Here is a 57,671-nt window from a genome sequence, read left to right on the forward strand (position 1 = left end):
TTCAGTCCTTATCCGCCCGGACTGTCAGATCAGTGACAGCAGGCAACTCAATCCGGCCTTCGGCAAATGCCAGTATCGCCGGAATTACAGATTCAAATTGGTCAAAACCGTGGGAACCACCCTGCTGTACCAGCATGGGTGAATCCCTGAACTTTTCTACCGCTTCCCGATAATCCAGCGTTTCATCGCCGGTCTGGGTTAGCAGCAGGTAACGGGAAGGGTCTTGCAAACGAAGACAGTTGATCGCCAGCAGCTGCTGCAGATGCTCAGGGGTCAGCTCATATATCTCATCGCTGTAGTAATTACCCTGTTCGCCCAGCATCGCCTCCAACAGTTCATAAGGCCGCACTGCCGGATTGATCAACACCGCGCGCAGGTCATATTTCTCTGCCAGCCAGGTGCTGTAATAGCCGCCCAGTGAGCTGCCAATCAGGGTAATGGTGCGATCCATGTTGGCGGTTATCAACTGCTCCAGCAGATCGATTGCCGCTGCTGGCCAGTGAGGCAGGGTGGGCACAATCACCTGATCAGCCTTTCCGGCAGCGGCCATCCAATCAACAAAAAACCGGGCTTTATAGGAGTCCGGTGAGCTGTTAAAGCCGTGAATATAGATAAACAGTGGCTGGGCCATTCATAACCTTTCTATCTAAAACGCTCTTCGTTGTCGCATTTATCTGTATATATATACATATTTTCGGTAAATTACCGGAGAGTGCCCGGCGATGCAACCTTAACCCGCGACTCTTTTGACCGAGGTCTCAATTCGTCCATCCGGATAAAGCGCTAACAACCGGTAGGCGGGCCCCCTAAGGTCAGGATCATCCTCCAGCACCAGTTGCGGACACGCCGCTTTAAACTGCACCGATGTCGCGGGTGTCATCATCACCCGAACCCCATTATGCATCCGGTCGCTGGGCTGATGCACATGACCATTAATCACCGCTCTGACATGACTATGCTGCCCCAGCACTCGCCAGAACAGGTCAGCATTGCCCAGCATAATCTGGTCCTGCCAATCACTTCCCACCGGCAGCGGGTTGTGATGTAGCACCACCAGACAGTGATAATCCTGAAAATTTTGCAGCTGCTGTTGAAGAAAATCCAGCTCGCACTGCGCCAGTGAACCACCACCCTGGCCATCCGGTTCGGAGGTGCTGTCTAACAGTATGATCCCCCAGCCGCCGGTCACCAAACTACGCTGATTCAGCTGTCTTACGGTGGGATTGTCGGTCTGATTGCTGTCCTGATGACCAACCTGCTGCATCAACGCCACATCATCATGATTACCGGGAATCCAATAGCTTGGCACGGGCAGGTCCGCAAGCCGTTGACTGAGACGCTGATACCCTTCCGGGCCGCCATGATGAACCAGATCGCCAGTCCAGAGAATCAGATCGGCTAATGGGCTTTGCAACAGAAGACTTTCAACCACGCGATCCAGATGTTGTTCAACATTCTGGCCACGATAGTCCTGACGAGGATCATTTTGCAGATGGCAGTCGGTAATCTGTGCGACAACCAGTGGCGTCATAAAAAACTATACGCCGGTTCGGCGGCCTGACCGTGGGTCAGACAGTGACTCAGCCATTCCCCCAGATATTGGTTCAACTGCGCTTTTTCATCTTTCTGATGCATCCGTTCATTCGGGTAGCTATACACGCCACGGAAGTGACGCCGACTTTTCAGGCAGATAACCTCGGCCGCCCGGGCATCGTGATAAATCCGTACCACCAGGCTGGGCGCTTCCAGCCAGCTATGATCAAAGCTCTGGGACACCAGCACCGTCGTGGTATAGGTAAAACGTTCCTCAACCCGCAGGCGAACGACGCTCTGCTGTTGGTGCCAGTGAACCTCAAACTCGCGCTCATCGCACTGTTCAAGATCCGGCATCAACCGCATCAGGCGCAGATAGTTGGCCTCACAATCGGCCATCTGCTTTACCAGGTCAGGGATATAACGTTTTTTCATGGTCTCCAAAGCTCACAACGCTTAATTCGCTGCTGGGTTACACGCAACCCCAGCGTCGCAACAACTGCTGTTTATTCAACTGCAGCCATTGTACCGCAATAATGGTCGCGGCATTATCTATCGTGCCGTTTGCCACCAACTCACACACCTCAGCAAAGGGTAGCACATGCACGAGAATATCCTCACCTTCGTCAGCCAGACCGTGCACACCCGCCACACCTGAACTATCAACCCGGGCACAGAGCAGATCAACACACTCATCACTGCCGCCGGCGCTGGGCAGGTATCGGGTTATCGGCACAATATCAAAGATAGCGGCGCCCGCCTCCTCTACCGATTCCCGCAACGCGACATCGGCAGGCGTCTCACCCTCTTCAACAATCCCGGCCACCAGCTCCAGCAACCAGGGGCCGCCGGGCCTGCCCAGTGCGCCGACGCGAAACTGCTCTACCAGCACAATATTCTCTTTGTCCGGATCATAAAGTAAAACACAGACCGCATCACCGCGCTGAAACTGCTCCCGTACGACCTCAACTTCGCCCCCTTCAAACAGTGAGTGGCGAATCGTCAGCCGACTGATTTTAAAGAAGCCATCGCAGGTACGTTGCTGCTCAATAATCGCCGCATCCGCAGCGCTAAATCGTGGTTGCCAGTGGGTCATAACAGAGTTCCGGAGTCAGACAGTATTTTTTTGTCACCGATGCAGGTTTGCATACAGAGCGACAATATAGCATGACTGGAAAGTTGAATAGAAAGTTTGACTGGAGAATCTGCCTGAAGAGTCTATAGGTATGCTTATGTAAAACGAATACAGGAAGGTGACGTTGGCGCTGAAAACATCATGATCAGCAACCGGGCTTCGCCCTTCCTGAGAGAAAGTCTGTTCAGTTAACCCGCAATTTACGTCGCCGGGAAACAAACAGATAACTACCATCCCGTTTCTTCGCCTCTTTCTTCGCCTGAGCAGCGAGCTCCGCCACTTCGTGGTAACTAACACAGCGGTAAGGGTCGGGGTGAACAACACCGCAAGAAAGACTCAAAACCGGATAGAACACCGATTCGCCGGTGCGACTGGCGGCCCAAATACCACCCTGCTCCAGATCTTTCGGGCTGTAAAACTCGCGGATCGCCTGATCAAACTGAACCAGTATTTGCTCACAACACTCTTTCCAGTTATCGGTGCGAAATACCACCACAAAGTCATCACCACCCACATGGCCAGTAAAGTTTTCACCATTGGCATTACTGGTCAACAGCTCACCCAGTAGCTGGATCAGGCGATCACCTTTAACATAACCGTAGCTGTCATTGAACGGTTTGAAAAAGTTGATATCAAAGTACGCCACGCGGAAGTTTTCAGTTTGCTTCAGCAGACCATCAATCTCACGATTAATCGGCACATTGCCGGGCAACAGCGTCAGCGGATTGGCATAACGGGCATTGCGGATTTTCAGCTCAGTGATTTTTTTCAACAGGTCACGAACGTTACCAATTCCCTGGTAGTGACCATCTTTAGTGATCACCAGCCCCTGATGCAGATAGACCGCATCCTGCTCAGTAATCAATCGGGACACCTGTTCCAGACTGGTATCGGATTCAATAATGATCGCCTTGGTATCCAGAATCCGGGTGACTGGACGATTCTCATACAGTGCCCGGCCATACTGAGTTGAGAACAGTTCCAGCAGATCAGAACGGTGCACTGTACCAATCGGCCGGCCATCTTCAAGCACCGCGAGAATATCGTACAGCGGGTTTTCCCGAAACAATTTTGCGGTATAGCCCATCTGATCATCAAAGCTGAGGGCCGGCGCAGGATGCACCAGTACCGCCGCCGTCTCAGCCATATCCTTTTCACTTCCGGCACGCCGTTTGCGGGGCAACCACTCTTCACTATCGCACTGCATTCTCGGCGTCTGAGTTGGCAGCCCCAGATAGAACCCCTGCCCAATAGTTGCCCCCAGCTCTTTCAGGGTAACCAGCTCTGAACGGGTTTCCAACCCTTCAACAATCACCTTTGATCCCACGCCATTGGCAATACTGCAGATCGATTTTACAAACTGGCGCTTCACCGGATCACGATCCACATTGTGGATAAAGTGGCGATCAATTTTAACGTACTCAGGTTGCAACTCTGACCAGAGTTTAAGCCCGGAATAGCCGGTTCCCAAGTCATCAACCGCGACTCTGAACCCCATTCGCTTGTAATGATTTATCGCTTCAAGCGTCAACCCATGGTTATCAAACGGGTGCTGTTCTGATATCTCGATAACAATGGAATCCATGGGAATATCCAGCGACTTAAGCCACTCCGCCGTCAACCCCTCGCGGTGCTCCGGGGTACCCAATAGCGAAGCACTGACATTTAAAAACAGTTTGCCCTCAATTGACTGCCGGGCAAAAGCCTCCAGAGAGAGTCGACGACACAACAGCTCCAGTCGACTCTCCAGACCACACTCAATGGCAGTGCTGAACAGTATCAGCGGAGAATAAAGCTCACTACCCTCCGGCCCTCGAATCAGCGCTTCATGGCCCAATATTTCACCACGACGAAGATCCACAATCGGCTGAAAATGGGGATACAACTGCTCGGTTTCAATCAGTTCATTAAGCTGTGCATAACGATCAGGTATAGTCTGCGAAACGGTCATGATGAGTCTGTTGGCAATTAAAGGTTGTTACTGACAGCTTATTAAGTCCGGGTGACAGAAAGATGACAACCCAGAGGGTTTTATAACCACTCTGGTTAAGATAGAGTCAGCATTCACAAGAAAAGGATTTCATCATGACCCGCAGCATTCAAACGTCCCTGCTTTATACCCTGCTGATCTTTGCACTCAGCTCGATAACCCATGCGGAAACCCGTCTGCGTCCAGATGCCTGGGCCACTCCGGTCATCGGCTCAGAGCTGAACAACTTTTACCGTGTCGACGATCTCCTCTACCGTTCCGAACAACCTGGAGACGAAGCGTTTCCCCAAATAGCGGCGTTCGGCATCAAAGAGGTGCTCAACCTGAGAGAGTTTCATAACGATGAGGATGAAGCGGGCAAAACCCAATTAACACTCCACCAGCTGAAACTACGCACCGGTAAGGTCACCGAAGATCAGTTAATTGAAGCCCTGAGAATTATCAGAAACAGCAAGGGACCATTACTGGTGCACTGCTGGCACGGTTCCGACCGCACCGGCACAGTCGTCGCAACGTACAGGATTGTCGAACAAGGCTGGAGTAAACAACAGGCGCTGGATGAGATGACCAATGGCGGTTACGGCTATCACGCCGCCATTTTTCCCAATCTGGTGGAGCTGATTCAGGGGCTGGATGTAGAGCGGATAAAGGCAGCATTAAGCGTTGAAGGAAGTCTTTAACGCAAAAAGAAGTCATTAACGCAGAAAACAGTCTTTAACGCTGGCGACTCCCAGCGCTAACGACAATATCGTAAAAGCAGCCGGGCAGCCCCTCTCAGGCTTACCGGCTATCCGCTTCATCAGAGCCAGGTTTGTTACTTTCATTCAGCGCCGACCGATTGGACCGATCCTTAAGATGAAGTACTAAAGCAATCAACAACACAACCCAAGAGCCCCAGAAAACATAGACCGACAGCACCAGCATGTCTTCGATACTCTGGCTGGCACCTGATCCGGAAACACCAGCAGCGATGCCGCCGATAGAAACCATTATCATCATGACTGAGCCCACCAACAACACGAGTCCCAGCCAATAAAATTTTCGGTAATGTTCCGACATAATCCAGACTCCTTTTACACACGGCAGTTCGGGATAACCCGGTTATCTGAAATATTTTTGTAAGATCCCGGTTTATCAACTTTCAGCTATTCTGTTTCTGAATCCAGATCCAGCTCAAACTCATCAGGTTCATCTGTCACGGATTTATCAACGCTATATTGAATATGCGAAACAATGGCTATAGCAAAAGTAGCCATCGACAACCAGAATAATCCGACAACAAAGCTCCACAGAGTTTCCGCACCAGCACTATTCCCTGACCCCGACACGGCAGCAGCTATGCCCGCCAGGAAAACTAACAGTGCAAAGCCCGAGGCAACCAGCAGAAAAAAGGCAATAACATAAAGAGAGACATACTTTTTTTTTCATAACATTGACATCCTTGTCGTTTAATTTTCAGAGTATCTTTTATTTCTCTGGCATCTCGTTCTGGTCGGTTTCGGGGTTATAACGGCCCAGTGTTGGGTGGTAAGGCAGCGGGTAGCGCTCAGCTATATTAGGGAGCTTATAGAGGGGGTCTTTATCTAACTTCCTCAGAAAGCCCTCCAGTTTCAATCCGTACTCTTCATCTTTCTCATAACCTAAATCGCCATAAAGGAATACTCCGCTGATAAATACTGCGGCTCGATAATTCCCGTTCCCAGCAGCCAACAGATAATAATAGGCGGCTTTAGGGTAATTCTTATCAACTATTTTCAACCAGGATGCATACTCTTTATATCCTATGGCGCTACTCTGCTGTGCCGCACAGGCATAATAGGCTGCAGCCTTATCATCCTCCTGATCTTCTCTTGCCAGATCATAGCCATAATGCTGCCCAATTCGCACCAAGGCATTGGGCTCTCCCATGGACGCAGCCTTATGCAGGTATTGCCAGGCGGCTTCCCTGTCCTGATGGACGCCGCGCCCTCGTTCCAGCAGCACCGCCATATTGTAATAACCGATAGGGACATTCATTTCGATCAGTTTTTCGGTGAGATCCAATGCCTTGCCACTGTCGGTTGGCACTCCTATCCCATCCAGATAACGACGGCTGAGGTTGTGCATCGCCTTCCAGTGGCCTTTCTCAGCCGCCAGTTGATAGAGGCCGCTGATATTCTCCTCATCTGTGTTACCTGGTGTCACCTCTGCTCGACGGGCCTGCATAAACAGTTCATCGGCGTCTTTATCCAGTGGTGGCAGATAATCCGCCTGACGGGCACATTCAAACTCAAAGGCCTTGGCGGGAGCTCCGGTTAGTAGCAAAATAACCAGCCAACCGGTTTGCAGCATCCTTGCTGTTAGTCTTAGATCCATCGTTTACTCAGGCATCTCGTTCTGGTCGGTTTCGGGGTTATAACGGCCCAGTGTTGGGTGGTAAGGCAGCGGGTAGCGAGTGGCTATATTAGGGAGCTTATAAAGAGGGTCTTTTCTCAACCTATCCCGAACTGAATACAGCTTGTTCCCATATTCTTCATCTTTGTCAAAGCCCATCTCTCCATCAAGAAATACACCGCTTATAAATAAAGCAGCACGTTGATCCCCACCCCCAGCAGCCAGCAGGTAATAGTGGGCGGCTTTGGGGTAATTTTCATCCACTACCTGTAGCCAAGCTGCATATTCATGCAGACCCAATGCACTGTTCTGTTGTGCCGCACAGGCATAATAGGCTGCAGCCTTATCATCCTCCTGATCTTCTCCTGGCAGATCATAGCCGTAATGCTTTCCAAGCCGAACAAGGGCATTAGGCTCTCCCATGGACGCAGCCTTATGCAGGTATTGCCAGGCGGCTTTCCGGTCTTGGTATACACCCCGTCCCCGCTCTAGCAGCACCGCCATATTGTAATAACCGATAGGGACATTCATTTCGATCAGTTTTTCAGTCAAGTCCAATGCCTTACCGCTGTCGGTTGGCACTCCTATCCCATCCAGATAACGACGGCTGAGGTTATGCATCGCCTTCCAGTGGCCTTTATCGGCGGCTAGTTGATAGAGGCCGCTGATATTCTCCTCATCTGTGTTACCTGGCGTCACTTCTGCACGACGGGCCTGCATAAACAGCTCATCCGCATCCTTATCCAGTGGTGGCAGATAATCCGCCTGACGGGCACATTCAAACTCAAAGGCCATCGCGGGAACTCCGATCAATAGTAGTATTAGTAAAAGCAGTAATAGTAACCATCGGCTTAGTCCAGAGCTTTGCTGTAAGGTGTCTGGGTATCCCAAAACAATGTTAGTGAACATAAAAGCGCCTTCCCTCTCTTTCGAAATTGCCAATTTAGTTTTGCAGTTTCTTCCCAATGACCAAAGTCGTCCTCTGTTAATCCCCAACGTTTCTTCGCATGCAGATTCCAAAGATGATCGGTAAACTGTTTTGCAATATCAGGCCTGGGTGCATGAACGCCCAACTCACTATCAGTTTCTAAACTACGCTTATTAATGTTGGCTGAACTAAGCAGGAAGTAGTGGTCATCCACAACCTGAAGTTTACTGTGAATATAGATATCTTTATATTTACACTTCCCTTGCGGAGGCTTTTTAAAGCTAACCAGAGTCGCAACAACCACATTCAGCCCCGGCGGGTTAGTCAGCTTAGGTTTAATCGTGTCATATCCGTGCTTTTTCCGAAGATCTTCCAATTCCTGCTGCTCGGCAACGGTCATGCCTTCACCCTTTTCCTCCATCTTATCCAGTTTTTCCATCCGGTTAATATCGGCCTCTTGCTGTACCAACCGGCTTTGATCAGCTTCGCTGAGGCTAATCTCCTTTTTAAGAGCCGCTATTTCTTTTTTCAGCTGCCCTTCTCTCCAACTTTTTATGCTAATCTCAGTCCAGTGTAGAGGCTCGGGACCCGGTCCCAGCCGTTTTAACGCGTCAGTTTTTTCCTGTAACAGAAAGACTCTGTCACGCTGAACCTGTGGCATCAGCTGTTCCTGACCTACCTCATGCATCATCTCGTAGGTGCTACTGGAATAAAAACTATTCTTAATAGTATTCGTCACTACGAACCAATAAAGCTCACGCTTAGCCCCTTGTTTCTTCAGCAGTATGGCCTGATCCTTCATCCACTTCGCAAGCTGAGGATAACGGAAGTACTGATTTTCGGTATAGACAAAGTCAGTCGCGTTACTGATCGCGTTTTTGTAGCTTTCCAGTATTGAGGTTTCCTGTCCGTTATTATCACGCCCATCATAGGGGTGGGTACGGATAATCTGCGCCATTCCCCGCCTTTCCGTGCTATAAAAATCCTTATAAGTAATCTTGGAACGGACATTGGTCAGCGTAGTCCCCCACCAACGGGTCCAGAAGTGAGACTCCCTGTCCCAGGCGGTACAAAAGTTTTCGTTCAGATCACACAGAATAGGACCTTTAACCTCGGTGGATATATCCTGCCAGGGACCAAACCCCCAGTCCCGTCGGGGTTCATCGAAGTTATGGGCGTCAGTATCCCAATAATTGCGGTGGAGGTTATGCCCCATCACAAAGCCCCGGGCGATTTCTGGCTGCATATAATCGGTCAGCACCATTTTCTGATGATGGCTGGGGAAGAACCCAAGCGCGCCAACCATTTTCCATGTTAACGAGACATCCCTGCCCGACAGTTTATCCGACAGTAAGCGCCGCATCAGCTTTTCCCGATGGCCGAAAAACATGCCTAAATATGGGTGCCTCGCATGGTGAAATTCAAGCTCTTCGAGTTTCTTGTCAAAGTCACGGGTTTTAAATTCGACTCCAGGAAAGCCCCCGCTATGAACCTGTTTGAACCAGTTCCGGGTATAAATTTCGGCATCCGCATCCATGAATGTGCCACCACTGCCACGTACTGTGCCACCATAGTCATGATCTTTATTCAACTGCTCTTCAATGTGCGCTAAACTAAATTCAATCCGTTCCAGATTTTTCTGGCTATTAGTACCACCACGCTGATGTTTATACCGATCACGCAGCACAATCAGCTCTAACCGTTCATCCAGTAAATTCTGATACGCATCATGTGGCGATGAGGTCGACATGATACCTGAGCCGGCCATGGTGCCTCCTCTACTGAATAGCCCATCACCCACCACTGTATTTTCCAAAAAATTAGCCAGCGCGTTCTTCCAAATCAGCACCCGAACCTCAACCCCCTGTTTAGCTTTCTCCGCTAACAGTGTGCCAATCTCCTTACCTTTTAACCCTTTACTTTCAGGCCTGCTAAGCCGCATGGCGGGATCAAACCCCCAGCTAATAATATCGATACTGCTTTTAGCATGTATTATTGCGTCTTCAACCGCGCCAAAGGCTCTTTCACCATTTATTAACGGCTTAATATCACTGTGCGGCCGGGGATCGTATTTACTCTCTTTTTTTGCCCACCAGTTTAGTGTTGCTGTTCCGCGCAGAGTCCGCTCTTCAATTGCCGCCTGTTGAATATCCATATTAGTCATCGGCATCTCCTGTCGCTGTTTTTCCTTTCGCATCCTGATATTGCTGGCGCAGGTATTTATCCGGATCATTCAGGCCGTCTGGATGCTCCGCCCCATCAAATCGCCTGAAACCTCTGTTGGAGGCCTTCTGTAATTCGCCTTCAGCACCCTCACTGAATTTTTCCAGCACATCAAACTGAATTCGGGCACCGTTATACAGCTCAACCTCATATTGAGCAGCCCCTTCCTGATGGTGTGCAGAGACCATCCCGCCAGGCCCGGTTAAACCTTCACTAATTAACGCTCCATCCCGATAAAGTTTATAAGGTACGCCGTCATACCCCTTCGCGCCCGGCACCGGGGCGATTTTAAAACGCACTTCATCTTCTTTCTCGAGGAAGTCGAGGGGCAGAGGGGCCTGAATGATTTCAGCTTGCTTTGGATCGGAGACAAAGCCGGCCACGCTGTTATCGGCTTCCAGCGGGCGGTTGGGCTGTATGGAACCTGCTTTGGCGGCGCTGCCGCCGCTGCCGCCCTGATTGAGTTTGAGACCTGCACCCACAATGGTGACACCGCCGGGATCAAGTTTAATCAGGCCGCTACCGGCTTTCAGAGTGAGTTCGGTGCCTACCTCGATAATGATCTGGTTGCCTGCCTTATAGTGCATCTCGCTGCCAGCGTACTGCATCAGTTTTTCAGCGATAGCGCTGAACTGGGACTCACCAATGGTGATGTGCTGGTTTTTGTTGACCTGCTGAAACTGATCGCCCTGTGTCAGGTGGTGCTCATCGCTGCGATATTCACTGTAAACTTTACCTTCGACAATGTTATGCCGGTCATTACCCAGCCAGCTGCGGTGATCGTTTTTGGTTCGCTGATCAACATCTTTCTCAGCGTGATAGAAGACCTGCTCTTCACCCTTTTTATCTTCAAAGCGGATCTCATTAAAACCATCGCCGCCTTTGCTGGAGTTGGTCTTAATGGTGCTGCGGGTTTTATGCTCCGGCAGTTTGTACGGCGTACGATTAAGGCCATGATACACCCGACCAATCACCAGCGGTTTGTCCGGGTCGCCTTCGAGGAAATCAACAATCACCTCTTCGCCGATACGGGGGATAAACATACCACCAAAGCTACCACCGGCATGAGACTGACTGACCCGAATCCAGCAGGAGCTGGTCTCATTGCCCTGGCCTTCACGGTCCCAGTGAAACTGCACTTTGATGCGGCCATGCTCGTCGGTGTAGATCTCTTCCCCCTCGGGGCCGGTAACAGTCGCGGTCTGGGTGCCTTCGACGTGGGGGGATCTGACATCGGTTGTGGGACGGAATGGCACCTCGAAGGGAACACAGAGATAGCTATTACTATACTGGCTGCCTTCGATCGAGGCTCCCACTTCCAGCACCTGTGGCTGAGAACATTCATGCTCAACCCGCGCAATCAGATACTCACTATTGAGTGCATCCCGGTCGTGCCCGCTGAGTTCGAAACTATAGCCCGGGGTCATCCGGTTAACGTCACTACTGCCCTTCGCGGATTGGCGATAACGGTTGAGGGATTCCAACCGGATCAAGGCGTTATTATTACCCCGGCCTGAATCGATAAAACGGCCAGGGTGGTCATAGATCTCCAGCGGCACATCCAGCTCGCCCGATTTCGCGGATTCCAGTTTGAGGTTGGGCTTTTTAAAATCAAAATCCCGCAGAGTCACTTTTCCCGGGACAATCGATTCGCTGTAGCTGAAGCTGAAGATATGCTGTTCACGCACCGCCCCCTGACTGTCGTGAAAACAGTCCAGTAGCGGATCACCACTGATGGCCGGGTTGGAACCGGAGGTATCGCTGAACACCAGCACATGGCCTTCATCGCTGTGTTCAAAGTAGTAGTGAATCCCCTCTTCAGCCAACAGCCGCTGAATGAAGTCCAGCTCGGTTTCCCGGTACTGCACGCAGTAGTCATAATCGGGATAGCTTTTGAGCAGATCAAAACGGAACTCATCGGTGTTTAGTCCAGCATCAGTGAGAATGGTCTGGATGATGGTTTGCACATTCTGAAACTGGAAGATCCGGCTGTTCTGCCGGTGCTGCAACGCCCAGATTTTAGGTACCAGGCGTATATGATAGGTACTCTGATTGATCCCCTGATCACCGAGAGTCACTTCAGAGACCATGCCGTGAATATAGCGGGTGAGCTCTTCACTGCCATCGGTCTGATCCAGCAGGGTGATGAATGCGGGCTGGCCAATCAGGTTAGCGAAATCGATATCACCATCATCGGAGACCACTTCGATGGCAAATTCAAACAGCGCCGAGATCTCCTCTGCGCCGTTAAGCCTTACCAGACTGAACTGTTCGGAATCGTCTGTATTCTGAAGCTGAAAGAAAAAGCGTTCTTCGTTTGCATTGAGAAACATCGTTAAATCCTTTTAACGGAGAGGAGCTTCCAGGCCCCTGTCGGTAAACTATATAGGTGTTATTTTATACAGCAAGTTGCATGCCGTACAGGCTATTTACCAATTCAGATCAGTAAATCCTCGCAACATCTGAATCTCTTCGGCCCAGATCGTCTCATCGATGGTTTCCAGCACCAGTGGAATACCGCGAAAACGGTCATCGGACATGATAAAGCGGAACACTTCCAGACCGATTTCGCCCATCCCCAGACTATGATGGCGGTCTTTACGGCTGTCGAACGCCGCTTTGGAATCGTTCAGGTGCATCCCTTTGAGATAGTCAAAACCGACAACCTGTTCAAACTCAGCGAAGGTCTGCTCACAATCGGCCCGGTCACGCAGGTCATAACCCGAAGCAAAGGTATGGCAGGTATCGAGGCAGACACCGACCCGGCTTTTATCTTCAACGCGGTCGATAATATGCGCCAGATGTTCGAAGCGACAGCCCAGATTACTGCCCTGACCGGCGGTATTTTCAATCACAGCGGTCACGCCAGTGGTTTTATCCAGGGCGATATTGATCGATTCAGCGATGGTGTTGAGACAGGTCTCCTCATCCACCTTGCGCAGGTGACTGCCGGGGTGAAAGTTGAGGTAGCACAAACCCAGCTGCTCACAGCGCTGCAATTCGTCAATAAACGCGGCACGGGACTTTTCTAACGCCTCAGGTTCCGGATGCCCCAGATTGATCAGATAGCTGTCATGGGGGAGGATCTGTTCAGGCGCAAAGCCTAAGCGTTCACAGCTATCACGAAACTTAGTGATATTACCCTTAGTCAGCGGCTTGGCATCCCAGCGACGCTGGTTTTTAGTAAACAGGGCAAACGCATTGGCACCCAGTTTAGCGGCGTTAAGCGGGGCATTTTCAACCCCGCCGCTGGCGCTGACATGGGCACCGATAAAATAGTTAGGCAGATCACTCACAGCTTGCAGGCACCGCCAAGACAATCATCAAAGTCCATACTTTCCAGTTCAGCACGCTCTGCCTGTGCGGTTTTGATACGACTGAACATCAGTGCTTCAGCACTGCTATCGTCGGCAACACCCGCCTTTTCAAATACAGCGATCAGGGTGTTCAGCTCGTCCAGGGTGAAATCATTCATGGTTTAGTCTCTTCAATAGCGCTTAATCAAAAAAATTGCTGCCTGATCAGAGGGGCAGCAGGTGGTCAATCATCAGTTGCAGGCTGCGTTGCCCGCGAAATTCATTTACATCAAGCCGATACACAGCACGCACCCGCTGAATGGCATCATTGGGCCAGAGGGTAGTATCCGCATTAAAGTGGATCGCATCAATGGCGGTACCACTTTCCGGCTCCATTAATACCAGCTTCAGGTGCCGCTGGCCGACGATCCGTTGCTGCAACAGGGAGAACTCGCCATCAAACAACGGCTCCGGAAACTGATGCCCCCAGGGACCCGATTCACGCAGTAGTTCAGCCATCTCCATCGACAACTCAGCACCGGATAAACAACCATCGGTCAGCACCGCATGCTGCAACTGTTCAGCACTCAGCTGACGCCGCACCTCGGCATCAAATGCCTGTTGAAACAGGCCCAGATTCTCTGCTGCGATGGTCATGCCAGCCGCCATCGCATGGCCGCCAAACTTTTTCAGCAGTTCCGGATGTTTAGCCGCAACAGCATCAAGCCCATCGCGGATATGAAAGCCGGCCACAGAGCGCGCCGAGCCTTTCAGTTCGCCCGCATCACCGATGGCAAATGCCACCACCGGGCGGTTAAGCTTCTCTTTAATTCTCGAGGCCAGGATACCGATAACACCCTGGTGCCAGTCCGGATCATAGAGACAGAGACCGAAGGGTAACTCCCCTTCAGCATCCAGCTCAAGCTCATCCAGCAGTGCTACCGCCTGCTGCTGCATCTCCTGTTCAATCCCCCGGCGCTCCTGATTCAGGGTATCCAGTTGCAGCGCCAGTTTCTGCGCACGTTGCGGGTCGTTGGTCAGCAGACACTCGATACCGATCGACATATCGTCCAGGCGACCCGCAGCATTCAACCGGGGGGCCAGAGCAAAGCCGAGATCAGTCGCCGTCAGACGACTTCGCTGTCGTCCGCTAATCTCAATCAGCGCCATGATACCCGCTCGCGCTTTGCCCGAGCGGATCCGCTGCAGCCCCTGATAGACCAGGGTGCGGTTATTCTGTTCCAGCGGCACGACATCCGCCACGGTTCCCAGCGCCACCAGATCCAGTAAACTCCCCAGATTAGGTTTAGCAAGGCCTCGCTGCTCAAACCAGTTCAGCTCTTCCAATGCCCGGCGCAACGCCGTCATCACATAGAAGATAACGCCCACACCACAAGTAGATTTCTCACTGAAGCGACAGCCCGGCTGATTCGGGTTTACAATCGCACAGGCATCCGGCAACTGGTCGCCGGGCAGATGGTGATCGGTAATCAATACATCGATGCCCAGCGCATTCGCTTCAGCGACTCCGCTGACACTAGAGATACCATTATCTACCGTGATAATCAGGTCGGGCTGCTGCTGAGCCGCCACTTTTACAATTTCAGGGCTTAAGCCATAACCAAACTCAAACCGGTTGGGCACCAGATAACTGACCCGGTTGGCACCCATCATACCCAGCCCCAGCACCCCCAGTGCGGTACTGGTGGCACCATCGCAGTCAAAGTCACCGATAATCAGAATATGCTGATCCTGCTGCAACGCGAGAACCAGTCGTTTGACCGCCTGTTCCAACCCGAGCATATCCCGGCCGGTTTGCAGCTGTTGCAGGCTTCGCCCCAGGGCATCCGCATCATCCAAACCGCGACTGGCATAGATCCGCGCCAGCAGCGGATGCACCTGATTAAACACATGACTATTCAGGTCGGCCTCACGGCGACGAATCATAAGCTCACTCATTCTGACTAATATCCAGAGTGGCTGATGGAAACAGTTCGTCGGTTTTATCGGTCAGATAATAAGCGCCCAGACCGATCCACTCACGCACACCGATCGACAGCTCATACAGATTGCGACCGAGGTCAGCCCGCCAGCTGTTTAATCCCACCGGCCTGGAGTAGTAATCCACCGGATAGGGGATCACATTCCAACCCTGACCACGAAAGATGCCCACTGAACGCGGCATATGAAATGCCGAAGTCACCAGCAACCAGCCACGGGGATCTGCAAAATCGGTTTCCGGCGGCAACACGCCCTGACTGTAGATGGCGTTCTCAAAGGTGTTACGGGAATCACGCTCAAAGATGACCCGATCATCTAACTGCTGTTGCTGCAACCAGGACTGCTGCACGTCGGCACCTCGAAACTCAGGCTTAAGTACTAAACCCGAACCACCGGTGAGGATAACCGGCGCATCAGCATAACGCTGCAGCAGTGGTGGAATCACCATATCCCGCTCTGCGGCCATATTAAACTGTGGCTGCTGCCAGATGGAGCTTAGCTCCGCCTCTTCTGCGCCGCCCAACACAATAATTCCGGCAATCTCTTCAGGCAGTGTCACTGGCTGAGAAAAACGTTTTTCCAACGGCTGCAACAGCAGATCACCGGCTGGATAGAAGGTGATAAACAATAAGCAAAAAGCGACTATAGAAGACAGCGTGCGCCAGCCTTTAAACAGCGCCAGCACCAGTATCAGGATAAGCAGATTGCCTGGATTCGCTAACACCCAGAAACCTTTCGACAACAGAAAAAACAGATCCATGCTTATTATCCCCCAATAAAAAGCCCGTTAAAGCCAGAGACTCTAACGGGCTATTATCAAAGCAGCAAGTAATTACTTATTGTGAACGTTATCAGCAACAAACTGCTGTACTGTCGCCAGCTGGTTAGGCAACACAGTAAACCGCTCTTCACGCTCAAACAGATCTGCCATATGGGCTGGCAGCTGAGGTGATTCCAGGCCTGCTTTCAATACGGCTTCCGGAAATTTAACCGGGTGAGCAGTCGATAATACAATCATCGGCACACTGGCATCACGATTACATTCACGACCGGCAGCAACGCCGATAGCGGTATGCGGATCCAGCAGATAACCGGTTTCAGCCGCGACTTTGGCAATCACTTCACAGGTGGCTTCGTCGTCACAGGCATAGCTGTCGAACAGTTCACGCACCGCTTCCCAGCGCGACTTATCTAACTGAACCGGCTGCGTTTTGAACTTAGCCATCAGTTCGCTGATCGCAGCACCATCACGGCCATAAACATCAAACAGCAGACGTTCAAAGTTGGACGACACCATGATATCCATAGACGGAGACAGGGTATGAACCAGCTCACCCTTGCTCATATCATTACCGGAGATAACCCGGTGCAGGATATCGTTCTTATTCGTCGCCACCACCAGCTGGCTGATCGGCAGACCCATCTGCTTCGCCAGATAACCGGCAAAAATATCGCCGAAGTTACCGGTCGGCACAGAGAACGCCACTTCGCGATGGGGACCTCCGACCGCCAATGACGCAGAGAAGTAGTAAACGATCTGGGACATAATCCGCGCCCAGTTGATCGAGTTTACTGCACCCAGTTTACGACCACCGAGAAAATCCTGATTGGCAAAGCTGTCTTTGACCATCTCCTGACAATCATCGAAGTTACCTTCCAGGGCGATGTTGAACACATTATCTTCGACAATAGTGGTCATCTGCTTGCGCTGCACTTCGGACACCCGGTTATACGGATGCAGAATAAAGATATCCAGATGTTCGCTGTGACGACAGCCTTCAATGGCAGCGGAACCGGTATCACCGGAGGTAGCCCCCATAATCACCAGACGCTCCTGACGCTTGCTCAGGGCATAATCCATCAGACGACCCAACAGTTGCAGAGCAAAGTCTTTAAATGCCAGAGTCGGGCCGTGGAATAGCTCCAGTACCCACTCGTTGGTGCCCAGCTCTTTCAGTGGCGCAACCGCAATATGGTTAAACCCCGCATAGGTGTCGTCGATCATCTGTTTCAGATCGCTGTCTGCCACACAGTCATCAACGAACGGCTTGATAATCTTGTACGCCAGTTCGTTATAGGGCAAACCCGCCCAGGAGGCGATCTCCTCCTGAGTGAACGTCGGCAGAACTTCCGGCACATACAGACCACCATCGCTGGCCAGACCGGCCAGCAGTACTTCTTCAAAATTCAGTGCGGGAGCCTGGCCCCGGGTAGAGATATATTTCACTGTCTAAATTCCTGCTATTGCGATTGCCTTAGAGATGTTCAACACGGATACGGGTAACCGGTTCATTGACGTCAGCCAGCGCTTCGATTTTAGCGATTGCCTGATTCATCCGCTTCTCTTCAACATCCTGAGTCAGAATGATGATAGGTACCTGTTGCTGATGGGTCTCTTTCTGCACAATGGCATCAATACTGATCTCTAACTCGCTCAGAATGGTGGCAACCTTCGCCAACACGCCGGGACGTTCATTGACGGTCAGACGCAGGTAATAACCACTGGTAATAGCATCGACGGGCAGAATCGGCATCTCAGACAGACTGCCTGGCTGAAACGCCAGATGCGGCACGCGGTTATCACGATCAGCAGTCAGGGTCCGAACCACATCAACAATATCAGCCACGACGGCAGAAGCGGTCGGTTCAGCACCGGCTCCGGCACCGTAATACATAGTCTGGCCGACAGCGTCACCATCCACCAGCACCGCATTCATGACGCCATGAACATTCGCCAGCAGCGCTTTCTCCGGAATCATAGTCGGATGCACCCGCAGTTCAATGCCTGTTTCAGTACGACGACTGATGCCCAGATGTTTAATGCGGTAACCCAGCTCTTCGGCGTACTGCACATCTTCAGCAGTGATATTACTGATGCCTTCGGTATAAGCTTTATCGAACTGCAATGGGATGCCAAACGCGATGGAGGCCAGAATGGTCAGTTTATGGGCAGCATCGATCCCCTCAACATCAAAGGTCGGGTCCGCTTCGGCATAGCCGAGTGCCTGCGCTTCCGCCAGTACATCGGCAAAATCACGGCCTTTGTCACGCATCTCGGTGAGGATAAAGTTACCGGTGCCGTTTATGATCCCCGCCAGCCAGTTGATCTTGTTGCCGGAAAGTCCCTCACGGATCGCCTTGATGACCGGAATACCACCGGCAACCGAGGCTTCAAAGGCCACCATCACGTTCTTTTTCTGTGCCGCTTCGAAGATCTCATTACCATGAACAGCGATCAGTGCTTTGTTAGCAGTGACAACGTGCTTACCATTTTCAATAGCGGTCATCACCAGTTTCAGCGCGGTGTCATAGCCGCCGATCAGCTCAACCACGATGTCGATTTCGGGGTTGGTGGCTATTTCAAAAATATCCCCTGTAATATGGGTACCAAAGGTGTCGCAATCGGGATTTACACGACGGGCGCCTATCGATTCTACAACGATGCTACGACCCGCACGACGGGAGATCTCTTCGGCGTTGCGTTTCAGTACATTAAAAGTACCGCCACCAACGGTGCCAAGACCACAGATACCAACTTTTACAGGTTTCAAACCATTACCTCGCGCTATTACTATGCTATTCGAGCGGCAGACATTTCTGCGGTTAAAAAATAGGCACGCATTATAGCTAAATCCAAGCCTAAGCTCTATGCAGCGTCCAGCCCAATGCAAAAAAAATCCATACTGAATAATGCAGCGACAACAAAAAGGGAGCTCATCGCTCCCTTATTACAACACAGTGTGACAGAAAGGGTTTAGTTAACCACACCCAGCATCTTCGCCAACTGATCAGCAGGCATATAACCTGGCACCAGAGTACCATCCTGCAGCACCAACGCCGGGGTGCCGGTCACACCCATTTTTTGTCCAAGCTCATACTGACTCATCACCGGACTGCTTTCACAGCTAAGCGAAGGAATTGTCTGGCCCGCTTTAGCCTGAGTAAACCGCTCTAGCTGATCCTTTTTATCCGCACACCATATAGATTGCATCACCTGCTCTGTTTTAGAGCCGGCTCCCGCACGAGGGAACGCCAGGTAACGAACCTCAATACCCTTCTGATTAATCTTAGCCATCTCCTGATGCAGCTTACGACAGTAGAAACAATCCGTATCCGTAAAGACCGTCATATGCGCCTTAGTTTCACCAATGGCCGGAAAGATAATCATATCCTGCGGATCAAGCGTCGCTAACTGCTCTATGCGGCCTGTTTTTTTACCCTCTTCGGTAAGGTTCACCAGACGCCCATCCGGCTGAACTTTATACACTTCGCCAACAATAAAGTGACTGCCAGCCTCATTCACATAAAGCTTTTCTCCGCTGGCCAGCGTGACTTCATACAGACCGGGAAACTGTGCATCAGCCACGGCAACGATGGGTACCTGACTACTGAGGGCACTCAATGCTGAACGGATAGCCGCTTCTTTACTCTCATCCGCTGATACATTAAAACTCAGCAGAGCCATCGCCACTATCGTGAAAAATATTTTTTGCATAATGTCCTCAACTATCCTTCCGCTCTTCGAAAGAGATGCCCAAAAAGGTGATATCGCAGGGGTTCCGGTTAACATACTTAAAAAGCCATCCGCCTTTAAGACGTCAAAAGGGCTACTTAGTTTCCGGACTGACCTAAAACTACACCTGAAAACTGAAAACAACCTGAAAGCAACCTGTAAACAGGGCCGACTGTCACCCCCGCGGGTGGTGCTGTTTGTGCAGCGATTGTAACCGATGACGGGCTATATGCGTATAAATCTGTGTAGTAGAGAGGTCACTATGGCCCAACAGCAACTGCACAACACGCAGATCAGCGCCATGATTCAGCAGATGGGTGGCAAACGCGTGACGCAACACATGAGGTGATGGCAATTGCTCCACCCCGGCGGCCAGACCGTGACGTTTTATCCGGTGCCAGAAGGTTTGCCGGGTCATCTGCTGGCCTCTGCGACTGGGAAATACCACTTCATTCGCAGCATCATCAATCAACCCAGGGCGCCCCTCTTTAAGGTAACGCACCAACCAGTCGGCCGCCTCATCGCCCAGCGGCACCAGACGCTCTTTATCCCCCTTACCTATAACCCGGATAACCCCCTGCCGCAGATTAATCTGCGACAGCTGCAATCCGACCAGCTCACTCACCCGCAAGCCTGAAGAGTAGAGCATCTCCAGCATTGCCCGATCGCGAAAACCAAGCACATCACCCAGATCGGGGGCCTGCAACAGGGCTTCCACCTCAGACTCACTCAGGGTTTTAGGTAACGGCCGCCCACGCTTGGGGCTTTCCACCTGCAACGTTGGATCTTCGACTAACACCCCTTCGCGCAACAGATAGCGAAAGAACCCCCGCAGACACGACAGTAATCGCGACGTCGAACTGGCTTTCATCCGCTGACGCACACGCCAGTTAAGGTAACTCAGCAGGTCTGTGCGACAGGATTCAAGCAGATAAGCGTTGCGGCTATTCAACCAACAAGCATAGATAGAGAGATCACGGCGGTATGAGCTGAGAGTATTTTTACTCAACCCCTTCTCCAGCCAGAGTGCATCGATGTACTGTTCAATCAGTTCAGAATCGCGGGGGGATGGATGCTCAGCGGTCAGCCGGGCATCAGTTGATGGCTGTTCAGTCAATAGTTCGCTAGTCACTCAGAGAAGGATCCGTTACGGGTACAGTATCAACGTAACACTTTCAGCCCGGAAAGCTTCGTTTTATCAATAGGATAGCTTGCGCTACCCTGACCAAGATGCTCATCGATATATAATATATCGCCATCCACACTCTTAAGCGTACCCTCAACCTTACGGCCAAAGTAGGTTTCCAGTTTTACCCAACTACCGACATATGCGGCTATCTCTTCATGGCTAACAGACTCATAGCGTTTCTCCACTAATTCCTGCTGGGTATGACCACCCAGCACTGCCCGCTGAATAGCCTCACGGGTAGCCTGCCGGTGTGCATCTTCCTTGCTCATGGCAGCACTGGTCCCTGACTCACTATGTTCAGTACGACCTGTTACGTTATCATTGCCTGCATACACAGCGATAACCATCAGCAGGAAAACAGAGCCCAGCCCGATCGATAGTCTCTTCAATGCCCAAACCTAAACAATAGTAAGCGTTGAAACTCTGAAGCCCAACATATCCCCAGAATCCGATAAGTACATCCTGCCTACATATTAATACGAGTTCAACACTGTCGCGAATTACAGGCAATAAAAAAGGCGGCTAAAGCCACCTTTTATACTCAAACTGGTAAGCAGATTACTTAGACAGTTTTTCTTTAATACGTGCAGACTTACCACTACGTTCACGCAGGTAGTACAGTTTAGCCTGGCGCACGTCACCGCGACGCTTAACTTCAATACTGTCTACAGTAGACGCAAAAGTCTGGAAAGTACGCTCAACACCCACACCGTGAGAGATTTTACGAACAGTGAACGCAGAGTTAACGCCACGGTTACGCTTACCAATCACAACACCTTCAAACGCCTGTAGACGCTGACGGGTGCCTTCAACTACTTTTACCTGAACAACAACGGTATCACCCGGTGAAAATTCTGGTACTACTTTGTTCATCTGTTCAGCTTCGATCTGCTGAATGATAGAGTTTTTGCTGCTCATAGCACGCTCCTAAATACTAACCCTGAGACGCTTCTGTCTCACGGATAAATTCGGTTAACAATGTCAGCTGCTCTTTGGTCAGTTCAAGGTCTTCCAGCAGTTCGGGACGCCGTTTCCAGGTTCGCCCTAGCTGCTGTTTCAGACGCCAGCGTCTGATCGCCTCGTGGTTACCGCTAAGCAACACATCAGGTACGGACATATCGTCGAGTTTTTCCGGTCGGGTGTAGTGAGGACAGTCAAGCAGCCCATCACTAAAGGAGTCTTCTGCGGCTGAATCCTGATGGCCAAGCACCCCAGGAACCAGTCGGGACACCGCATCGATCAGCACCATTGCTGGTAGCTCGCCGCCACTGAGAACAAAATCCCCCAATGACCACTCTTCATCGATTTCGCTATCCACAAGACGCTCATCAATACCTTCATAGCGCCCTGCAACCAGAATTAACCGCTCTGCAGCGGCCAGCTCCTTCACCCCGGCATGATCGAGTCGGCGCCCCTGCGGTGACAGATAGATTACTCTGACCTTATCACCCGCAGACTGTTTCGCTGCCTGGATCGCGTCCCGCAACGGCTGCACCTTCATCAACATTCCAGGACCACCGCCATAAGGGCGGTCATCCACGGTTCGGTGTTTATCCCTGGTGAACTCACGAGGATTCCAACACTGCACATCCAGCAAGCCGTTGCGCACTGCTTTTCCGGTGACTCCGTGACGAGTTATCGCCTCAAACATCTCCGGAAAAAGGGTTACAACACCGATCCACACCGGTTAAAACTCCGGATCCCAATCGACCCGAATCGTACCTTCTTCAAGGTTTATCTCTTTTACCACCTGATCCGGCAGGTAGGGAATCAATCGTTCGCGACGATCAATGCTCTCTGCGTTACCTTTCACTACCAACACATCGTTAGATCCGGTAGAGATCAGATGACTCACCTTACCCAGCTTTTCGCCGGACTCGGTTAATACTTCAAGCTTTTCCAGCTGGCTCCAGTAGAAGTCTCCCTCTTCCAGTTCAGGAAGCAGATTCTTCTCAATCGCAATATCAACACCACAATAGCTGCGTGCAATATCCCGATCGTCGACCCCAGCCAGCTTTGCGACCAGCCCTTTACCGTGTCGTTTACCGTCCGCTATCTTGAACGGTTTCCACTGACCATTAATGTTCAGTAGCCACGGTGAATATTCGAGGATGGTCTCCATCGGTTCGGTATGGGAATACACTTTAACCCAGCCCTTAACACCATAAAGTGTGGTGATTCGCCCGACGGTTATTATATCTTCAGACGTATAGCCACTCATCACTCAAACCCGACTGATTGCTTAAAAATGTTTACTTAGCGTCTTTAATCAGCTTCGCAACACGATCAGACAGTTGCGCGCCTTTAGCAACCCAGTAATCAATACGTTCCTGGTTGATGCGCAGACTTTCTTCCTGGCCTTTTGCCAGTGGATTGAAGAAGCCAACACGCTCAATAAAACGACCGTCACGCGGATTACGAGAATCAGCCACAGTCAGGTGATAAAACGGACGCTTTTTAGCGCCACTACGAGCTAGACGAATAGTTACCATGCGTTAGGTCCCTTTATTAAGTGAGTTTTGAAATCGCTCACAGTTTACAGATAACAGCCCCGTTCCGGGTTCTGACAGAACACCGACGCAGACCGCACCCATTTAAAAATCAGGTGCGGCATATTACGTGAATTTTCCGCCCCTGTGAAGCTTTTTGATTATTTAATAATCACATGATTATAAAACGGTTAAACGTGAAGAAAGCCAGCAGAGCCGCCCATACCACCCGGCATCATCCCTTTCATACCGCGCATCATTTTGGCCATACCGCCTTTGGTGGAGCAAAGCTCTTATAGAGAGTTCATCATCTTTGCCATCTGCTTATGATACTTAAACAGTAACAGGATCACATCCGCGGGAAGCCTCCAGGGCCGCCCATACCACCCGGCATCATCCCTTTCATACCGCGCATCATTTTGGCCATGCCGCCTTTTGTGGAGCAAAGCTCTTATAGAGAGTTCATCATCTTTGCCATCTGCTTATGTTGCCGAAACAGCAGCCGGATCACATTCGCGGAAAACCACCAGGGCCGCCCATACCACCCGGCATCATCCCTTTCATACCGCGCATCATTTTGGCCATGCCGCCTTTTGTGGAAAACTTCTTCATCATCTTGGCCATCTGCTTATGCTGCTTGAGCAGACGGTTCACATCCTGAATCTGGGTGCCTGAACCCATCGCAATACGCTTTTTCCGGGAACCACTGATCACATCCGGGCGTTTACGCTCATGGGGGGTCATCGAGTTGATGATCGACTCAAACTGCTTAAAGCCTTTCTCGGCATTCGACAGGTTAGCGCCCTGCATCGCCGGAGCCATCTGTCCCATGCCCGGCAGTTTATCCATCAGCGACGCCATGCCGCCCATGTTGCTCATCTGCTGCAGCTGATCACGGAAGTCTTCCAGATCAAAGCCTTTGCCGGTTTGAACCTTTTTAGCAAGTCGTTCAGCTTTCTCTTTATCGACCTTCTGCTCGACCTCTTCGATCAGAGAGAGCACATCGCCCATCCCCAGAATCCGGGAGGCGATACGGTCCGGGTGGAACGGTTCCAGCGCATCGACTTTTTCACCCACACCGAGGAACTTAATCGGCTTGCCGGTGATATGGCGAACCGATAACGCAGCACCACCGCGGGCATCACCATCGGTTTTAGTCAGAATCACACCGGTCAGCGGCAGCACATCATTAAATGCTTTTGCCGTATTCGCCGCATCCTGACCGGTCATCGCATCAACCACAAACAGGGTCTCGACCGGTTTGATCGCGGCGTGCAGCGCCTTGATCTCATCCATCATGTCGCTATCGACATGCAAACGACCGGCGGTATCAACAATCAGTACGTCAAAATGTTTGATTCGGGCGTGATGGATCGCCGCATTAACGATATCGATCGGCTTCTGATCAATAGAGGACGGGAAAAAGTCCACTGACACTTCAGCGGCCAGTGTTTCCAGCTGCTTGATCGCTGCGGGACGGTAGACGTCGGCAGAAACGACCAGCACTTTTTTCTTCTCCCGCTCACGCAGAAAACGTGACAGTTTAGCGACCGAGGTGGTTTTACCCGCCCCCTGCAGACCCGCCATCATCACAACCGCGGGCGGCTGGACAGCCAGGTTAAGGCCTTCGTTGGCCTCGCCCATCACTTTTTCCAGTTCTTGCTGGACAATCTTTACGAATACCTGGCCCGGGCTCAGACTCTTACTGACCTCAGTGCCGACAGCACGCTCTTTGACGTTGTTAATAAACTCTTTAACAACAGGCAGCGCCACATCGGCTTCCAGCAGCGCCATTCGCACTTCACGCAGAGTGCCCTGAATATTGTCTTCGGTCAGTTTTGCCTGGCCCGTGACCGATTTAAGCGTTTTCGCCAGACGATCCGTCAGATTCTCAAACATAGTTACGCCTTGAGGTATTAAATCCGCTACTGTTTATGCCAGAGGCCATCTTTACAGCCTCTCTGTTACAGTAAAATAAAGTCCAGCATTATACAGCAGCCGCGCGCTTTAGGAACCTGATAATCCGGTTACTGACGATTCCGTAACCCGGATTATCGCAACCCACATCAATTGGCCCGGTATCAATATTTCATCACACTCATATTTGTGACACACTTAGCGCCTGCAAACTCTATGGAACTGATGAGCTAACCGCAAATGCATATTCTGCCCGCAATTTTCGCCATTATCTGTTATCTGATCGCTGCTATTTTACAGTGGCAGGTCTTCAGCGGACGCAGTATAAATAGCTCGATGATCCGCCTGATCGGCTTAATCGCCGTCATCAGCCATGGTTATTCTGCCTATCTTGACCTGCACCGTCCGACCGGCATTCACCTGGAGTTCTTCAGTGCCGGCTCGCTGATCGGCTGGCTGGTCGCAGCACTGGTAATACTCAGCTCCCTGCGACAAAAAATCGACAACCTGTTTATCGGCACCTTCCCGCTGGCCGCAACAGCCCTGTTCTTCACCCTGTTCGGGCTGGATTCAGATGTTGGCAAACATTACGATGCCGGTCTGGTTATCCATATTCTGATCTCTATACTGGCCTACAGCATCTTTACCCTGGCAGCGTTTCAGGCAGTACTGCTGGCAAAACAGGAATATCAGCTTAAACATCACATCACCCGGGGTTTGCTGCGTTCACTGCCACCGCTGCAGACCATGGAAACTCTGCTATTTGAGATGATCTGGGTGGGTCTGATTCTGCTGACCCTGTCGCTGATCAGTGGCGCTATTGTATTTGATGACCTGTTTGCCCAGTATCTGGTGCATAAAACTGTACTGTCTATTCTCGCCTGGCTGCTTTATGCAACCCTGCTGGTGGGCCGTCACCTGCTGGGCTGGCGCAGCCACAAGGCGATCCGCTGGACCGTCGGCGGCTTCATCGTACTCATGCTGTCCTTCTTTGGCAGCAAGTTTGTGGTCGAGTTACTGCTGTAATACAACAGCCCCGATGAGAAAACCGTGCCACTGAAACCTTAGTATGCTTGACAGTATCGGGGGTTAAACCCGACAATGTCTTTCCAATTAGCAACCATAGGTTTACCGTCTTGGAAGGCGCATCGATTGAGTCCCTTATGGGACTTCTCTTTTTTCTGATTCTCTGTTCAGCCTTTTTCTCGAGTTCTGAGACAGGCATGATGTCACTTAACCGTTATCGGTTACGGCATCTGGTAAAAAACCGACACAGAGGCGCCGTTAAGGCTAACAAACTACTGAAACGCCCGGACCGACTGATTGGTGTAATTCTGATCGGCAATAACTTTGTTAATATTCTGGCGTCATCAATTGCCACAATCATTGCAGTTCAGCTCTGGGGAGAGGGTGGTATATTCATCGCCACTGCCGCCCTGACCATGGTAATTCTGATCTTCGCAGAGGTCTCACCTAAGACCGTCGCGGCGCTTTATCCGGAAAAAATTGCCTTTCCTGCCGCCTATGTGCTCCAGCCATTGCTGAAACTGCTCTATCCGCTGGTGTGGTTTGTCAATCTGATCACTAACAGCCTGCTCAAACTGATCGGTGTTAAAGTCACCGCTGGCGAGAACCATCATCTCAGTACCGAAGAGCTGCGCACACTGGTAAATGAATCCGGAGCCGTACTGCAACAGCGCAACCAGTCGATGCTGCTGGGCGTGCTGGAACTGGATGATGTCACCGTCAACGACATTATGATTCCCCGTAACGAAGTGATCGGCATCGACATGGATAATGAGCTGGATGTCATTATTGATCAGCTCAGTAATACCGCTCATACCCGTATGCCGGTCTATCGCGGCGAGCTGAACAAAGTTGTCGGCATATTACATATGCGCAATCTTGCGCAGGTGTTCCGTCAGGATTCGGTGACAAAAGCGGCGATTCTTCAGGTGATCCACGAACCTTATTTTGTCCCTGAAAGCACCCCGTTACAGACCCAGCTGCTTAACTTTCAGCAGGAGAGCCGCCGCATCGCGCTGGTGGTGGATGAGTATGGTGATATTCAGGGCGTGGTTACCCTGGAAGATATTCTCGAAGAGATCGTCGGCGAGATGTCGCTGAACGGTAAAGAGGACAACCAGGATATCTACCCACAGACCGATGGCAGTTACTTTATTGATGGCACAGCCAACATCCGTGATGTAAATAAATCACTTAACTGGAACCTGCCCACCGAAGGCCCAAAAACAATTAACGGGCTGGTGATGGAGATTCTGGAAGCGATCCCGGATGCGAATATCTGTATGCTGATAGGCAACTACCGGATTGAAACGTTGCAGGTGAGTGATAACCAGATAAAAACTATCCGCGCTATCGAGCTACACCGGGACTTTGAAGAGGAGGAAGAGTAACCCTCTTCCTGCTGTTTTTAGCGCTGTTTACTCCTCCAGCTTTGCTTTAACGCTGTTGATCTTGTCATCCATTGTCTGCTCCCGGTCGGTACGGGTACCTATGCGCATACTGCTGCTGATCCGTACCGCCCCCATCCCATGCACCACTTCGTGACAGCGCTTAACCGCCGCAAACACCTCATCCCACTCACCCTCGATATTGGTGCCGTAAGCGTGCATCTGATGAGACAGGCCTGCGTCCTGCAGCACCCGCTGGCAGGCGGTCACATAGGCCGATACCGAGGTACCCACACCCACCGGCACCACGCAAAGATCGATCATTACGTTCATTGGCACTTCCGTCTCAAGACTGTTTATCCTGCTCTTCACGCTCTCTGATCAGCGCCCATACGGTTTTTTTCTCGTCATCCGTCAGCACGCCCCATTCAGCAATCTCTATACCTGTACGACGACAGGCGATACAGAGATCTTTCTCGTCCAGAGCACATACACCAATACAGGGTGAACGGATGGGACGGGGTGGAGCAACATCATTGTTCATATTTTTTATTTCTGTCAGGTTAAAGAAAACAGGTTTTCATCAGAAAACGCTTAGCAGATGCTGTGTTCCGGTCGAACCTTCATCGGAATCCGGGCATCAAATCCAACATTCAGCAACTCCACCAGCATATAGGCGGTCAGCCCCCAGATAATATCGCCTTCAAACTCATACGCGGGGACATAATGGGTCATACCACGAAAAAGTATTTTATCAGTATGGTGACGCCGGTCATCCAGAAAAAAACTCAACGGCACCCGATGAATCCGGTCCAGCTCATCCAGGTTAGGGATCAGCTCAACACCCTCGGGGATTATTCCCACATAGGGACGCACCTGGAGCTTATGCTTTGATAGCACATCCCCCAGAGGGCCGATTATCTGTACATTTTCCGGTTTAAGGCCCACCTCTTCCTCGGCTTCACGCAGCGCGGTAAACAGCAGGTCGGGGTCGGTATCATCACGTTTACCACCAGGAAATGCGATCTCACCACTGTGGGTGCTCAGATGATCACAACGACGGGTCAATATGACTTCAGGATCGCCCGATTTATCGGTCAGTGCAATCAGCACACTGGCTTGCGGGCCTCCATTATCAAGGGTCCTTGGAGCATAGCGGACTAATCGTTGTTTCAACTGATTTATCATGGCGCGTTACTGTGAATGACTTCCGGCTAACGATGGATAATATCTCAACATCATACCGCCGGTTTCGATGAATGTTTAGTTTTGATGCGTATTTTGAGCGCAATTCGGATCGACCTGGATGCTGCGTCACTTTGTCACGCGACAACATGCCACATTGTTTCAAGCGGCTTAATTGCTTATTTTCCGCGCAACAAAATCTCTGCACGGACTGACTTATGAACCTTGTTACGGACAAACATCTGCCAAACTTTTCCCGCTGTCAGCTGACACTTATGGTCACGGCTGTACTCACCAGTTTCGCAGCACAGGCGGAAGAGAGTAGCCTGACTAAGAGCGCCACTGACGTTATTACGGTCACCGCCACCCGCACAGAGAGGACCTCCGCCGAAGTCCCTGAAAGCATCTCGATCATCGACCAGAAGCGCTTAGAGCAGGAAAAAATGTTCAATATCTCCGATGCGCTGAAAGGCACACCCGGCGTGCTGATTCAGTCCACCAGCGGCGGCAGCAGTTCGCGGCTTATCATTCGGGGAGCAGGCCTTAAAGCGCAATATGGCATCCGTGAGATCATGGTATTACGGGATGGGGTACCGGTCACCGATCCTGATAGCTTTACCCGGATGGACTTTATCGATACCCAGGACATCGAGCAGATCGAGGTCAGCAAAGGTCCGGCGAATATTTATGCAACAGGATCTACCGGTGGTGCTATCCACATCATTTCAAAATCGGTGTTTGATGATCGCCGGGATCAACTCAGACTGGGGCTTGGCGACGAGGGCACCCGTAATCTGCATCTGCGCAAATCCTGGATGACAGAGGAGGGCAACGCCCTGGCCATTACCGCCTCACACCGGGCGCAGGATAACGACTGGCGGCGCAACAACGAATATGAATCCAATCAGCTAAGTATTAAAGGGGGGATTCTGCCCAGCGATAACTCTGAACTGGAGATGGAACTGAGCATGACCCACTCCGATCTCAACCTGCCGGGCAGTATGGATGAGGCCCAGTTCGCTGAGTTTAAAAAAACCGGCAAACAGACTGACAATGATTCAGCCTTTAAAAACACCGCCCGTAACTCAGAGATCGTCTTTTTTAACAGCCGCCTGAGCGTCGATCTGGGCGACCTGACCTTCAGACCCCGGGTGTATTACAACCAGTGGAGTCACTTTCACCCGGTCACCGGCGTGATCAACGACACCGACGGCGTAGCCATCTTCGGTACCGACCTTGAACTGGACTATAGTCATAACCTTATCGGCGAGGATAACCTGGTCAGTGGCGTGACCTTCCGTCAGGACCGTACCGATAACGCACGCAAATATGCCTATGCCGATATCGTCACCGCAGGCCCACGAATTATCAGAACGCTTTCAGACCGCAAAGGGGCACTGCTGGAGATAGAGGATTCAGTCAACACCGTGTACGGTGTCTTCCTGCAGGAAAACCTGCGGCCGACTGATCGCCTGCTGATCGATGCCGGTTTCCGCCTGGATCAGATCAAAATAGACCAGGACACCTGGAACAGCGATACCTCTTACAACTATGGCATGGGCGGTTATCTGACCATTCCCGGCAGCGGCGGCGATAGCTCACTCACCCGTACCTTTACCCTATTTGCCCCCCGTATCGGCAGCAGCTATAAACTGAATGATACCTTCACTCTGTTTGGCAATATCTCTCAGGGGGAACAGGTGCCCTACTCCAGCGAACTGGGCAGCAATGAAGACCTGCGCAGCGCAACCAATACCAGTGTTGAGTTTGGTCTGAAAGGACGCACCAGCGATTGGCAGTTCGATCTGAGCGCCTACACCAGCAAAGTCGATGACGAAATTATTCAGGTGCGTACCGATAGTGAGACGATCTACCAGAACGCGGGCCGTACTGATAAAAAAGGGATCGAATTCAGCAGTTCAGTCAATGTACTGCAGGACAGCGTCCCCGGTGAACTGCAACTGGGCTTTAACTATGCCTACAGTGACTACAAATATGATGATTTTTCGGAAGTTGTATACGTCATGGGCGTACCGACAAACTTCGACCGCTCCGGCAATCAGCTGCCCTTTATTCCCGAGCATTATTACAGTTTCAGCCTGGACTACAAACATCCGAGCGGGGTTAAACTAAGGCTTCAGGCCGACAGCTGGGGCGAGTATTACCTGGATAACGCTAACAGCGAAACCTATGGTGGTTATGATTTTGTCACCAATGCCAATCTTGGCTATGAGACCGGCCCTCACACCCTCAGTCTGAATGTGCAGAACCTGTTTGATAAACGCTATGCTGTGGAGGTTAAAAAGGATACCAGTGGGGACAAATCATACTCGCCGGGAGCGCCCCGCAGTGTGATGTTAAGTTATAGTTATCAGTTCTGAGCTGTGTCTCCGTACTGCTAAAATGCAAAAAACACCACCTGCTAATACGGCAGGTGGTGGGCACGAAAACAATACATGTTTTCCAATTGCCTACGAAAGTATGGGCTAATTCACTTTCGCTAAGGCATCCTACATTCTGACCACAGGTTTGATGGTGACACCGGACTCAGAATCCGCAATCGCCTCGTTAATCTGCTCAAATGGATAGAACCGGACCATCTTATCGAAGGGGAATTTACCCTGCTGGTACAGGTTAATCAGCTGCGGAATAAAACTGTCCGGATTCGACTCGCCTTCAACAATACCGATCAGTCGCCGACCACCACTCATAAAGTGCACTTCATCGAGCACAATTTCACTACCGGGGGCCGACGCACCCAGCACACCACAGCAGCCCCGTGGAGCCAGGCTCAATACCGCGCCCCTGATCACCGGAGTCAGTCCGGTAGTATCCAGTGCGTAGTCGACCCCGTAACCGGTGATCTCCATAATCGCCGCGGTGACATCACCGTTAACGGGATTCAGACTGTGTGTCGCCCCCACCTCTTCGGCAAAGGCCAGACGCTCATCATTCATATCAACGGCAATAATAGTCGTGGCACCCATCGCATGGGCAGCCATCACCGCTGACAGCCCCACCGAGCCGGTACCAAAGATCGCAATCGACTTACCCGCCTTAACCTGCAGCGCATTGATAACCGCACCAGCACCGGTTTGTACGCCACAGGCCAACGGTCCGAGCAGATCCAGCGATACCGCATCGGTTACTTTGACGATGTTGCGCTCATGGCACAGCGCATGGGTGGCAAAAGAGGACTGACCGAAGAAGTTACTCTGGATCACCTCACCCTCTTTTGACAGCGCCGTCGTGCCATCCTCCCGGGTAGCAAAAAAATTGCGCGGGAAAAACTCATGGCAGTAACTGGGGGCATGATCTTCACAGCTGGGGCAGCCGCCACAGGAGTTATAGGTCATCACCACATGGTCACCCGGAGCCACTTTGGTCACACTGGCCCCCACCCTTTCAACCACACCGGCCCCCTCATGTCCCAGTACCACCGGCATCGGCGTTGGCAGCATGCCATCGCGCACCACGATATCGGTATGACAGACACCGGTCGCCACCACGCGCACCAGAATTTCATCCGCCCGTGGTTCCTCAAGTTCCAGACTTTCCAGAGTCAGTGGTCCGTGAACAGTTCGGGCTACAGCCGCTTGAATCTTCATAAATTTCTCCTGTTATTATTATCCCGGTTTACGCTACAGAACTAAAAACCTGCCGCCAGACGGCCGCCACTTCATCAACCGCACGCCCCGCTGCAGCCACCGCACCGGACATGCTGATATAACCGTGCGCCAGTTGTGGATACTCAGTCAGGCTGACGGAGCAACCCGCGTGCTTCAGCGCCTCAGCGTACGCCATACCTTCATCCCGCAGCGGATCAAACCCCGCCACCTGAATCAGAGTCGGGGGCAGTCCTGACAGGTTTGCGGCCTCCAGCGGTGCAAACCGAAAATCCACCGGCTCAACATTGCCTGCCAGATAATGCTCCATAAAATAGACCATACTGCGGTTGGTCAGCGTATAGCCCTCGCCATATTTATCATAAGAGTCGTATCGGGTATCGGGGCCCGATGCAGTAGGATAAATAAGGGTTTGCTGACGGACTGAGGGACCTGCGTTATCCCGTGCCAGCAACGCACAGACCGCGGCCAGATTTGCACCAGCGCTATCACCGGCCAAAGCAATCTGTCCGGGTGCAAACCCCAGCTCCGACGCTGCATCTGCCAGCCAGCAGAGTGCTGCATAACTGTCTTCGACGGCCGCCGGATAGGGGTGCTCCGGTGCCAGACGGTAATCCACCTGCACAATCAGACAGCCAGACAACCGGCTTAGCTGACTGACAACACCGTCATAATCCCGGGGGCAGCCCACCACAAAACCGCCACCGTGCAGATAGAGCACCGCACCAGCCAGTTGCTCCTGTCCCTCCGGACGGTAACACCGCAGCGCCAGTTCACCGCCGGGACCGGGTATGCTCAGATCAGAAATATTCACCCAGTCAGCGACGGCAACATCGGTGGCCGCCAGTATCTGGCTGTAAACCTCACGGCCAACCGCGGGGGGCAGGTCAGCAAAGTCCGGCGCACCTGCAGCCGCCGCCTGTTCCAAAATGCCTTTTATCTGCAGATCAAGCATGGCTGTTTTCCTCCGTTAAAGGCTGGCTTTTGAGACCATCCGAATCATTATCATTGTGTTCCTGCACTGGCGCACTGCTGCTAACAGGTGGAGCAAGCACCGTAGAACCAAACAGGAAGTGTGCCAGCGCCGGCAACAGAATCAACGCTCCCAGCATGTTAAACAGGAACATAAAGGCCAGCAGGATCCCCATATCCGCCTGAAAACGGATGGGGGAGAACACCCAGGTGGCCACACCCACCGCCAGGGTTGCACCGGTCAGCATCACGATCCGGCCGGTCTGACGCAACGCCAGCTGATAAGCCTGGGTGACCGTCATGCCGAAGCGCAGTCCCATCAATAACACAGACAGAACATACAGCGCGTAATCCACACCGATCCCCACCCCCAGCGCAATCACCGGCAGAATCGCCACCTTAACGCCGATTCCCAGCTTGACCATCAGCGCCTGACACATCACCGAGGTCAGCATCAGTGGCAACACCGCCGCCACGACACCACGCCAGGTCCGGAAGGTGATCCAGCAGAGAATAATCACCGCACCGTAGACCATGTACATCATCTGGTTCATCGCTCTTTTCACCACGATATTGGTGGCCGCTTCAATACCGGAGTTGCCCGCTGCCAGCATGAAGCGAGCCTCATCATCGCTGTTATCAGCGGCAAATCTCTGCGCGACTTCAACCACACTGTTAAGCGTCGCGGCCTTATGGTCCTTCAGATAGACATACACCGACAGCAAACTACAATCCGCATTAAACAGCTCCCGTGGTGCCCGAGCCTGCACCGCTCCCAGCGCGGCATTGTTGGGAATCAGCTCCAGCCATTTAAAATTACCCTCGTTATAGCCCACCATCGCATAACGGGACAGCCGCGCCATTGAGTTGGTCGACTCAACACCAGGTAGCCGTTCCAGTTGACCCGTCAGCTCACGGACTTTCGACAACACCGAATAATGGGTACAACTATCCACCGCGGTTTTCACCATCACCACAAAGATATCGGAACTGGCAGCATAGTTATCCGCCATAAACGCAGTATCCTGGTTGTAACGGGAATCAGCCCGTAACTCAGGCGCACCCGGCTCCAGATCACCGATCTGTAAGCGGCTTCCCACCACCGTACCAAACACCGCTAAACAAGCCGCAACCGTCAACGCAGTCAACGCCCATTTGCGCTCAGTAAACAGGGCAAAGAACTTCCATAACTTGCCGGGCAATACCTGATGAAGCTCGCTATCGTCATCACCAGCATTGTCATGCTGAACCGAGCGCGCGGCGGCCTTAGGTGTCACACCGATATAGGAAAGCAATACCGGCAACAGCACCAGGTTACTGATAATCAGCACCGCGACTCCCAGACTGGCCGCAATCGCCAGCTCGCGGATCACACCGATATCGATCACCAGCAATACCGCAAAGCCAAAGGCATCGGTAATCAGCGCCGCGATACCGGTGCGGAACAGACGACGGAAAGTGTTGCGGGTGGCCACATAGGGTGCCATGCCACTACCAATATCACGCATTACGCCATTCATTTTCTGCGCGCCATGGCTGATACCGATGGCAAATACCAGAAAGGGAACAAGGATCGAATAGGGGTTCAGATCGAAGCCAAACAGTTGCAGCATCCCCAATTGCCATAGCACACCGATCAGCGAGCAGCCCATCACCAGCAGCGAGCTGCGCAGACAGCGGGTATAAGCAAACAATACCGCCGTGGCAATCGCCACCGCCAACACGAAAAACACCAGAACCTGCTGCATACCCTCAATCAGATCACCGACAATCTTGGCAAAACCGGTGATATGAATCTCGATATTGTCACTCTGATATTTAGCTCTGACCTGCTCCAGCTGACGGGACAGATCACCGTAGTCTAACGCCTCGCCGGTGCGCGGATCTTTATCCAATAGCGGCACATAAACGATACTGGAACGGAAGTTCGCTGACACCAGTTGCCCGATCTCACCGGAGCGCTGTACGTTCAGCTTTACCTGCTCCAGACTCACGGCAGAGCCATCGAAATCACCGGGAATCACCGTACCGCCATCCATACCCTCTTCGGTCACAGCAATCCAGCGGGTGCTCGGCGTCCACAGAGACTTCATATAGGGGCGATCAACGCCCGGCAACAGATACAGTTCATCATTGATCTTCTGCAACGTTTGCAGATACTGCTGATCGTAAATGCTGCCCTGCTTAACGCCCACGGCCACTCGCAACGAGTTACCCAACCCGGCCAGACTGGAGCGGTTGGCGAGAAAATTGGTGATAAACGGATGTCCGGTGGGGATCATCTTTTCAAAGCTGGCATTCAGTCCCAACTGAGATGCCTGCCAGCCCAGTCCGATACTGATGATCAGGCAAAATGCCAGCACCAGCCGACGCTGATTAAATACCAGCCGTTCAATAAACGACCCGGAATGGGGATCGAACGCTTCCGGCTGCGAGTTCGTTGCAGCGGGTTTTATACTATTCGCACTATTCACAACGCTATTCCTTCACACTGCCGGAGGCACTACCCATAGCGCTATCTCCGGGCAGATCAAATCGGTGGACACCGACCAGACTGGCAACAATGGCTGCCCCGTCAGCCGACTGAACAACACCCGCTAACGGCAGCGCTGGCAGATCCGCTACCGCTGCAAAACCGGTGTCATTCCGGTTAACCAGCAGTGAACCACTCTGACTCACCACCAGCAGACGACCATCCGCCAGCATCGACGCCGCGCTCAGAGCAACCTCTTCCCGGGTATCAAGCCGGGTCCAGCTATCGCCGCTGTCGACTGAACGGAACAGATGTCCCCGCAGGCCATAGACGACAAACGCCCCATCCGGCTCAGCGATGACGCCGAAAAAGCTCCCTTCATAAGGCGAATCGATCGCTTCAAAATGCTCACCCGCATCGGTTGAACGCAACAGCGCTCCCTGCTCACCGGCCATCATCAACACCCCATCCGCTGCTGCCATACCATACAGATGCAGCCCCATCGGGTTATCAACCCGACTCAGCCACGGCTGCCAGCTCTGACCGCCATCATGGGTGCGATAGATGAGGTTGTAGGCACCGAAAACAAAGCCGTTGAGGGCATCAGTGAAATGCAGATTGAGAAAGGGTTTATCAGGGCCATCATCGATTAAGCGGCGCGCTTCACGCAGCTCACGCTCATCGCCACCGCGCAGCTGCACATCCGCCAACAATAACTGCGCCGCCTGAATGCCATCCAGCTGTTTTTGCCAGGTTTGGCCGCCATCTGTGGTCGCCAGCACCACACCATAGTGACCGACACTCCAGCCATGCTGGGCGTCGACAAACTGCACCTCGGTTAGCGCTGCAGACACCGGTGACACCACCTGATTCCAGTGGAGACCGTTATCGTCCGATAACAGAATAATGCCCTCTTCACCCACAGCCACCAGCCGCTGACCCGCACGTGCAACTGACAACAGTGTCTTATGCGCCGCCTGAGCAGAGATCTGCGCTGGTGTGTCCAGCGCAGAAAAACCGGTTTCAGCGGCGGCCACAGCAGTCCAGCTTTGCCCGCCCATCAACAACAGCAGGCAACCTCCCGCCAACCGGTTTCTTACTATAGAATTGGAAAATCTGACCATCAGAAAACTCCTGATCATCGCCTGAAGTTGGCTGCTGCGGATTACAGCAGCCGCCGTCAGGCAACGATCAAATACGGATTGCGAGATATTAGCGAGCGCCCTGATTAGCCAGTTCTACCGGACTCCAGGTGCCTTCAGATACCGGTTCACGCACCCGATAATGCGGGGTACCGCCATTCATCGCTGCGTTCAGATAGTAAGCACCGGTCTGCAGGTCATAACCGCCCCACATCACATTGGTAACCAGCGCTGGCAGTTCAGGCACCAGATAGGTCAGCGAGTAGTTCATCCTCCACAGGTCACCTTTGGCATCCCAGCCATCAAACAGAACAATTTTCCAACTGTCTTCGTCGATGTAATAGGTACGCTTCGGTACGGTATGACGCATACCATCTTTCAGTTCTGCATCCACCACCCAGACCCGATGCAGTTCCCAGCGGACATTTTCAGGGTTGAGAAAGTGCTCGCCCATCAGTTCATCAATACTGACCTGCGCGGCACGGTTATTGTTGTAAGGGATAAAGAGCTCTTTTTTACCCTGCAACTTATAGTGATGGCGATCAATAGGGCCAAACATCATAAAGGCCTCATCAAACAAACCGACCCCCGAGGTGACGAAATCGGGAGTATCATAGGCAACAGATGGCGCTTTACGCACCCGGCGCTGACCTACAAGATACTGCCAGATAGCCCGTTTTTTCCCGGCGATTGACGGGTCATGTACCAGAATCGCTTCACCCGCTTTGGAGGCTGGTCCGGTGACGATAAAGCGCCCTAACTGGTTTACACCGCTGTAGTTGGCAGCGTCACCCTCCTTGTAATAGTAAGGAAACTGCATCAGCTCATCACCTTCACTGGCCAGCGAACGATGCCCATCAGCAGTCACGATATAGGTTTTCATCGCAAATTCGACCGACTCTCCTGACCAGCCTAAGCGATGATTCCACATCACCTCAGCACCGGTTTTCGGAATCGGAAACGGAGTGCCACCATAGGCGCCGCTAACGGAGGTTTCATCCGCTGCAAGCTCGGCGCTTGTGGCATTCTTCAGAGTGTTGTTATAGACCCACTCGGGCGCCGCCGCTGTACGATGGGTGGGATAGATATTCATGCGAAAATCGGGATTCTTTGCAAACAGGGCTTTGACGCCATCATTCAGCTGATCGCTGTATTGCGCCAGATTAGCTGCCGTAATGGTAAACAACGGCTGATCACTGGCGAACGGATCAGGACGTACTTCACCACTTTTATAACCTGCCGCTACGGTGGCATAGCCACCTTTCCACTCGGGAATAGTGCCCGCAGCATTGCCTGATTTTTCCGCCCCTAACGGTGTCAGCGTAGTGTTAAGTCGCGCCGCTGTCTGAGCATCGACAGCCGCCAGCGACAGCTGTGAGGTCAGTGCCAGAGTAACCCCGGTCACCAGTACTTTAAGTGTATTTTTCATTATTTTTATCTCCACTGAATTCGGTTAGAAACTGCGCTGAATAAACAGCGACACAAAATCGCGGTCGGCACGGGTCTGTTTAAATGAAAGCGCCGGTCCTGCAGAGTTCTGCGGCGTCACGAAGCTGAACTCGTCGCCGAGGAAACGCACATAACTGGCCCCCAGTTTCCAGGTGTTCTGGTAGGTTCCGTTAACCCCCAGAGAGAAATCACCGCCGTAAGAGGCACCACCATTCATATTGGCAACTGCACCGGAACGCCCGGCAAAGTTGTAGCCAAGGCCAACCGGCAGTTCGATATCCAGACCCGGCAGTACCTGAAAGTAGGCCGGTGCAAAGATCATCCGCATCGCCCAGGCATCGCGGGTGCTATTAGGGTCCAGCGCATTCGGGTTTTTATCGACCGATACCACCCGGTTCCACGCCAGCTCACCCAGCAACGCACCGCCGTCCCACAAAGAGCTTGGCTGCAGCACATAAATACCGGAGAGGTTGGCATGGGCAGTTTTACCTACCGCGTAAAGAATGTTGTTATCGTTATCGGCGGTCTGGCCGACGGAGATCTGCGGATCACTGTTGAGCGGGGCGTTAGTGCGCATCGATGCTTCCGCCGCGATATTCAGCTGGCCTATTGAGGTGGTGGCGCTGGCGCCAAATGTGTCGATATCCTGACCATAGACAGTGCGGATACTCTGTCCGACCGGATCAAAGTAGAATCCGGACGGCGTCTTGGCGTGATAGCGGGCATAGTAAAGACCATACTCAAAATCACTCTCTTCCGGGGCGATACGCAGTTTCAGACCACCCTGACCGGCATCATCCGGTTCTACATCTGAGATATGGTTCCAGACAACCCCGGGACCGGCGATCAGTGACTCAGTACCGGGACCGGCCCAGTCGATATTCGACAGATAGCTGCCAACACCCGGCAGGCGGGTCTCCTCCCAGCCGAACTGATAATAACCACCCAGCGATAGTTCCGGACTGATCTGCAAGGTGCCTGACAGCTGGTTAACCGGCCGCAGCACCTCTTTAAACTGTGTGCTCGGTACGCTTAACAATTTGATCAGATCGATGGGCCCCTGAGCATCGGCGATACCGTTGGCACCGAAGAACAGTGTTTCACCGTAGACCAGTGAGTGACGTCCCAGACGCAGATTGCTGCGCATATCACCGAGGTCAAAGTTACCGTAGACAAATGCATCCAGCAGTTCAGCTTTACGTCCATGGACATCGCGGGTTTCGTCGGTGAACTTGTTGTTTTTGACACTGGTGGAATTATTGGTAAACGGCGAGTCATTATCGTTGCTCTGGTTATACACCGAGTCATACCAGGCGGCACCGCTGACCCGCACACCGTAGTCTTTATAGCGGGCATCCAGCTCGGTCAGCCAGTCGAGACGATTGGAGATCAGCCCCTTATCGAAGTTGCGGTCACCGTCATCGTAGTTAACATCAGCCAGTAAGGTATCTGACTTATCTTCCACCCGGAACGCAGCACTGTATTTAAGGGTGTTGTCCCAGCGCAAGTTAATATCGGGATTGCCGGTATCAATTTTATACGCCAGCGCCTCTGGAACGCATAGAACGGTTGCCAGCGAGATGGCAACGGTCAGAGGCTTTAAGGGCATCTTTGTCAGAGACAAGGATTTTAAGCGGGAGTTGTTATTCATATTTTATTCCTTCGCTTTGAATTAAATCTTGCAACGCAGTGACGTGAAGGGTTCGCCAGCCACGCTGCAAGCTTGAAACAGGTTAAACGGAGTAACGACTATCAGAAGGGATAGGCTGGCGGGGTATCCTTCACGGTGACCCACTGCCACTGACAGAACTCATCCCAGTCAGCCGGTCCGCCGATGCTGCCACCATTGCCGGAAGCGCCGCGACCACCAAAGGGGTTGATGCACTCATCATTGACGGTCTGATCATTGATATGCACCATGCCCGCGTGCAGACGCTCGCCGATCGCTGTCGCCCGGCCGACTGAGCGACAGATCACCGCCGCAGCCAGACCATACTCAGTATCATTGGCGATACGGATCGCCTCCTCGTCGTCGCGGTAGGTAATGATGCTGGCAACCGGGCCAAAGAACTCCTCGCTATAGGCGCGCATTCCCGGTTTAACCCCCGACAGAACGGTCGGCTGATAGTAGGGCCCTTCGGGCTCACCACCCGCTTCCAGGGTCGCACCGGCAGCCACGCTCTCTTTGACGATGGCATCCACCCGCTCCAGTTGAGCACGGTTGATAATCGGTCCCATCGCCACGTTACCATCGGTTGGATTGCCAAAAGGCAGGTGAGCAGCTTTAGCCACCAGCCTTTCTGTCAGTTGCGCTGCAATTGATTCATGAACAATGATGCGTCCCGATGCCATGCAGATCTGCCCCTGATGGAACCAGGCACCCCAGGCTGCATTGCTGGCTGCCAGATCAAGATCGACATCCTCGGTGATAATCAGCGGACTTTTACCGCCCAGCTCCAGCATCACTTTTTTCAGATGGCGTCCGGCCAGCTCACCGATTCTGCGGCCGACCGGCGTCGATCCGGTAAAGGCGATCATGCGCACATGGGGATCGGTACACAGTGCCTCACCGGCATCCGCGCCACCAGGAATCACATGCAGCAAACCTTTTGGCAGCCCCGCCTGTTCAAACGCCCGGGCGATAATAAAACCACCGCTGACCGGGGTACGCGGGTCCGGCTTGAGCACCACGGCATTTCCGGCAGCCAGCGCAGGAGCGACGGCCCGAATGGACAGAATCAGCGGAAAATTGAACGGTGATATCACGCCGATAACCCCTAATGGCTGGCGCTTAGCAATAGACAGAGTGCCGGATGCCGAAGGCAGCACCAGACCATGATCCGGATCGAGCAGCATCGCCGCCGAACGACGCAGAATCACCACTGCCTCGCGCACCTCATGCTCGCCCTTGGCAAAGATGCCACCGGTTTCCCGGGCGATCCAGGTTCTCGCCGCTGCAAAATCCTGTTGCAGAACCTCAGCGGCACGAAAAAAGATATCTGCCCGCTCACGGCAGGACATGTTCACCCACTCCGCCTGTGCCTCTGCAGCACTGCGCGCAGCAATGGCGATATCGGCCGCATCACCCATACCGGTTTTAGTCAGCGTTTCCCCGGTTGCCGGTTCAATGACTACTACACTGCCGCCCTGAGCCGCCTTCCAGCCACCATCAAATATCCGCCCCTCCCAGAGGGATGAATCCAGCAGACCTGAGCCACCTTCTATAATTGACACAATAGAACCTCCAGCGTGTTGTCCGCCCAAAAACAGTTGGGAATGGACTTTTTTATTGTTAACCGGATAGAGCAACCGCTGTGCCAGATTTCGCAACAGCCCCATTTACCGCAACGCAACATTCGCTAAATGCTGGCAAAAACAGGCTATGACTGAACGAATTTTTTATATCAGATTGCAGTGCACAAGAACTATTTGAATACTCAACAGTTGATAAGTTTGTTAAATACCGCAAAACGACTTAATATTTTTGTTAAAAATAATGATAACAATGAGTACCGCCTGATGACCTCTTCTCCTGCTGCAGATCAACCGAATCTGACCACAGCACGTACATCTGAACTCCCCGCTGGCGACAGCGACAACCTCACTGAAGGTTCCGGTCTGGACTTTGGCCAACTCTCTGAGTATCTGCATTTCTCCCCTAAAGACGGGCGGATCTGGCTGGATGGGCAACGCATGATTCTGATGCATAACTCATCGCTGGGCAGTCTTCGGCGTGAACTGATTGAGCGGTTGGGGATTGAACGGGCACGGGGACTACTGACCCGTTCGGGCTACAGCTCCGGCGTCCGGGATGCGCAACTGGTGCGCGAACGCTGGCCCGATGCCGACCCGGAAGCGATCTTCTTTGCGGGCACCCAGCTGCACTCATTGGAGGGCGTGGTGCAGGTGGAAACCATCCACTTTGAGTTCGATCCCCATCAGGGCACCTACGATGGTGAATTTCTCTGGCACCATTCCAGTGAAGATGATGAACATATCGCCGCCTACGGCATCGGCACCGAACCCGCCTGCTGGATGCAGCTGGGCTATGCCATGGGTTATGTGACCACACTACTGGGACGACTGACCGTATTCCGTGAGGTTGAGTGCCGCTCAATGGGCCACGCCACCTGCCGGGTGATCGGCCGAACCGTCGAACTCTGGGGCGATGTCGAAGAGGATCTGCGCTATCTCAATGCTGAAGATTTTGTCAGTCATAGCAATACCGGCTCAGGCTCGCTGCCCACCGCCGCGCCACTGCCAGTGGCCAATACTCAACTACCGGTACTGGGCGAGCGGCAGTTAATCGGTATCTCCTCCGCCTTTATTGCCGCCTGTCATATGTTACGACGGGTTGCCAGCACCCGCGCCACGGTTCTCTTTACCGGCGAATCCGGTGTGGGTAAAGAACTGTTTGCCCGTATGCTGCATGAGATCGGCAGCCGTAAAGATGAACCCTTCATTGCCATCAACTGTGCTGCCATTCCCGAAACCCTGATCGAATCTGAACTGTTTGGTGTCGACAAAGGCGCTTTTACCGGAGCCACCACCTCACGGCCGGGGCGCTTCGAACGCGCCCACGGAGGCACACTATTTCTCGATGAGATCGGCACACTCAGCCCCAGCTCCCAGGGCAAACTGTTGCGGGTATTACAGGAGGGGGTATTAGAACGGGTCGGTGGCACCAGTCTGATCAGCGTCGATGTGCGGGTGGTCGCCGCCACCAACGTCGAGCTGAGGGATGCGGTCGCTAAAGGAGAGTTTCGCGAGGATCTGTTTTTTCGCCTGAATGTCTTTCCTATCCTGTTGCCACCCTTGCGAGAACGGCGTGACGATATTCCGCTGCTGCTGTCGCATTTTCTTGAGCATTACAATCAGCGCCACGAGCGCGACATCCGCGGCTTCACCCTGAAAGCGATGCGGGCCCTGCTAAACTACCGTTTTCCCGGCAATATTCGCGAGTTACAGAACCTGGTCGAACGAGGAGTGATAGCCGCCGAAGACGGGTCACTGATCGACCTCTCCCATCTGTTCCGGGATGAGGAAACCACCCGGGCTTTGCTGTTTACCATCAGTTCAGCAGGAGAGCTGAGTCAGGATAGCGAGGAATCAGCCCTGGAGCAGTTCCGGCGTTTCGCCCCGGCTAACGCTGTCGGCCCCTCCCTCGATAAACTGGAAGCACGTCTGGTGAGTGAGGCGGTCAGTCAGGCGGATGGCAACCTGTCTGCAGCCGCAAGGCTGTTGGGGTTAACCCGCTCGCGGCTGGCCTATCGGATGAAAAAGATTAACGAGAGTAATCAGGATTAACGCTTCATTACAGCAACTTATAGTCCAGTGCCAGCCGATAACTGAATGCCCCCTGCCCATCCGGCAGGGGCAACGGAAGTGATCGCTGCACCGCCTCCAGCGTGGCCTGATAAAACAACCGATTGCCCTCAAGCCATTCAAACTTTTCCAATGCCCCCTGACTATCCAGTGACAGTTTAAAACTGACCCGCCCCTCAATCCCCCGGGACTGTGCCCGCTTCGGGTAACGTTTATGCTGATCGATACGCTGTACCAGTAGTGCCAGAAAGCGCTGCCGCTGTTGTTCGGCGGTGATCACCGGTGCAACAGGCTGTGCGCTGTTAACCGGATTAGTTGCGGCCACAAGGGGGGATTCTGCCACCGCCTTCTGCGGCCTGGACTGTAACACTGGCTCAGGTTGAGGCTTTGGTCTGGGCTTCGGTTTTGGCTTAGGCTTCGGTTTTGGCTTCACAGGTTTAGGGACAACCCGCGGCTCTGGTTTCGGCTCTGGAGCCTGAACCGTTTCAGGCAACGGGGCTTCTGCGGGCAGAGGCGGCACTGCTTGCGCCATTAACATCACCGGCTGATAGCTCACCGGGACGGCCGCCGCGACACTCATTTCCGGCTGCTGCAACTGTTGCCAGATAACTGCATGCACCCCGCCAGACAAAAGCAAACCCGCTAACAGATAGCCACCAGTACGACGCCGCTGTTCAAATTTCAGATTCATTTTTCCCGGGTAGCAATTTCAAGATGAGTGATATGCAGTAATCGGGCTATATCGAGCAGCGTCACCACCTTGTCAAAACTTACCTGACTATCCGCTTTAACACGCAGCAGACGGTCAGGGTTATCACTGAACAGAGACTGCAGACGCTGCTCCAGCAGTTGCCCATGCACCACTTCAGAGTTGATATAAAAACTACCCGACGGATCAATCGATACCACCACCGGTTCGACCTCAGTCACCGCTTCAGCACTGGCCGCTTCCGGCAGCGTCAGATCAATCTGTTTCTCATCAACAAAATGCGCCGTCAGCATAAAAAACACGAGCAGCAGAAACACAATATCAATCAGCGGCGTCAGGTTCAGCGTGATCAGACTGTGCGCAGGCGACTTATAGGACATCCGCAACGCTCTCCCAGGCATCCAGGCCCTCATCAGCGGCAACACCAACGCTCTCTGAGCGATCCAGCACCAGCGCAGCGGTCTGATGCAGGTGCCAGTGATAACGGCCCAAAGCAGACTCCAGAAGATGCAGTAAAATCAGCAGCGGTATCGCCACAGATAATCCTACCCCGGTGGTGAGCATTGCCTCCCATATCCCCCCCGCCAGGGCCATCGCATCCACTTTACCCCCGGCACTCTCTATTACCTGAAACGCTTTAATCATTCCGGTGATGGTGCCCAGCAGACCCAATAGCGGAGCGGTATTCGCCAGCACTGCAACGGTCTTCAACCCGGATTCAAACGGTTTCATCTCCGCCTGAATCTGATGTGCGGCGGTCGCACGCAGCTCCGGGCTATGCCCGTGCAGCCGCAACACCGTGCGCAACTGCTCGATAATCCTTTTTTCAGCACCGCCCTGCCACTGCTGCGGGGAAACCGAAAGATCGCATCGGCGGGTAAACAGAAGTTGCAGATAGCGGCTGGCGATAATGGTCAGTCCCAGTATCGAATACGCGATCAAAATCCAGATAATCGGGCCACCCTTTTCAATCCACATCATTTTTATATCCCCCTTAACGCGGTATTTACCGCCACTAACATCAACATAACAGCGCCGGTGCGGGTCAGCGCCTGCTGCCACTGCGCCAGCTGTTGTTGCAACTCCTGCCCCAGCAAAGCAAACCCGTAGCGCACCAGCAGAGTGGGGATCACGATGGCCCCCAGTCCAAAGCTCAGAGCAACCGCTGCGCCCCACAAGGGGTCGGCACTCTGTGCTGCCGCGGCCAGTAAACCCAGCAAGGGAACACAGGGATTCAATGCCAGGGAGAACCCCAGTAAAGCCAGCTGTAAGCGATTTTTTTCAGCCGTTCCGTCAGTAGTACCACCGGCATCGGTGGCGATCAGAGCGGCTGTTGGGGGTCGCTGAACACTCGTCTGTAACGAACTACCCTGCGCAGCGCTAACGGCACAAACCGGTTTACGACTCTGAAGTAACATCCGCAGTGCCAGCCAGAAAGTCACCCCGGCGATTGCCCAGGGCAGCAGCGGGTGCTTAAGGTAATGTTGCAGCACACTGCCCGTAGCGGCCGCGAGGGTTCCCAACAGCAGATAGCCTGCGAGTCTGCCGCTCATAAATGGCAGCAGTACCGCATGAAAAGGCTTTCGCGCCGCAGGACCCAGCAGTATTGGCCCCAGATAGGGCAGACAACTGAGATTACAGGGGCCACTGCCAAAACTGAGACCGATCAGGAAGGCGGTGAATACAGCAGCACTCAGCTCCAGCCCCAGTAGCTCTGCACTCATATTTTCTCTTTTTCCGTTTGCTTAAAACCGATCAGTTTAACGCTGTCCCATTGTGTCTGGGCTTTTTTACGCTGTTTGAAATAAGCCGGACTGGAACTGAAAACCGGCACACTGAGATAGCGTAACTGCAGCACATCCTTATCAGGACAAAACTCAACACAGCGGCCACACAGGGTACAATCCGCAAGAGTAATATCCCGCGGCTTGTCCACAGAATTGCATTCGCTCTGCAGTTCACGAATATCCATCGGGCAGGCTTCAGCACAGAGACCGCATTTATCACAGCGGGCGCTCCCCTGCTTCACCAGCCGGGCGAAGCCCACTTTTCTGAATACCGCATGCAACGCCAGCATCGGACAGATGCGACAGAAAGGCTGTCGCATGGTCATCGCCAGCGCCACCATCAGACCAAACAGAAAGTCGCCGGTAATCGAGAGCGCCATATAGCTGGGACTGGAGGTATCGACAAACAGTTGTTCATTAGACCCGGTCAGCAGGGTGGTCATAATCCGGCTGGGACAGATCTGGCAAAACGGATCGCCCCACTCATTGCTGAGAAATCCCAGACTGGTCAGCGCTGGTAAAATAAAGACCAATCCGCCCAGCATCAGCCATTTAACCGGACGTATTTTATCGACTGCGCCGTGAGCCAGACTGTCGACCCGGCGTAATCCCAGTTTCTGTCCGATCAGCTGCATCACCTCCTGAAAGAACCCCAGTGGACAGACCCAGCCACAGAACGCTTTATTGAGAAACACAAACAGCAGCAGGAAAGTACCGACGGTAGTGATAAACGGCATGAAAAACAGGAACCAGTTACCACTGTCGACCGAGGCGCCCAGGCGGTGATGTAACTGATGCTGCAGCGGGATCAACGCACAATAGTCAGCATTCATTGAGTCATAGGCACAACTCAGTGCGGGCAGCGCGCCGGAAATTTTATCAGATGCATAAAACCCCACCACAACCGAGCCGTACACCAGAAAAATAAACATGCATAGCTGAACAAACCGACGAACGAGGGTCAGGTTGGTAATCATCTTTTTTTCCTCCGGCTATGGGCAGGCAGGCGACGGTTAAGCCACAAACCGAAAATCAATCCACCCAGGGCAACTCCGGCCCCCAGATTGGCACTTTTCCAACTGGACTGATTGACAAAGTAATCCGTACTGAGAGAGGTCTGATAGCCGATGCCGTCACGTTTCAGTTCACTAAAGATGCGCAGTTCACCGGGAGGATTGTTCCTAACCCCGGGGACAACACTGGGAAAGTCATCAGGGATAACGATGTCCAGCACCCCCGCCGTATCGGTGTGCAGAATTTCGGTACTACCCAGAACGGTCATCACCAGTACCGGCTGCTCTTTCAGCGGTTCCCCCTTAAACTGCACAAAAAAGCGGTAGGTTTTACCGCTGGTGTAGCGCCAATGCTCACGGGGTAGCGGATCGGGGACAATCTCCAGCGCCCCCAGTGACTCGGCTAACAGATCAGAGGGTGAGCTATCAACCGGTTTACCGTTGAAGTAGAGATACCGCACTGCCATGTGCTGAAAATCACTACCTTGCTCTTGCGCAATCAGCACGTGGTAGCTGTTTTTTCCCGTGGCTTTAACCAGATACAGCCCACCTTGAGGCTCCAGCGAGCTGCGTTGCAGGTCTGAATGCAGCAATGTTGCGGTGCGCTGCGCCATTGGGTTCTGGTCGATTAACTGAAACTTTTTAGGGCCGCCATGCCCGCCGCCCTGGGTGGGCTCAGGCTGCCAGTACAGATCCGCCTGCGCCACTGAGGCCAGTATCCAGAAGAATATAAGTATGAGAGTGCGCATCCTGTCCTTTCCCGGTTAAATAAACCCGCAGATATTAACCACACTTAACCCGCTACGGATGTGACCGAGTGACGCATGAGACAATTCGCCGCATAGACTTACTTTTGATAGGTGTATAGCGCCTCAATCACCCGTCTCAGTAAAATAGTTCGCACTTAAGCAATTGAGTGTTTGAGCCAAGAGCAACTATTGGATTAAAGTTGTAAGCAGCAGAGGCTATAAGCCATTTTTAACGGATCAGGATAGAGACTGAAGGATTGATCATGAACTACTGCAACCTGTGCGGATCGACTGTCCGATTCGAAATACCGACAGGCGACAACCGTCCACGTCATATCTGTAATGAGTGCGGCGAAATTCACTATGTGAATCCAAAAATCATCGCCGGCTGTCTACCAGTGTATGAGGATAAAGTCCTGCTGTGCAAACGCGCGATAGAACCACGCGTTGGCTATTGGACGCTGCCCGCCGGATTTATGGAAAACGGAGAATCAACCCGTGATGCCGCCGCCAGAGAGACCCTTGAAGAAGCCAATGCACGGGTGAGCGACTTACAACTGTATACGCTGACCTCGATTGTGCCGGTCAGCCAGGTGCAGATGATCTATCTGGCGCAACTGGATGACCTGAACTTTTCTGCAGGTGATGAAACCACCGATGTGCAACTGTTCACAGAAGAGACTGTGCCCTGGGATGATCTGGCGTTTCAAACCATCAGAAACGCACTACGCTTCTACTTTGAAGACCGCAAAAGCGGAATATTTCCACTGCATCACGTTGACCTTGAAACTCCGCCCGGACACTATATTGATAAACCTGATAAGTAACCCAGAGAGATCTTACGATGGACAATAAACTGATTCTCATCATTCTTGCTATACTGCTGCCCCCGATCGCAGTGTTTATGAAAGCCGGTGCTGGCTTGCAACTGGTGATTAATATCGTGCTCTGCCTGTTTTTTTACATCCCGGGTATTCTGCATGCGCTCTGGCTGGTGTTAAAATAACCAGCTTCCTGTTCCTGCCGTGGCTTTCTGCCCATGACAACAGAGATGAATGACGGCCCATAAGGCCGTTTTTTTTATTTAACTGGGCCTACCCGGCGCAGATATGAGACCTCCCATGACTTTGTTAATCGCTACCTGGATTAAGTTTTTCGTCCTCTTTGCCCCCTTCTTTGTGGTGTCAATGTTCCTCTCCCTGACCCGCAGTGACACACCGGCAGAGCGCCGCAGCACCGCTAATAAAGCGGTATTTGCCGCTGCGTTAGCATCACTGGTGCTGTTTTTCTTTGGTTCGCCGCTATTTGAACTGCTGGGCATCACTATCGATTCCTTCCGTATCGGCGCAGGGATATTGCTGTTTCTGTCGGCCATCAGTCTGGTCAGGGACGGTATCCGCACCAACGCTCAGGTGCCCGGAGGGCCACGGGAGGATGCTTCCGTTGTGCCACTGGCAATTCCCACCATTATCGGGCCTGCCACCATTGGTGCTATTCTGGTGTATGGCTCAGAGCTGCATGGCGTTGAGGTGATTTTAGGGCTCAGCGGCATGTTTCTCGCGCTGGTTTGTTTGCTGGCACTGCTCCACGCGGCGACCGGTGTAGAACGGCTGCTGGGAAAAACCGGGCTAAATATCCTCAGTAAGATTACCGGTCTGATTCTGGCGGCGATGGCGTCCGAGATTGTACTGACCGGAATCACCGGCTTTATGACCCGCATCGCTAACGTTAGCTGAGCGTTATAGCACCAATGGCGCAGAACCCCACAGCCACGGGCTCTGCGTCGCTTACCCCAGTGATACTCATACTTAATCCACAAGGATATCCACAGTTTTTGTGGCTAGTTTTCAGGGTTTTTCACAGATTACTTATTAACCAGATCAGATTTAACACAAAACCAATAAACACATATACAACAAACAGTTAACAACACAACTCAGCGGTTACTCATACTTAATCAACAGCCTTATCAACAGATTATGTTTATAACCTGCTCAGTTATAAACATGGTTATAAATCGCTCAGCGGCCAGACGTCATAGGCGACCTCTTCATAAGGATGCGCCAGCTTAAGCGCATTTACAGCGGCCCGAATGAGATGGTCTTCACACACCAGCTCGACCTTCCATTCCTCAACCTGCTCTAACGCTCCCTGCTGTCCGATATGGGGATTGCTACCCGGCAGCGGCCTGAACTGGCCAAACCCCTTTACCTGCCAGCAGCAATTCTCGTAGTTGCCTATCTTGCCTGCCCCGGTTGCGAACACCGCTTGCTTGACCGACTCAAGATTTTCTTGCGGGACAAAAAAAGCCAGTTTATACATCACACCCTCCTTTTATTCAGCGCGAAAAAAAACGGTCGGTAATCACTCACCGGCCGTTTATCTGAATCTGAAATGCTCGTTACAGCTCTTCAATCTGCCGACGGATATCTTCCACCTTGCGAGTTACCACTTTTTCCAGATGTTCAAGTTCTTTGAGCAGATGCTGTTTCTTGTTGGTGGCAGACTTCTCTTCAACCACTAGTTTTTCAAGCTCTGCCACTGCCTTCAGATAGTACGGAGAAGGTTCTGTGCTGGCACGGTAAGGTACAAGACCCCCTTCAACCGAAACATTGGTGTGGCGGCGCTTAAACTTAAACTTCTTACTCTTGGTCATCCACTCGCCCTGATGGCGATGCAGATAGACCTTCAGCACATCAATATCATTCTCTGTGCGAGTCGTATATTTCTCAATTTCATAGGGGTCATCAAACCCCATCTCTTTCAGGGTCTCAAATTTCTTGGCAGACATCTGGTCTCTCCATAAGCCGTTCGCTGTCATCCCATAAAATATAGGTTAAAACGGCTACTCTGTGGGCTAACAATTGCCCCATTATGAGATATTTATTTAATTGTTCGATAAAACTAAAAAACCGCCATCCAGGCCGATTAGCAATCGCGGGATCATATAACGGCGGTTAAGCAGCTCAGAACCGGCTAATCACGCAGACCGAGAACATCCTGCATATCATATAATCCCTTCTCTTTCCCCGCTAACCATCCGGCTGCACGTACCGCGCCCTTCGCAAAAGTCATCCGCGAACTGGCTTTATGGGTAATCTCAATCCGCTCACCCTCGGTGGCAAACAACACCGTATGGTCACCCACCACATCACCGGCACGGATGGTGACAAAACCGATCTCATCCTTAGTGCGGGCACCCACCTGGCCTTCCCGGCCATATACAGCACACTGACGCAGATCGCGACCTAATGCACCGGCAACCGCCTCACCCATACTCAGCGCGGTACCGGAAGGGGAGTCGACTTTATGGTGATGATGCGCTTCAATAATCTCGACATCGTAATCATCGCCCAGCGCTTTGGCCGCTTCCGCCAGCAGTTTAAAGCAGAGGTTAACGCCAACACTCATGTTAGACGCAAACACCAGCGGCATCACTTCACCGAAACTTTTGAGCTCATTGCGCTCCATTTCGTTCAGTCCGGTAGTACCGATCACCATCGCCTTACCGTTGATAGCACACAGGGCGAGGTTTGCCAGAGTCGCCTTAGGCGCGGTGAAGTCGATGAGTACATCGAAGTCATCTATCACCTCTTCAAGGGCTCCTACAATTTTCACCCCCAGTTTGCCCACCCCGGCCACTTCACCGGCATCAGCACCGATCAGGCTACTGGTTGACTCGACAATAGCGGCGCCAAGCTTAACGCCTTCTGCCGCCTGAATCGCCTCAATATTCGTTTTACCCATACGCCCGGCTGCGCCGGTTACTGCAACTCTTATCATTCTGAATACCTGGTCTGATCACCCGCTAATAAAGTCAGCCGGTAACTTAAATCATTCACACTTTTGCCGACTAACACTCTGATCCATATCAAAAGCAGGCTTTTCACAATCCGGACGGCCAACCACCTTCGCCGGAACACCCACCACAGTGGTATGGGGCGGTACATTTTCCAGCACCACCGAACCACCGCCGACTTTGGCGCCGACACCAACTTCGATATTACCGAAGATCTTCGCGCCCGCCGCGATCATCACCCCTTCCCGAATCTTCGGATGGCGATCACCGCTCTCTTTACCAGTCCCCCCCAGCGTAACGGACTGCATGATAGACACATCATTGTCGATCACGCAGGTTTCTCCGACGACGATACCGGTGGCATGGTCAAACATCACCCCACAACCGATCTGGGCCGCAGGATGGATATCCACCTGGAATACCTCACTGATACGACTTTGCAGATAGAGTGCCATCGAGTGACGCCCCTGCTGCCACATCCAGTGTGCGATGCGATATGCCTGCAACGCGTGAAAGCCCTTCAGATAGAGCAACACCGTGGTAAAGCTGGACACCGCCGGGTCGCGGGTACGTACAGCACTGATATCCTGACAGATACACTTGAGAATGTTCGGATCACCACCCAAGGCCTCTTCAATAAGCTCACGCAGCGTAATCGCCGCCATGACCTCATCAGACAGTTTATTTGCCAGCAGGTAGCTGACCGCCTCACACAGACTGTGGTGACGGATAATAGTGCTATGAAAGAAACTCGCCAGAAACGGCTCACGGGCCATCTCTTCGCGGGCTTCCTGTTGAATCAGCGTCCATAACTCACGCGGTTGAGTGGGGAATTCACTCATGTTGGACTCCAAAAAGTCGTAGGGGCTGCAATGCAGCCCCTTGGGGATATCAGGTCATATCCTCGAAAAATTTCTTCACGCTGTCAAAGAAACCATGTTTCTTCGGCCCATGATGTTTTTGCTGTTCATCCATAGCCGTTTCAAACTCGCGCAGCAACTCTTTCTGCTTACCGCTCAGGTTCACCGGTGTTTCAACGGTCACCCGCACCAGCAGATCACCAACAGCGCCACCGCGAACCGGCTTAATACCCTTGCCACGCAGACGGAACAGTTTTCCGGTCTGGGTTTCTGCAGGAATCTTCAGTTTAACACGGGATTCCAGCGTTGGTACTTCAAGCTCGCCACCGAGTGCCGCATCGATAAAGCTGATCGGTACTTCACAGTAAAGGTGTTTACCATCGCGTTCAAAGATCGCGTGATCACGTACATTAACCTGTACGAACAGATCACCGGATGGACCACCATGGCTGCCCGCTTCACCCTCACCTGAGAGACGAATACGGTCACCGGTATCAACACCCGCAGGAATTTTAACCGAGAGCTTCTTGGTTTGCTGCTTACGGCCCTGACCATGACAGCTGGTGCAAGGGTCGGAAACAACCTGACCTTCACCGTGACAGGATGGGCAGGTCTGCTGCACCGAGAAGAAGCCCTGCTGCATCCGCACCTGGCCAATACCACCACAGGTGCCACAGGTTTTAGCACTGGTGCCGGGTTTAGCGCCACTGCCATCACAGACATCACAGGGCACCAGGGTGGGTACCGTGATGGTCTTGTCGCAGCCTTTTACCGCCTCTTCAAGACTAAGATCCATGGTATAACGCAGATCCGCGCCACGTTGCACATGGCTACGACGTCCGCCATGCCCCTGCTGGCCGAAAATATCACCGAACACATCACCGAAGATATCGCCAAAGCCACCCTGGCCGCCGCCAAAGCCGCCCTGACCACCCATGCCACCCTGATCGATACCGGCATGACCATACTGATCATATGCCGCTTTCTTCTGCTTATCGGACAGGACTTCGTATGCTTCATTCACCTCTTTAAAGGCGTCTTCCATCGATTTATCGTCAGGATTACGGTCCGGATGGTATTTCATCGCCATCCGACGAAACGCCTTTTTAATATCCCGGTCAGAAGCGTCCCGAGAAACGCCTAACACATCGTAAAAATCTTTCTTCGACATAATCTATATCGCAATCCGGTTAACAACTACTTTAAATCAGCTGAGAATAAAAACAGGACAACGCGGGACCGGCCCGCGCTGTCATTTCAAGCTTGATTCATTAAATTGACTTACTTTTTGTCGTCGTCTTTAACTTCTTCAAACTCTGCATCAACAGCGTCGTCTGCTGGCTCGGCCTGGGCCTGTTCACCCTGACCTTCCGCCTGTTGAGCTGCATCAGCATACATCTTCTGAGCCAGAGCAGAAACCGCTTCGGTCAGCGCTGCAGTCTTCGCATCGATAACGTCTTTATCGTCGCCTTTCAGCACGCCTTCCAGCTCTTCAATAGCGCTGTTGATGGCAGTTTTTTCCTCTTCAGTTGCCTTATCACCAGCATCTTCCAGAGTTTTCTTCGCGGAGTGAATCATCGCATCACCCTGGTTACGGGCCTGACTCATCTCTTCAAACTTCTTATCCGCTTCAGCATTGGCTTCAGCATCACGAATCATCTGTTCAACTTCTTCATCACTCAGACCGGAAGAGGCTTTGATGATAATGGACTGCTGCTTACCGGTCGCTTTATCCTTCGCAGATACGTTGAGGATACCGTTAGCATCGATGTCGAAAACTACTTCGATCTGCGGCATACCACGCGGTGCTGGCGGAATATCAGCCAGATCGAAACGACCCAGTGACTTGTTGCCAGAGGCTTGCTTACGCTCACCCTGAACCACGTGAATGGTTACGGCAGTCTGATTGTCGTCAGCGGTAGAGAACACCTGAGACTTCTTCGTCGGGATAGTGGTGTTTTTCTCGATAACCGGAGTCGCAACGCCACCCATGGTTTCGATACCCAGGCTCAGCGGAGTCACGTCCAGCAGCAGTACGTCTTTTACATCACCGGACAGCACAGCAGCCTGGATAGATGCACCGATAGCAACCGCTTCATCAGGGTTAACGTCTTTACGGGCTTCTTTACCAAAGAACTCAGTAACGCGCTTCTGCACCATTGGCATACGGGTCTGACCACCGACCAGAATCACTTCGTCGATATCCGCTGCTGTCAGATCAGCATCTTTCAGTGCGATACGGCAAGGTTCAATCGAACGTTCAACCAGTGCTTCTACCAGAGATTCCAGTTTTGCACGGCTGATCTTAACATTCAGGTGCTTAGGACCGGATGCATCAGCCGTGATATACGGCAGGTTAACATCGGTAGACTGGGCAGATGACAGCTCAACTTTGGCTTTTTCTGCACCCTCTTTCAGACGCTGCAGTGCCAGTGGATCGCTGTGCAGGTCGATACCGGACTCTTTCTTAAACTCAGCCGCCAGATATTCGATCAGACGGGAGTCAAAGTCTTCACCACCAAGGAAAGTGTCACCGTTGGTGGCCAGTACTTCAAATTGGTGCTCACCATCAACTTCAGCAATTTCGATAATAGAGATATCGAAGGTACCACCACCCAGGTCGTATACAGCGATCGTTTTATCGCCCTTAGACTTGTCCATACCGTAAGCCAGTGCCGCAGCGGTTGGCTCGTTGATAATACGCTTAACGTTCAGACCGGCAATTTTACCGGCATCTTTAGTTGCCTGACGCTGGGAGTCGTTAAAGTAGGCAGGCACGGTAATAACCGCTTCTGTCACTTCTTCACCCAGATAATCTTCTGCAGTTTTCTTCATCTTCTTCAGAATCTCTGCAGAGATCTGTGGTGCAGCCATTTTTTTATCGTTTACCTGAACCCAGGCATCGCCATTGTCAGCTTCGATAATTTTATACGGCACCATTTTGATATCTTTCTGAACCACGTCATCTTTAAAGCGACGGCCGATCAGACGCTTAATCGCAAACAGTGTGTTGTTCGGGTTGGTAACTGCCTGGCGCTTAGCCGGCTGACCAACCAGGATCTCACCATCAGCAGCGTATGCGATGATGGACGGGGTGGTACGATCACCCTCAGCGTTTTCAATAACCCGTGGCTTATCGCCATCCATAACAGCAACACAAGAGTTAGTTGTGCCCAGGTCAATACCGATAATTCTACCCATTTCTATCACTCCAGTAATTCTGTGTCCGTTCTGACGGACGAAATTCTTTTGAACTTGCTAGCTATATTGGTGCTGATTTGCCAGTTTCAAGTCCTGACTTATTCTGCGCCTTTAGAAACAATGACCATCGCCGGACGAATCAGACGACCGTTGAGGCTATAACCCTTCTGCATCACCGCCATCACACTGTTGGCCGGGACATCGGGGTTAGGCACCATCGACATCGCTTGATGAAACTCAGGATTAAACGGCTCACCAACAGGGTTATGCTGATCTACCTTGAATTTACCCAGGCCGGTGATGAACATATTCAATGTCATCTCCACACCTTCACGCAGAACCACAACCGCTTCATCATCGCTGCTGGATGCTTCAATCGCCCGTTCCAGACTGTCTACTACCGGCAGCAGCTCATTGGCAAACTTCTCCAACGCAAACTTATGGGCTTTTTCAACATCCTGTTCTGCCCGGCGACGGATATTCTGCATCTCTGCACGGGTTCGCAGTTCCTGATCTTTAAGAGCAGCAACCTGATCCTGGGCCTGGGCTAACTCCAGTTGTAACGTATCGATATCTGCAACCTCTGCAGCGACCGGCTCAACGGTTTCGTCAGCGGCCACGGTTTCATCGACCGCTTCAGTTACTGCATCTGGCTGCTGATCTTCAACCTGAGTCTTATCTTCGCCTGCCATCACTTTCTCCAACCATCTGATATGTGAGTTTTCTGTTGAGCTTTAATATGGGGCTAAGACAACAGGATTCAAGTGGATATTTTTAGATTTTTTTAACCAGACTGAGCAGTTAGTGATTGCGCTGGCCTGATTATTGGCATATACATTAACCACTGTATAAAAACACAGACTGATGGTTATGCTGACTCAACTGAACATTCGCAACTACGCTATTGTTGAAGAACTGGACCTGGAGCTGGAGAACGGCATGACCGTTGTCAGCGGCGAAACCGGGGCAGGCAAATCTATTATGCTCGATGCGCTGGGGCTTACCCTGGGCGACCGCGCCGATATGGGCTCGGTGCGAAAGGGCGCTGAACGGGCAGAAATTATTGCCAGCTTCGACATCTCAAACATCCCGACAGCCAGAAAATGGCTTAAACACCAGGATCTCGACGACGATGAGTGCATTCTCCGCCGGGTGATTACCACCGAAGGGCGTTCAAGAAGCTATATCAACGGCAGTCCCTGCCCGATCAACAAAGTCCGCGAGCTGGGTGAGTATCTGATCGAGATTCACGGCCAGCATGAACATCAGCGCTTGTTGAAGAAAGATCACCACCGCCACCTGCTGGATGCCTATTCCGGCAAAGGCGAACTGGCTGGCACCACCCGTAAACTATTTCGCCACTGGCAGGGGCTGAATAGC

General features: G+C 52.3%; 56 protein-coding genes (1 of these 56 running past the window's edge). 9 read left to right on the forward strand and 47 right to left on the reverse strand.

What is annotated here, in order from left to right; all coding sequences use genetic code 11:
- Position 1: 1 nt before the first annotated feature.
- From Q0499_RS17285 to Q0499_RS17305, 5 genes are all read right to left on the reverse strand, one after another.
- A complete protein-coding gene (locus Q0499_RS17285; protein ID WP_299201914.1) occupies positions 2-631 on the reverse strand; it encodes a YqiA/YcfP family alpha/beta fold hydrolase in 630 nt (209 codons plus the stop codon).
- Positions 632-730: 99 nt separating this feature from the next.
- Positions 731-1,531 carry a metallophosphoesterase gene (locus Q0499_RS17290; RefSeq protein WP_299201917.1) on the reverse strand — a complete coding sequence of 267 codons (801 nt, stop codon included), beginning with the start codon at positions 1,529-1,531 and terminating at the stop codon, positions 731-733.
- Positions 1,528-1,968, reverse strand: a complete 441-nt coding sequence (locus Q0499_RS17295) for a DUF1249 domain-containing protein (protein ID WP_299201920.1) — start codon at positions 1,966-1,968, stop codon at positions 1,528-1,530. Before Q0499_RS17295 ends, Q0499_RS17290 begins: the two co-directional genes overlap by 4 nt.
- A gap of 37 nt (positions 1,969-2,005) precedes the next feature.
- Positions 2,006-2,629, reverse strand: a complete 624-nt coding sequence (locus Q0499_RS17300) for an NUDIX domain-containing protein (protein ID WP_299201923.1) — start codon at positions 2,627-2,629, stop codon at positions 2,006-2,008.
- A 223-nt stretch (positions 2,630-2,852) separates the two neighbouring features.
- Positions 2,853-4,619, reverse strand: coding sequence for an EAL domain-containing protein (locus Q0499_RS17305; RefSeq protein WP_299201926.1), 1,767 nt, complete (start codon positions 4,617-4,619; stop codon positions 2,853-2,855).
- A 134-nt stretch (positions 4,620-4,753) separates the two neighbouring features.
- Here Q0499_RS17305 and Q0499_RS17310 point away from each other — a divergent pair, with 134 nt between their 5' ends.
- Positions 4,754-5,338: a tyrosine-protein phosphatase gene (locus Q0499_RS17310; RefSeq protein WP_299201929.1), complete on the forward strand. Its 585-nt coding sequence runs from the start codon at positions 4,754-4,756 to the stop codon at positions 5,336-5,338.
- Between the two features lie 100 nt (positions 5,339-5,438).
- Here Q0499_RS17310 and Q0499_RS17315 read toward each other — a convergent pair whose 3' ends face one another.
- From Q0499_RS17315 to ffh, 19 genes are all read right to left on the reverse strand, one after another.
- Positions 5,439-5,717, reverse strand: a complete 279-nt coding sequence (locus Q0499_RS17315; RefSeq protein WP_299201933.1) for a hypothetical protein — start codon at positions 5,715-5,717, stop codon at positions 5,439-5,441.
- A 408-nt stretch (positions 5,718-6,125) separates the two neighbouring features.
- The gene (locus Q0499_RS17320) at positions 6,126-7,013 is read right to left on the reverse strand and encodes a tetratricopeptide repeat protein (protein WP_299201936.1); all 888 of its coding nucleotides are present in this window, start codon (positions 7,011-7,013) and stop codon (positions 6,126-6,128) included.
- A gap of 3 nt (positions 7,014-7,016) precedes the next feature.
- Entirely contained in the window at positions 7,017-7,826 is an 810-nt protein-coding gene (locus Q0499_RS17325; protein WP_299201939.1) for a tetratricopeptide repeat protein, read from the reverse strand.
- 56 nt (positions 7,827-7,882) lie between these two features.
- The gene (locus Q0499_RS17330) at positions 7,883-10,123 is read right to left on the reverse strand and encodes a phospholipase D-like domain-containing protein (protein ID WP_299201942.1); all 2,241 of its coding nucleotides are present in this window, start codon (positions 10,121-10,123) and stop codon (positions 7,883-7,885) included.
- The gene (locus Q0499_RS17335) at positions 10,116-12,515 is read right to left on the reverse strand and encodes a type VI secretion system tip protein VgrG (RefSeq protein ID WP_299201945.1); all 2,400 of its coding nucleotides are present in this window, start codon (positions 12,513-12,515) and stop codon (positions 10,116-10,118) included. The genes Q0499_RS17330 and Q0499_RS17335 overlap by 8 nt, the downstream gene beginning before the upstream one ends.
- Before the next feature lie 96 nt (positions 12,516-12,611).
- The gene (nfo, locus tag Q0499_RS17340) at positions 12,612-13,478 is read right to left on the reverse strand and encodes a deoxyribonuclease IV (protein WP_299201948.1); all 867 of its coding nucleotides are present in this window, start codon (positions 13,476-13,478) and stop codon (positions 12,612-12,614) included.
- Complete coding sequence (locus tag Q0499_RS17345) at positions 13,475-13,657, reverse strand: hypothetical protein (protein ID WP_299201951.1); 183 nt, start codon at positions 13,655-13,657, stop codon at positions 13,475-13,477. Before Q0499_RS17345 ends, nfo begins: the two co-directional genes overlap by 4 nt.
- A gap of 46 nt (positions 13,658-13,703) precedes the next feature.
- Positions 13,704-15,437, reverse strand: coding sequence for a single-stranded-DNA-specific exonuclease RecJ (recJ, locus tag Q0499_RS17350; RefSeq protein WP_299201954.1), 1,734 nt, complete (start codon positions 15,435-15,437; stop codon positions 13,704-13,706).
- Entirely contained in the window at positions 15,430-16,239 is an 810-nt protein-coding gene (locus Q0499_RS17355; protein ID WP_299201957.1) for a YdcF family protein, read from the reverse strand. The genes recJ and Q0499_RS17355 overlap by 8 nt, the downstream gene beginning before the upstream one ends.
- A gap of 72 nt (positions 16,240-16,311) precedes the next feature.
- On the reverse strand, positions 16,312-17,706 hold the full coding sequence (thrC, locus tag Q0499_RS17360; RefSeq protein ID WP_299201960.1) for a threonine synthase: 1,395 nt from the start codon (positions 17,704-17,706) through the stop codon (positions 16,312-16,314).
- Between the two features lie 28 nt (positions 17,707-17,734).
- Positions 17,735-19,030: a homoserine dehydrogenase gene (locus tag Q0499_RS17365; RefSeq protein WP_299201963.1), complete on the reverse strand. Its 1,296-nt coding sequence runs from the start codon at positions 19,028-19,030 to the stop codon at positions 17,735-17,737.
- Positions 19,031-19,233: 203 nt separating this feature from the next.
- Complete coding sequence (locus Q0499_RS17370; protein ID WP_299201966.1) at positions 19,234-19,974, reverse strand: DsbC family protein; 741 nt, start codon at positions 19,972-19,974, stop codon at positions 19,234-19,236.
- A gap of 193 nt (positions 19,975-20,167) precedes the next feature.
- Positions 20,168-21,043 carry a site-specific tyrosine recombinase XerD gene (gene xerD, locus Q0499_RS17375; RefSeq protein WP_299202216.1) on the reverse strand — a complete coding sequence of 292 codons (876 nt, stop codon included), beginning with the start codon at positions 21,041-21,043 and terminating at the stop codon, positions 20,168-20,170.
- 110 nt (positions 21,044-21,153) lie between these two features.
- Positions 21,154-21,570 (reverse strand): hypothetical protein, encoded by a 417-nt coding sequence (locus Q0499_RS17380; protein ID WP_299201969.1) that lies wholly within the window; start codon positions 21,568-21,570, stop codon positions 21,154-21,156.
- A 169-nt stretch (positions 21,571-21,739) separates the two neighbouring features.
- A complete protein-coding gene (gene rplS, locus Q0499_RS17385; protein WP_299201972.1) occupies positions 21,740-22,099 on the reverse strand; it encodes a 50S ribosomal protein L19 in 360 nt (119 codons plus the stop codon).
- Positions 22,100-22,115: 16 nt separating this feature from the next.
- Complete coding sequence (gene trmD, locus Q0499_RS17390) at positions 22,116-22,865, reverse strand: tRNA (guanosine(37)-N1)-methyltransferase TrmD (protein ID WP_299201976.1); 750 nt, start codon at positions 22,863-22,865, stop codon at positions 22,116-22,118.
- A gap of 3 nt (positions 22,866-22,868) precedes the next feature.
- A complete protein-coding gene (gene rimM / locus Q0499_RS17395; protein ID WP_299201979.1) occupies positions 22,869-23,402 on the reverse strand; it encodes a ribosome maturation factor RimM in 534 nt (177 codons plus the stop codon).
- A 31-nt stretch (positions 23,403-23,433) separates the two neighbouring features.
- On the reverse strand, positions 23,434-23,673 hold the full coding sequence (gene rpsP / locus Q0499_RS17400) for a 30S ribosomal protein S16 (protein ID WP_299201982.1): 240 nt from the start codon (positions 23,671-23,673) through the stop codon (positions 23,434-23,436).
- Between the two features lie 504 nt (positions 23,674-24,177).
- Positions 24,178-25,569 (reverse strand): signal recognition particle protein, encoded by a 1,392-nt coding sequence (gene ffh / locus Q0499_RS17405; protein ID WP_299201985.1) that lies wholly within the window; start codon positions 25,567-25,569, stop codon positions 24,178-24,180.
- A gap of 258 nt (positions 25,570-25,827) precedes the next feature.
- On the opposite strand from ffh, the gene ccsA reads away from it, so the two are divergent.
- Both ccsA and Q0499_RS17415 read left to right on the forward strand, forming a co-directional pair.
- Entirely contained in the window at positions 25,828-26,613 is a 786-nt protein-coding gene (gene ccsA, locus Q0499_RS17410; protein WP_299201988.1) for a cytochrome c biogenesis protein CcsA, read from the forward strand.
- Between the two features lie 110 nt (positions 26,614-26,723).
- Complete coding sequence (locus tag Q0499_RS17415) at positions 26,724-28,004, forward strand: HlyC/CorC family transporter (protein WP_299201991.1); 1,281 nt, start codon at positions 26,724-26,726, stop codon at positions 28,002-28,004.
- A gap of 27 nt (positions 28,005-28,031) precedes the next feature.
- On the opposite strand, the gene Q0499_RS17420 is transcribed toward Q0499_RS17415, so the two are convergent.
- From Q0499_RS17420 to Q0499_RS17430, 3 genes are read right to left on the reverse strand one after another with little or no spacing between them, the layout of a single operon-like run.
- On the reverse strand, positions 28,032-28,334 hold the full coding sequence (locus Q0499_RS17420) for an MTH1187 family thiamine-binding protein (RefSeq protein ID WP_299201994.1): 303 nt from the start codon (positions 28,332-28,334) through the stop codon (positions 28,032-28,034).
- A 13-nt stretch (positions 28,335-28,347) separates the two neighbouring features.
- Entirely contained in the window at positions 28,348-28,545 is a 198-nt protein-coding gene (locus Q0499_RS17425; RefSeq protein ID WP_299201997.1) for a DUF1289 domain-containing protein, read from the reverse strand.
- A gap of 50 nt (positions 28,546-28,595) precedes the next feature.
- On the reverse strand, positions 28,596-29,189 hold the full coding sequence (locus Q0499_RS17430; RefSeq protein WP_299202000.1) for a CoA pyrophosphatase: 594 nt from the start codon (positions 29,187-29,189) through the stop codon (positions 28,596-28,598).
- A 215-nt stretch (positions 29,190-29,404) separates the two neighbouring features.
- On the opposite strand from Q0499_RS17430, the gene Q0499_RS17435 reads away from it, so the two are divergent.
- Positions 29,405-31,567, forward strand: a complete 2,163-nt coding sequence (locus Q0499_RS17435; protein WP_299202003.1) for a TonB-dependent receptor — start codon at positions 29,405-29,407, stop codon at positions 31,565-31,567.
- Positions 31,568-31,696: 129 nt separating this feature from the next.
- Here Q0499_RS17435 and Q0499_RS17440 read toward each other — a convergent pair whose 3' ends face one another.
- The 7 genes from Q0499_RS17440 to Q0499_RS17470 form a co-directional block, all read right to left on the reverse strand.
- Complete coding sequence (locus Q0499_RS17440; protein ID WP_299202006.1) at positions 31,697-32,794, reverse strand: NAD(P)-dependent alcohol dehydrogenase; 1,098 nt, start codon at positions 32,792-32,794, stop codon at positions 31,697-31,699.
- 28 nt (positions 32,795-32,822) lie between these two features.
- Positions 32,823-33,767, reverse strand: coding sequence for an alpha/beta hydrolase (locus tag Q0499_RS17445; RefSeq protein WP_299202008.1), 945 nt, complete (start codon positions 33,765-33,767; stop codon positions 32,823-32,825).
- Entirely contained in the window at positions 33,760-36,258 is a 2,499-nt protein-coding gene (locus tag Q0499_RS17450; protein ID WP_299202011.1) for an MMPL family transporter, read from the reverse strand. Before Q0499_RS17450 ends, Q0499_RS17445 begins: the two co-directional genes overlap by 8 nt.
- A 4-nt stretch (positions 36,259-36,262) precedes the next feature.
- On the reverse strand, positions 36,263-37,381 hold the full coding sequence (locus Q0499_RS17455) for a YCF48-related protein (protein WP_299202014.1): 1,119 nt from the start codon (positions 37,379-37,381) through the stop codon (positions 36,263-36,265).
- 88 nt (positions 37,382-37,469) lie between these two features.
- Positions 37,470-38,828, reverse strand: coding sequence for a DUF1329 domain-containing protein (locus Q0499_RS17460; protein ID WP_299202016.1), 1,359 nt, complete (start codon positions 38,826-38,828; stop codon positions 37,470-37,472).
- A gap of 24 nt (positions 38,829-38,852) precedes the next feature.
- On the reverse strand, positions 38,853-40,499 hold the full coding sequence (locus Q0499_RS17465; RefSeq protein ID WP_299202019.1) for a DUF1302 domain-containing protein: 1,647 nt from the start codon (positions 40,497-40,499) through the stop codon (positions 38,853-38,855).
- Between the two features lie 101 nt (positions 40,500-40,600).
- Positions 40,601-42,082 (reverse strand): benzaldehyde dehydrogenase, encoded by a 1,482-nt coding sequence (locus tag Q0499_RS17470; protein ID WP_299202022.1) that lies wholly within the window; start codon positions 42,080-42,082, stop codon positions 40,601-40,603.
- A gap of 285 nt (positions 42,083-42,367) precedes the next feature.
- Here Q0499_RS17470 and Q0499_RS17475 point away from each other — a divergent pair, with 285 nt between their 5' ends.
- A complete protein-coding gene (locus Q0499_RS17475; RefSeq protein ID WP_299202025.1) occupies positions 42,368-44,155 on the forward strand; it encodes a sigma-54-dependent Fis family transcriptional regulator in 1,788 nt (595 codons plus the stop codon).
- 7 nt (positions 44,156-44,162) lie between these two features.
- Here Q0499_RS17475 and Q0499_RS17480 read toward each other — a convergent pair whose 3' ends face one another.
- Genes Q0499_RS17480 through Q0499_RS17505 form a run of 6 tightly spaced genes read right to left on the reverse strand, consistent with a single transcriptional unit; the run spans position 44,163 to position 48,431 of the window.
- On the reverse strand, positions 44,163-44,864 hold the full coding sequence (locus Q0499_RS17480; RefSeq protein ID WP_299202028.1) for a TonB family protein: 702 nt from the start codon (positions 44,862-44,864) through the stop codon (positions 44,163-44,165).
- The gene (locus tag Q0499_RS17485) at positions 44,861-45,262 is read right to left on the reverse strand and encodes a biopolymer transporter ExbD (protein WP_299202031.1); all 402 of its coding nucleotides are present in this window, start codon (positions 45,260-45,262) and stop codon (positions 44,861-44,863) included. The genes Q0499_RS17480 and Q0499_RS17485 overlap by 4 nt, the downstream gene beginning before the upstream one ends.
- The gene (locus tag Q0499_RS17490; protein ID WP_299202034.1) at positions 45,252-45,863 is read right to left on the reverse strand and encodes a MotA/TolQ/ExbB proton channel family protein; all 612 of its coding nucleotides are present in this window, start codon (positions 45,861-45,863) and stop codon (positions 45,252-45,254) included. The genes Q0499_RS17485 and Q0499_RS17490 overlap by 11 nt, the downstream gene beginning before the upstream one ends.
- Before the next feature lie 2 nt (positions 45,864-45,865).
- A complete protein-coding gene (locus tag Q0499_RS17495; RefSeq protein WP_299202037.1) occupies positions 45,866-46,606 on the reverse strand; it encodes a sulfite exporter TauE/SafE family protein in 741 nt (246 codons plus the stop codon).
- Positions 46,603-47,646: a 4Fe-4S binding protein gene (locus tag Q0499_RS17500; RefSeq protein WP_299202040.1), complete on the reverse strand. Its 1,044-nt coding sequence runs from the start codon at positions 47,644-47,646 to the stop codon at positions 46,603-46,605. The genes Q0499_RS17495 and Q0499_RS17500 overlap by 4 nt, the downstream gene beginning before the upstream one ends.
- Positions 47,643-48,431 carry a hypothetical protein gene (locus Q0499_RS17505; protein ID WP_299202043.1) on the reverse strand — a complete coding sequence of 263 codons (789 nt, stop codon included), beginning with the start codon at positions 48,429-48,431 and terminating at the stop codon, positions 47,643-47,645. The genes Q0499_RS17500 and Q0499_RS17505 overlap by 4 nt, the downstream gene beginning before the upstream one ends.
- 263 nt (positions 48,432-48,694) lie before the next feature.
- On the opposite strand from Q0499_RS17505, the gene Q0499_RS17510 reads away from it, so the two are divergent.
- The 3 genes from Q0499_RS17510 (at position 48,695) to Q0499_RS17520 (ending at position 50,167) form a co-directional block, all read left to right on the forward strand.
- Entirely contained in the window at positions 48,695-49,258 is a 564-nt protein-coding gene (locus Q0499_RS17510) for an NUDIX hydrolase (protein ID WP_299202046.1), read from the forward strand.
- Between the two features lie 17 nt (positions 49,259-49,275).
- Positions 49,276-49,437, forward strand: a complete 162-nt coding sequence (locus tag Q0499_RS17515) for a YqaE/Pmp3 family membrane protein (RefSeq protein WP_299202049.1) — start codon at positions 49,276-49,278, stop codon at positions 49,435-49,437.
- A 115-nt stretch (positions 49,438-49,552) separates the two neighbouring features.
- Positions 49,553-50,167: a MarC family protein gene (locus tag Q0499_RS17520; protein WP_299202219.1), complete on the forward strand. Its 615-nt coding sequence runs from the start codon at positions 49,553-49,555 to the stop codon at positions 50,165-50,167.
- A gap of 274 nt (positions 50,168-50,441) precedes the next feature.
- On the opposite strand, the gene Q0499_RS17525 is transcribed toward Q0499_RS17520, so the two are convergent.
- The 7 genes from Q0499_RS17525 to grpE form a co-directional block, all read right to left on the reverse strand.
- Positions 50,442-50,753: a YqfO family protein gene (locus Q0499_RS17525; RefSeq protein ID WP_299202052.1), complete on the reverse strand. Its 312-nt coding sequence runs from the start codon at positions 50,751-50,753 to the stop codon at positions 50,442-50,444.
- Between the two features lie 79 nt (positions 50,754-50,832).
- A complete protein-coding gene (locus tag Q0499_RS17530; protein ID WP_299202054.1) occupies positions 50,833-51,222 on the reverse strand; it encodes a DUF3461 family protein in 390 nt (129 codons plus the stop codon).
- Between the two features lie 185 nt (positions 51,223-51,407).
- Positions 51,408-52,214: a 4-hydroxy-tetrahydrodipicolinate reductase gene (dapB, locus tag Q0499_RS17535; RefSeq protein ID WP_299202056.1), complete on the reverse strand. Its 807-nt coding sequence runs from the start codon at positions 52,212-52,214 to the stop codon at positions 51,408-51,410.
- 51 nt (positions 52,215-52,265) lie between these two features.
- The gene (gene cysE, locus Q0499_RS17540) at positions 52,266-53,072 is read right to left on the reverse strand and encodes a serine O-acetyltransferase (RefSeq protein WP_299202058.1); all 807 of its coding nucleotides are present in this window, start codon (positions 53,070-53,072) and stop codon (positions 52,266-52,268) included.
- A gap of 49 nt (positions 53,073-53,121) precedes the next feature.
- The gene (dnaJ, locus tag Q0499_RS17545; RefSeq protein WP_299202060.1) at positions 53,122-54,261 is read right to left on the reverse strand and encodes a molecular chaperone DnaJ; all 1,140 of its coding nucleotides are present in this window, start codon (positions 54,259-54,261) and stop codon (positions 53,122-53,124) included.
- Positions 54,262-54,371: 110 nt separating this feature from the next.
- Positions 54,372-56,291 (reverse strand): molecular chaperone DnaK, encoded by a 1,920-nt coding sequence (gene dnaK, locus Q0499_RS17550; protein WP_299202062.1) that lies wholly within the window; start codon positions 56,289-56,291, stop codon positions 54,372-54,374.
- A gap of 98 nt (positions 56,292-56,389) precedes the next feature.
- Positions 56,390-56,983 carry a nucleotide exchange factor GrpE gene (grpE, locus tag Q0499_RS17555; RefSeq protein ID WP_299202064.1) on the reverse strand — a complete coding sequence of 198 codons (594 nt, stop codon included), beginning with the start codon at positions 56,981-56,983 and terminating at the stop codon, positions 56,390-56,392.
- 178 nt (positions 56,984-57,161) lie between these two features.
- Between grpE and recN the strand changes: the two genes are divergently transcribed.
- Positions 57,162-57,671: the 5' portion of a DNA repair protein RecN gene (gene recN / locus Q0499_RS17560; protein WP_299202066.1), read on the forward strand. It continues 1,158 nt past the right edge of the window; the window shows 510 of its 1,668 coding nt (coding positions 1-510); the start codon lies at positions 57,162-57,164; its stop codon lies off the right edge, out of view.

It is taken from the genome of uncultured Amphritea sp. (assembly GCF_937127095.1).
GTDB lineage: Bacteria > Pseudomonadota > Gammaproteobacteria > Pseudomonadales > Balneatricaceae > Amphritea.

Excerpts from the sequence above, each read along its gene's own strand:
- Q0499_RS17430 (WP_299202000.1), bottom strand. The coding sequence starts at position 29,189 with ATGATAAATCAGTTGAAACAACGATTAGTCCGCTATGCTCCAAGGACC.
- ccsA (WP_299201988.1), top strand. The coding sequence starts at position 25,828 with ATGCATATTCTGCCCGCAATTTTCGCCATTATCTGTTATCTGATCGCT.
- cysE (WP_299202058.1), bottom strand. The coding sequence starts at position 53,072 with ATGAGTGAATTCCCCACTCAACCGCGTGAGTTATGGACGCTGATTCAA.
- Q0499_RS17420 (WP_299201994.1), bottom strand. The coding sequence starts at position 28,334 with ATGAACGTAATGATCGATCTTTGCGTGGTGCCGGTGGGTGTGGGTACC.
- rimM (WP_299201979.1), bottom strand. The coding sequence starts at position 23,402 with ATGAGTGGCTATACGTCTGAAGATATAATAACCGTCGGGCGAATCACC.
- Q0499_RS17500 (WP_299202040.1), bottom strand. The coding sequence starts at position 47,646 with ATGATTACCAACCTGACCCTCGTTCGTCGGTTTGTTCAGCTATGCATG.
- Q0499_RS17440 (WP_299202006.1), bottom strand. The coding sequence starts at position 32,794 with ATGAAGATTCAAGCGGCTGTAGCCCGAACTGTTCACGGACCACTGACT.
- Q0499_RS17335 (WP_299201945.1), bottom strand. The coding sequence starts at position 12,515 with ATGTTTCTCAATGCAAACGAAGAACGCTTTTTCTTTCAGCTTCAGAAT.
- Q0499_RS17455 (WP_299202014.1), bottom strand. The coding sequence starts at position 37,381 with ATGGTCAGATTTTCCAATTCTATAGTAAGAAACCGGTTGGCGGGAGGT.
- dnaJ (WP_299202060.1), bottom strand. The coding sequence starts at position 54,261 with ATGTCGAAGAAAGATTTTTACGATGTGTTAGGCGTTTCTCGGGACGCT.
- Q0499_RS17290 (WP_299201917.1), bottom strand. The coding sequence starts at position 1,531 with ATGACGCCACTGGTTGTCGCACAGATTACCGACTGCCATCTGCAAAAT.
- Q0499_RS17460 (WP_299202016.1), bottom strand. The coding sequence starts at position 38,828 with ATGAAAAATACACTTAAAGTACTGGTGACCGGGGTTACTCTGGCACTG.
- Q0499_RS17315 (WP_299201933.1), bottom strand. The coding sequence starts at position 5,717 with ATGTCGGAACATTACCGAAAATTTTATTGGCTGGGACTCGTGTTGTTG.
- Q0499_RS17465 (WP_299202019.1), bottom strand. The coding sequence starts at position 40,499 with ATGAATAACAACTCCCGCTTAAAATCCTTGTCTCTGACAAAGATGCCC.
- Q0499_RS17285 (WP_299201914.1), bottom strand. The coding sequence starts at position 631 with ATGGCCCAGCCACTGTTTATCTATATTCACGGCTTTAACAGCTCACCG.
- ffh (WP_299201985.1), bottom strand. The coding sequence starts at position 25,569 with ATGTTTGAGAATCTGACGGATCGTCTGGCGAAAACGCTTAAATCGGTC.
- Q0499_RS17370 (WP_299201966.1), bottom strand. The coding sequence starts at position 19,974 with ATGCAAAAAATATTTTTCACGATAGTGGCGATGGCTCTGCTGAGTTTT.
- Q0499_RS17510 (WP_299202046.1), top strand. The coding sequence starts at position 48,695 with ATGAACTACTGCAACCTGTGCGGATCGACTGTCCGATTCGAAATACCG.
- Q0499_RS17505 (WP_299202043.1), bottom strand. The coding sequence starts at position 48,431 with ATGCGCACTCTCATACTTATATTCTTCTGGATACTGGCCTCAGTGGCG.
- Q0499_RS17305 (WP_299201926.1), bottom strand. The coding sequence starts at position 4,619 with ATGACCGTTTCGCAGACTATACCTGATCGTTATGCACAGCTTAATGAA.
- Q0499_RS17525 (WP_299202052.1), bottom strand. The coding sequence starts at position 50,753 with ATGTATAAACTGGCTTTTTTTGTCCCGCAAGAAAATCTTGAGTCGGTC.
- rplS (WP_299201972.1), bottom strand. The coding sequence starts at position 22,099 with ATGAGCAGCAAAAACTCTATCATTCAGCAGATCGAAGCTGAACAGATG.
- Q0499_RS17325 (WP_299201939.1), bottom strand. The coding sequence starts at position 7,826 with ATGGCCTTTGAGTTTGAATGTGCCCGTCAGGCGGATTATCTGCCACCA.
- Q0499_RS17330 (WP_299201942.1), bottom strand. The coding sequence starts at position 10,123 with ATGACTAATATGGATATTCAACAGGCGGCAATTGAAGAGCGGACTCTG.
- Q0499_RS17300 (WP_299201923.1), bottom strand. The coding sequence starts at position 2,629 with ATGACCCACTGGCAACCACGATTTAGCGCTGCGGATGCGGCGATTATT.
- Q0499_RS17445 (WP_299202008.1), bottom strand. The coding sequence starts at position 33,767 with ATGCTTGATCTGCAGATAAAAGGCATTTTGGAACAGGCGGCGGCTGCA.
- dnaK (WP_299202062.1), bottom strand. The coding sequence starts at position 56,291 with ATGGGTAGAATTATCGGTATTGACCTGGGCACAACTAACTCTTGTGTT.
- Q0499_RS17475 (WP_299202025.1), top strand. The coding sequence starts at position 42,368 with ATGACCTCTTCTCCTGCTGCAGATCAACCGAATCTGACCACAGCACGT.
- Q0499_RS17530 (WP_299202054.1), bottom strand. The coding sequence starts at position 51,222 with ATGTCTGCCAAGAAATTTGAGACCCTGAAAGAGATGGGGTTTGATGAC.
- Q0499_RS17320 (WP_299201936.1), bottom strand. The coding sequence starts at position 7,013 with ATGGATCTAAGACTAACAGCAAGGATGCTGCAAACCGGTTGGCTGGTT.
- Q0499_RS17515 (WP_299202049.1), top strand. The coding sequence starts at position 49,276 with ATGGACAATAAACTGATTCTCATCATTCTTGCTATACTGCTGCCCCCG.
- Q0499_RS17310 (WP_299201929.1), top strand. The coding sequence starts at position 4,754 with ATGACCCGCAGCATTCAAACGTCCCTGCTTTATACCCTGCTGATCTTT.
- Q0499_RS17485 (WP_299202031.1), bottom strand. The coding sequence starts at position 45,262 with ATGTCCTATAAGTCGCCTGCGCACAGTCTGATCACGCTGAACCTGACG.
- Q0499_RS17295 (WP_299201920.1), bottom strand. The coding sequence starts at position 1,968 with ATGAAAAAACGTTATATCCCTGACCTGGTAAAGCAGATGGCCGATTGT.
- Q0499_RS17480 (WP_299202028.1), bottom strand. The coding sequence starts at position 44,864 with ATGAATCTGAAATTTGAACAGCGGCGTCGTACTGGTGGCTATCTGTTA.
- Q0499_RS17520 (WP_299202219.1), top strand. The coding sequence starts at position 49,553 with ATGACTTTGTTAATCGCTACCTGGATTAAGTTTTTCGTCCTCTTTGCC.
- grpE (WP_299202064.1), bottom strand. The coding sequence starts at position 56,983 with ATGGCAGGCGAAGATAAGACTCAGGTTGAAGATCAGCAGCCAGATGCA.
- Q0499_RS17495 (WP_299202037.1), bottom strand. The coding sequence starts at position 46,606 with ATGAGTGCAGAGCTACTGGGGCTGGAGCTGAGTGCTGCTGTATTCACC.
- recJ (WP_299201954.1), bottom strand. The coding sequence starts at position 15,437 with ATGAGTGAGCTTATGATTCGTCGCCGTGAGGCCGACCTGAATAGTCAT.
- Q0499_RS17490 (WP_299202034.1), bottom strand. The coding sequence starts at position 45,863 with ATGATGTGGATTGAAAAGGGTGGCCCGATTATCTGGATTTTGATCGCG.
- Q0499_RS17435 (WP_299202003.1), top strand. The coding sequence starts at position 29,405 with ATGAACCTTGTTACGGACAAACATCTGCCAAACTTTTCCCGCTGTCAG.
- rpsP (WP_299201982.1), bottom strand. The coding sequence starts at position 23,673 with ATGGTAACTATTCGTCTAGCTCGTAGTGGCGCTAAAAAGCGTCCGTTT.
- Q0499_RS17425 (WP_299201997.1), bottom strand. The coding sequence starts at position 28,545 with ATGAACAATGATGTTGCTCCACCCCGTCCCATCCGTTCACCCTGTATT.
- Q0499_RS17345 (WP_299201951.1), bottom strand. The coding sequence starts at position 13,657 with ATGAATGATTTCACCCTGGACGAGCTGAACACCCTGATCGCTGTATTT.
- Q0499_RS17355 (WP_299201957.1), bottom strand. The coding sequence starts at position 16,239 with ATGGATCTGTTTTTTCTGTTGTCGAAAGGTTTCTGGGTGTTAGCGAAT.
- dapB (WP_299202056.1), bottom strand. The coding sequence starts at position 52,214 with ATGATAAGAGTTGCAGTAACCGGCGCAGCCGGGCGTATGGGTAAAACG.